The organism is Streptomyces klenkii (assembly GCF_003626645.1).
Taxonomy (GTDB): Bacteria; Actinomycetota; Actinomycetes; order Streptomycetales; family Streptomycetaceae; genus Streptomyces; species Streptomyces klenkii.
The window spans coordinates 1-55,749 of the sequence record NZ_RBAM01000010.1 but is presented as its reverse complement, the minus strand read 5'-3'; the positions used below and the strand labels follow the sequence as shown (position 1 = coordinate 55,749).

The following is a 55,749-nucleotide window of genomic DNA, read 5'->3' as shown; positions in this document are numbered from 1 at the left end:
CCACACGCAGTCGCCGCCGATCTCCTCCGCCACGGGACAGTGCGCGGCCAGTTCCTCGGTGCCGCCCGGCACCGGCCCGTGCCGGAAGCCTTCGGTGCGGTAGACGGGCGGGAAGCCGACGAAGGCGGGGACGCCCCGCTCCACCAGGCCGTCCACCAGCGCGAGCCGCCGCTGCGCGGTGATGCCGGGCAGCCGCACCATCGCCATGTAATGCGCGTGCAGGGTGCCGCGCTCGTCCCGGCCCTGGGGCACCACTCCGCCGATCGCCGCGAGCGCCTCGCGCAGGTGTGCCCAACGCTGCTCACGCACCTCCAACTGCCCCTCCAGACGGCCTAGTTGCGCGCGTAGGACACTTGCGGAGAACTCGTTCATGCGGTAGTTGGAGCCCTGGGTCAGGTGGGCGTAGAGCCGGTCGCCGGGCGGCCGGCCGCAGCAGTGCCGCAGATACGCCTCCCGGTGGGACTCCTCGTCGGGCAGCAGCAGGGCCCCGCCCTCGCCCGCGGTCATCAGCTTGCCGTTCTGGAAGCTGAAGGCGGCGATGCTGCCGAGCTCACCGACCCGCCTGCCCTGCCACTGGGCGCCGTGGGCGTGCGCGGCGTCCTGGAGGAGGGGCACACCCGTGTCCACGGACAGCTTCTCCAGCGCGTCCATGTCCGCGAACTGGCCCGCCATGTGCACCGGCATGATCGCCCTGGTCCGCGGCGTGACGAGCGCCGCCGCCGACTCGGTGTCCAGGCAGTAGGTGTCGGGCCGCACGTCGGCGGGGACCGGCACGGCGCCCAGGCGCTGCACCGCCAGGGAGGAGGAGATGAAGGTGAACGCGGGGACGACGACCTCGTCGCCGGCCCGTACGCCCATCACCTCCAGCGCGAGCTCCAGCGCGTGCGTGCCGTTCGTCGTCGCCAGCGCGTACGGCGCTCCGTGATGGCCGGCGAATTCCCGCTCGAAGTTCTCGACCTCCGATCCTCCGTTACGCCACCAGCCTTCCTGCGCGAGTGCCCGCAGCAGGCCGGTGCGCTCCTCCTCGCCGTGCTGCGGCCAGGAGGGAAAGAGCATTTCTTCACCGGAGTCCGGCATGATGAGCAGCCTTTCGGTCTCGCGCTTGTGATGTCGACGTAAGGCGCCGTTCGACGGGAGGGCGGAAGACGGTCCGGGGCCGCGAGAAGCGGCCGCCCGGCGATTTTCCGCAGCCGTGAGAAAGGGCCGGCCGAAGCGTCCGATGAGCGGCCGGTCACGGGACATGCGATCCGGCCCCCGGTCGTGGGCCGGATCACATGCCCGAACACGAGCCTCCATCGGGATAGTTGTCGGCGTCAACACCCCTGCACCGAACCTCTGCGCCGAACTCGCCGGCGATCCACGGGATTTCGCCTCCCGCTATGACCTGCGCGGACAGCCGCACAGGAGGGGCCGGGTCCGGTCGGGCGGGGTGCCGGAGGCATCTGCGGCCGGTCATTTCGCCGGTGAAGTGGCGCGAATCGCGTGCCTGGAGCCGGCGGCGCGCCTGGCGTATCGTGGGGCGGGTTCCGTCCGGATACGTGCCGTGTGAAATCTGCCGCTGACCCGCCGAATCCGATCAGCCCCGGGGAGAGGTCGCTCCCCGCACCCGCCGTCCGTACCGTGGACGCTCTGCTCAGGGGCTGTTAATGTCCTCGGGCCGTCGATGACCGGACGATTTCGCCTGCGGTCATGATGCGTTCCAGAGCTGGAGGCAATTTCGTGCCACCTTCTGCTCCTTCTCCCCGCGCCCTCGTCATCGGCATCGACGGAGGCACATTCGACGTCATCGATCCCCTCGTGGAGCGGGGCCTCCTGCCCCACATCGGCGCGCTCCTCGGGCAGAGCGCCCGGGCCGTCACCGACTGCACCTGGCCGGCCCACACGGCGCCCGGCTGGAGCACGTTCGTCAGCGCCAGCCGGCCCGGCGGCCACGGCATCTACCAGTTCTACGACACCCAGGACCCCGGCTACGGCGCCCGCGTCACCCGCTCCGCGGACCTGGGCCGCACCAGCGCCTGGGACTGGCTCGCCGCGCAGGGCCGCACCCTCGGCCTCGTCAACATCCCCATGTCCCACCCGCCCGCCGAGCTGCCGGGCTATCAGGTGACCTGGCCCCTGGAACGCACGCTGCGCCACTGCCGGCCGCCCTCCCTGCTGCGCGAACTCGCCGCTGCCAAGGCCCATTTCCAGTCGGATCTGGCGACCATGTTCCGCGGCGACCTGGCCTATCTGGAGGAGGCCGAGCGCAACGTAGCCGCGCGCGTCCGCTCGGTGCGGCACCTGATGACCACCCGGCCCACCGACGTGGTGATGGTCGTCCTCACCGAGGCGGACCGGGTCGGCCACCACTACTGGCACTTCGGCGAACCGGACCACCCCGGCCACCGGCCGGCCCCGGAGGGCAGCGGCTGGGACGCCGCCGTCCCCCGCATCTACCAGGCCGTCGACCGGGCCGTGGGGGAGCTCCTGGAGCTCGTCGACGAGGACACCAGCGTCGTGCTCGTCTCCGACCACGGCCTGGGCACCGGGCACCACGCGCTCGCGCTGCACACCCTCCTGGAGGAGGCCGGACTGCTGGCCACCGCCCCCGGGGAGCAGCCCGAGGACGGGGCGGCGAGCTGGTTCGCGGGCGCGGGGCGCCACGTGGACTTCCGGCGCACCCGCGTCTACATGCCCGTCCCCGGCAGCTACGGCCTCAACGTCAACGTACGGGGACGCCAGCTGCGCGGCAGCGTCGCACCCCGCGAACGCGAGCGGGTCATGGAGGAGACCGCCGGGCTGCTGGCGGGGCTCACCGGGCCGGACGGGCGCCGGGTGTTCCAGGCCGTCGTCCCCCGCGAGGAGGCCTACCCCGGCCCGCACTGCGGCCGCGCGCCCGACCTGCTCCTGCTGCCGGACGACGAGAGCGTGCTGCCCGTCTGCGACGTGGGCGGCGAGGTGTGGCGGCCCAGCCCCCAGACGGGCCTGCACCGTTACCGCGGCATGTGGGCGCACCGCTCCCCGCGGGTCCGCCCCGGCCGCCTGCCCGGGACCGTCGCACTGACGGACACCATGCCCACCCTGCTGGCCGACCTCGGCGCCTCCTGGCCGCCGGACGTGCACGGCACCCCCGTACAGGCCGCCCTCGCCGGCGACGTGGACATCCCGCCGGCCGACCCCCGCCTCTCGGCGGTCCGCGCGGACACCGGCCCCGGCGGTGCGGCCACGGCCGCCGCGGAGAGCCCCGCCGGCACCGAGGACGTGTACACCAGCGAGCGGCTGCGCGAAATGGGCTACCTGTGACCTCCACCGCCACCGGCCCGCGGCCGTCCCCCGGGCCCCCTGGCACCCCACCGCTCCCACGGAGCTGAGGAGAAAGGTTTCCGCGCATGGAGAAGACCGCAACGGACGAGATCAAGGACCGCCTCCGCAAGGTGCTGGTCGACTCCCTGGAGCTCCCCATGGAGCCCTCGGACGTACCCGACCAGGGACTCGTGGACAAGCTGGGCCTCGACTCGATCAACACCATCGAGTTCCTCATCTGGGTCGAGAGCGAGTTCGGCATCGAGATCGCCGACGAAGACCTGTCGATCAAGCTCATCGACAGCCTCGACCTCCTGGCCGGCTACGTCCGCGAGCGCATGGCGTGAGCACGCCCGCCGCACGCGCCCTGGTCATCGGGCTCGACGGCATGCCCCGGTCCCTGCTGACCCGGCTCGCCGCCGACGGCACCATGCCCCGCGTCGCCGGACTGCTCGCCGAGGGCCACTGCGCCGAACTCCTCGCCCCCGTACCGGAGATCAGCTCCACCTCCTGGGCCACCTTCCTCACCGGCACCAACCCCGGCCGGCACGGCATCTACGGCTTCACCGACCTCACGCCCGGCGGCGGCCGGCACATCCGCTTCCCCGGCCTGCCCGACCTCGCGGAACCCCCGCTGTGGGAGCTCGCCGCCCGGGCCGGCCGGCGCACCCTGTGCCTGAACGTCCCCGGCACCTACCCCGCCCCAGAAACCGGCGGCGCGGTCGTCTCCGGCTTCGTCGCCCCCGACCTCGAACGCGCCGTCAGCCCGCCCCGGCTGCTGCCCCTGCTGCGCGGCCTCGGATACGAACTCGACGTCGAAGTCGGTGACGCCGCCGCCGGCCCCGCCGCCTTCCTGGACCGCGCCGAGCGCGCCCTGCGCGCCCGGACCCGCGCCATGGACCACCTCCTGCGCCACGAACCGTGGGACCTCGCGGTCACCGTGCTCACCGAGACCGACCGCGTCTACCACTTCCTCTGGCGCGCCGTCACCGACCCCGCCCACCCCCTGCACGAGCGGCTCCGCGCCTTCCACCGCCTCGTCGACGACAGCGTCGGCACGCTCGTCGCCGCCCTCCCCGCGGGCACGGAGCTCTTCCTGATGAGCGACCACGGCTTCGGCCCCGCCGCACACCAGGTCTACGTCAACGCCTGGCTCAGGGAGTCCGGCTGGCTCGCCCCGCTCGACGCCTGCCCGCGCCCGGACGCCCTCGACGCCCGCAGCACCGCCTTCGCCCTCGACCCCGCCCGCATCTACCTCAACCGCAAGAGCCGCTTCCCCGGCGGCGCCCTCACCGACGCCGAGGCGGACGACGCGGCCGCCGAGATCGCCCGCGAACTGACCGCACTGCGCTGCGACGGCACCCGCGTCGGCCCCGACGCCGACGGGCCCCCGCTGCTGCGCGCCCTGCACCGCGCGGCCGACGTCTACCACGGCCCGCTCCTGCACCACGCCCCCGACCTCGTGGCCGTGCCCGCGCCCGGCATCCAGCTCCGCGGCGGCTGGGGCGGCACCGCCACCGTACGCACCGACCACCTCAGCGGCACCCATACCCGCCACGACGCGGTCCTCTACCGCCGCGGCGCGGTCCCGCCGCCCCCCGGGCGGGCCGCCGCGCCGTACGACATGACGGACGTGGCCCCCACCGTCCTCGCGTCGATCGGCATCCTCCCGGACGGCCTCGACGGCACGCCCGTGCTCGGCACGGCGGACCCGCCGCCCGGCGGCCCACCGGCCCCCCTCGACACCAGGGAGCAGTAATGAAGCAGGATCTCGGTCTGGTACCTTCGGCGCCCAAACCGGGAACGCTCGACCTGACGCTCGACCCGCGCATCACGGACCCCGCGTCGTTCCGGGTCAGCTTCCTCATCCTCCTCGACGGCGACCTCGTGATGTCGCCCGAGCACCTGGGCGTGGCCTACATGGCCGGCGTCCTGCGCCACACGGGCTTCACCGCCGAGATCCGGGAGGTGGAGCACGGCGACGGCGAGGCCGCCGCCGCGGTCGAAGCGCTCAAGGACTTCCGGCCCGACCTCGTCTGCTTCACCCTCATGAGCCTCAACCTGGGCAGCTGCCTGACGCTGTGCCGGCTCCTGCGGGAGGAGCTCCCCGGCACGGTGATCGCCTGCGGCGGTCCCGCCGGCACCTTCGCCGGCCCGGACGTGCTCCGCAACAACCCCTGGGCCGACGTCGTCGCCGTGGGCGAGGGCGAACCCACCGTCCTGGACCTCGTCCAGCGGCTCTACCTCAAGGAGCCGCTCTCCGAGGTGCGCGGCATCTGCTACCGCGACGCCGGCGGCACGCCCCGCCAGAACCCCGCCCGGCCCCTCATCCACAACCTCGAAGACCTCCCCTTCCCCGCCCGGGACCAGCTCAGCCAGCACGGGAACAAGCTGGAGTACGTCCGGGTGAGCACCAGCCGGGGCTGCGTCGCCAACTGCGCCTTCTGCTCCGCGCCGCACCTGAAGAACCGGGTGCAGGCCGGCAAGGCCTGGCGCGGACGCGGGCCGGAGCAGATCGTGGAGGAGGTCGCCGAGATCGTCGAGCGCCACCAGTTCCGCACCTTCGACTTCGTGGACTCCACGTTCGAGGACCCCGACGGCGGCCGCGTGGGCAAGAAGCGCGTGACGGCCATCGCCAACGGCATCCTCGACCGCGGCCTGGAGATCTACTACAACGTCTGCATGCGCGCCGAGAACTGGCGCGACACCGCCGACGACCACGCCGTGCTCGACCTGCTCGTCGCCTCCGGCCTGGAGAAGGTCAACGTCGGCATCGAAGCCGGCACCGCTGAGGAACTCCAGCTGTGGGAGAAGCGCGCGACGGTCGAGGACAACGTCACCATCATCAGGATGCTGCGCGAACACGGCATCTACCTGGCCATGGGCTTCATCCCCTTCCACCCGTACGCCACCGTGGACACCCTCGTCGCCAACGCCGCCTTCCTGCGCGACAACTCCGGCCACAACCTGCGGCGGATGACCGAACGCCTGGAGATCTACCCCGGCACCGCCATCGTGCGCCGCATGGAGGGCGACGGCCTGCTGAACGACACCTACCTGGACGGACTCGACCCCTACGGCTACGAGTTCAAGGACCCGAAGGTCGGACGCCTGGCCAAGCACTTCGCCCGGCTCTACAACAACGACGACTACCACCGCCACGGCGTCATCACCGAATACTCCTCCGTCTTCGCCTTCGAGACCTACAACGTCGTCCTCCAGACCTTCATCTCGCGCCTGCACCGCAGGTTCGGCCGGCTGCCCGGCGTCAACGACGTGATGGAGGCCTTCAAGGCCCGTGTGCACGAGGTCCGCCAGGAAATGGGCCGGTACAACTACGCCTTCTTCATGTCCAACCTCGAAGCCGTCATGAACGACACCCTCGATCCCGCCAAGCAGACCCGGCAGGTGGTGGACGTCGAGCAGTACTTCCACGACCGGATGCAGCTCCTGCGCGACGAGCAGCTGCGCGTCGGCAAGGCGCTCACCCGCCTCGGCGCCCGGGTCATCGAGGTCAGCTCGACGATCCCCAAAGAACGGCCCGGCGGACTGCCCCGCCAGTACACCGGGGAGGGCAGCGGAGCCACATGGTGAGAACGGGGGAGGGCACGGCGGAGCCCGCCCCGGCGCGGGTGGCCGTCTGCACCCTCAGCAGCAGGGAACTCGTCGGACCGCTGGCCCGCCTGCCCGGCGTGGCCCTGGCGGGCACCCTGATGACCGCCAACCTGGGCATCGAGGAGATCGTCCGGGCCCTGGCGCGCGACCACACCGTCCGCGGCCTGCTGGTCTGCGGCCGCGACTCGCCCCGCTTCCAGGCCGGGCAGAGCCTCGTCGCCCTCTTCCGCCGCGGCCTGCGCCCCGGCAGCGCGCGCATCCCCGGCGCCACCGGCCACCTGCCCGTCCTGCGGTCGGTGACCCGCCGGGAGGTCGAAGAAGTGCGCGCCCGCGTGGAACTCGTGGACCTGCGCGGCGAGCGCGACCCGCTGGAACTGAGCACCGCCGTCGCCGCACTGCTCTCCGCCGTACGCGACACCACCGCGGGCGATCGGCTTCCCGCGGGCGGACCCGACAGCGGTGCGGCTCCGTACGCACCACCGCTCCCGGCCTTCGGGCTCCTGCACCCGGTAGGACGGCGCAAGCCCCTGGAGAACGGCATCGACGGCTTCGTCGTGATCACCGTGGACCGGGCCCGCGGCCGCATACGGCTGCGCCACTACGGCTCCGACGTGACGCCCCGCCACGAAATGCAGGGCACCCGGGGGGAGACGATGCTCCTCGGCCTCCTGGAGGCCGGCGTGATCGAGGACCCCGCCCACGCCGGCTACCTGGGCGGCGAACTGGCCAAGGCCGAGACGGCGTTGCGGCTCGGCCTGCACTACGAACAGGACCTGCCGCTGCGCCCGCCGGGACGGCCCCCGCGCCGCGGCCGGCCGCGCACGACCGGGAAGGAGCGGACGACCGTGGCCGACGTGCCCGCGCTGGAGGAATTCCTGACCCTGGTGGCCCGGACGCTGGGCGCCCGAGGCACCGCGCTGGACCCCCACACGCCCCTCGGCGAGCAGCTGGCGGTGGACTCCGTACGGATCATCGAGCTCACCGTCGTCCTGGAGGAGGAGCTCGGTGCGGAACTCCCCGACGACGCCGACGTGGCCCGGGCCACCCCCGCGGACCTGTACAAGGCACTGATGGGCTGACGAGAGCCCCGGACGGCCGACGAGAGACCCGGACGAGCGGAGGAGGAGCATGGACAGGGTGTTGTTGCTCAACGGCCCCAACCTGGGGACCCTGGGCAAGCGGCAGCCGGAGATCTACGGGACGCGGACCCTGGCCGAGATCGAGGCCGAGGTCGCTGAGGAGATCCGCGGCCGCGGCTGGAGCCTGGTCGCCGAGCAGCGCAACGGCGAGGGAGAACTCGTCGACCTCCTGGAGCGGCACCGCGACGTCGCGGGGGCGATCGTGAACCCGGGCGCGCTGATGGTCGCGGGCTGGTCGCTGCGCGACGCGCTGGCCGACTTCGGGCCGCCGTGGCTGGAGGTCCACCTGAGCAACGTGTGGGGCCGCGAGGCCTTCCGGCACGTCTCGGTGACCGCGCCGCTGTCCTCCGGCGTCGTGATGGGCATGGGCGCGCTGGGCTACCGGATGGCCGCCCGGGCCCTGACCCTCATGGTCCCGGAAAGCTGACGGGCGGCCGTGCCGGTCCGAGCCGGGTCAGGCCGGCCACACCTGCAACTCCTCCTTGATCAGCCGTGCGCTCACCGCGTCGCACGCGGCGGGCAGCGGGCAGCCGGGCGGAAGGAACCGTACGGTGAAGGGCCCGTCCGTCAGGCCGCGCCAGCGGTGGGCGGCGGCCCGGGCCGCGTCCGCGTCCATGGGGACCAGCACCGTCACCGGGCAGGACAGCCGCCCGGCGGCGGCCGCCTCCCAGCCCTCCTCCGGCTCGCGGTCACCGGCCCACAGCAGCACGTGCGTGGGCGGCGGATCCGCGCGCACGGCGTCGGCCAGTACGGAGCCCACCCGGTCGCCGGTGGTGAACAGGGCCCGGGGCAGGGACTCGCCGGGCGAGCCCGCGAGGCCCTCCGGTCCCTGATCCACCGTCACTTCCGGTGCCAGTGCCTGCGACCAGCGCCCCGAGTCGTGCGTGGCGGCCCGGCCGGCCACGACGACCAGCCGGGCCACCGGAGCCATGAGCCTTCCCGGCATGAATCCCTCCCCTTCCGTGCACGGTTACGGCAGGCCGTCGGTCATCCCGAGCGAGAAGTAGTTCTCGTAGCCCAGCAGGCGGCGCAGCTCCGGCTCGGCGCGGGCGGCGACCTCCTCCTTGAGGCCGGTGAAGAAGTTCTGCTGCTGCCGGACGTACCCGCGGCAGTAGTAGTTGAGGATGCCGTGGCGCGGCAGGCCCGTGGTGTTGGCGCCCGTCTGGTGCCAGAGCCGGCCGTCGAAGACCATCACGCTGCCGGCCGGCGCGCACGCCGGGACGGTCGCGGCATTGCCCTCGCCCCGCTCGTAGTCCGGCTGCCGCCCCAGCAGGTGGGAGCCCGGCACCAGGCGCGTCGCGCCGTTCTCCGGGGTGAAGTCGTCCAGCATCCACATGCTGTTGGCCACCAGGGCGTACGGCGGCCAGGGCGGGCGGGCGAAGGTCTGGTCGGCGTGCAGGTGCATCGGGGCGCCGCCGGGCCCCGCGATGTTGGCATGGGTGCTGGAGAGCAGGAAACCGACGCCCAGCAGCTCCTCCATCACACGCATGACGGTGGGGTCCTGGACGTTCTCCTCGAATTCCTCGCCCTTGTTGAGCAGGCTGAAGACGCGTTGGTTGCCGCCGTCGTAGAGAAAAGCGGAACCGTCCTTGCGCTCCTGCTCGGCGACATCCAGCAGACGGCCCCTGAGTCTTTCGAACGCGCCCGGAGAAATCGGGCACTCCAAGAGGCAGTAACCGTGATCGGCGAGGTCTCGTGCGGCTGTTTCGACGTCATTCGTCAGAGTCGCGCGCATATGGCGAGGCTAGCAGCCGCCAATACCCCCGAACAACACCCCGGAACAACACCCCGGAACAACAGCACGGTAATCCCCGCGACATGATTCCCGCAGGCGCCGGAAGGGCGGTTCCCACGATGACGTACGCACCCACGCGGCCGGACGGGCGCATCAGGATCGGGGTCTGGCTGACCCCCCAGCACACCTCCGTACGGGAACTGCGCGCCGCCTGGCGCGCGGCCGACTCCCTGGGCGTGGACTCGCTGTGGCTGTGGGACCACTTCTTCCCGCTCACCGGCGACCCCGACGGCAGCCACTACGAAGCGTGGACCCTGCTGGCAGCCCTGGCCGCCGACACCCGCGCCGCCCGGGTCGGCACCCTCGTCACCAACTACGCCTACCGCAACCCTGACCTGCTCGCCGACATGGCCCGCACCGTCGACCACCTCAGCGACGGCCGCCTCATCCTGGGCATGGGCGCGGGCTGGGTCGAACGCGACCTGAAGGAGTACGGGTACCCCGCGCCCGGCGCGGGAGAGCGCGTCGCCGGTCTCGTCGACGCGGTGGCCCGGGTCGACCACAGGCTCGCCCGCCTCAACCCCGGCCCGCTGGGCGCCCTGCCCCTGCTGATCGGCGGCGACGGCCGCAAGCGCCTGCTGCGCTTCGCCGCCGAACGCGCCACCATCTGGAACACCATGGCCTGGCGCTTCGCCGAGGGCAACCGCGTCCTCGACCAGTGGTGCGCCGAAGTGGGCCGCGACCCGGCGGAGATCGAACGCAGCGCCTTCGTCACCCGGGACCAGACCGACGACGAGCTCCAGCGGCTCGTGGCCGCGGGCGCCCGCCACCTGATCTTCCAGGTCGGGCACCCCTTCCGGCTCGACGGCGTGGAGCGGGCCCTGCACTTCGCCCGCACGGAGGGACGGGCGGCTGGCATGCCCTGAAAGCACCAGGGCTCCTGGCATGTACTGAAGGCTCCAGAGCCGTCGGCGCGCCCTCAAGCTCCAGGACGTCCGCAGGCTCCAGGGCAGCAGGATGCCGGCAGGCTCTCAGGCGCTACGGCAGCAGGACGTCCGCCAGCCGGTCCACCTGCGACAGCGCGGCCGCGGTGGGGTGCATGACCACCTCGTCCACCCCTCCGTCGGCCAGCGCCGCGACGACCCGGCGGATCCGCTCCGGCGTACGGGGCGTCTTCGCCACGAACTCCTCGGCCTCCGCGCCCAGCACGGAGAAGTAGTCCCGCACGAACGCCGCCGACTCCCGCTCCACGTCCTCGCCCAGCGCGAAGCGCGCCAGCCCCACGATGCGCGGCGCGCCGGAGCGCCCGCCCTCGGACCAGGCACGGCGCACGCGCGCGGCGAACGGCAGGACCGCCTCCGGCTCCAGGCCCGGCGCGGTCCAGCCGTCGCCCCAGCGCACCACGCGCCGCACGGCCGCGGCGCTCAGCCCGGCCACCAGCACCGGCACCCCCGGACCGGCCCCGGGCCCGGCCGCTTCGCCCGCCGCGCCCCGCCCCAGCAGCTCCAACTGCTCCTCGAACGCCTCGCGGCGCCCCGCGAACGAGCGCCCGGCGGCCTCGAAGTCGTCCTCCCGTACGCCCGGCCCCAGCCCCAGGACGAGCCGCCCGGCGGACAGCGTCGCCAGCGTCGCCACCGACTTGGCCAGCACCGGCGCCGTGCGCAGCGGGCCGATCAGGACGTTGGTCAGCAGCCCGATCCGGGAGGTCGCCGCGGCCGCGGCCGCGAGCGTGAGCAGCGGGTCGTGGCCCGGGTACACCAGACGCTCCGTGACGGCCAGCGAAGCGAATCCGCGAGCCTCGGCCCTTTTCGCCCATTCCGTCAAAAGGCCGCCGTCCGCGCCCGGCACGGTATTCGGCAGCGCAATGCTGATCCTCATCGTCCTCCTGCCCCCTGTCGTATTCCTCCGGCGGCGCGTATGTTTTTCGCGGCGCTCATTTTTCTCCTCGCCCGGTCGCGAGCTGAGCACAGTGAGAGGAATCCCCGATGCCCGCTGCCCGTAAAGTGGCCGTGATAGGCCTCGACTCCGCTACTCCGCAGTACATGTTCGACCGGTTCGCCGACGACATGCCGGTGTTCACCGCGCTGCGCCGCAATTCCCTGTGGGGGCCGATGCGCAGCGTCGACCCGCCCATCACCATGCCCGCGTGGTCCTGCATGATGTCGGGCCGAACCCCCGGCGAACTCGGCGTCTACGGATTCCGGGACCGGGCCGCCCACGACTACGGCCCGCTGAAGTTCGCCACGTCCCACAGCATCAAGGCCCCGCGGATCTGGGACGAGATGACGGGGGCCGGGCGCCCCAGCGTCGTCCTCGGCGTGCCCGGCACCTACCCGCCCGCTCCCATCCGGGGCGCCATGGTCTCCTGTTTCCTCGCTCCCTCCACCCAGGCGCAGTACACGGCGCCGCCCGGCCTCGCCGACGAACTGCACAAGCTCACCGGCGGCTACGCCCTGGACGTCGAGGACTTCCGTTCCCCCGAACTCGGCCGCGTCTCGCAGCAGATCTTCGACATGAGCGAGCAGCGCTTCGAGGTCGCCCGCCACCTCGCGACCACCCAGGAGTGGGACTTCCTCTCCTTCGTGGACATGGGACCGGACCGCCTGCACCACGGCTTCTGGAAGTACTGCGACCCCGGCCACCCCCGGCACGAGCCCGGCAACCCCTACGCCGGACTCTTCCGCGACTACTACCGCGCCCTCGACCGGCACCTCGGCCGCTTCCTGGAGTGCCTGCCCGAGGACACCGCCGTGCTGGTCGTCTCCGACCACGGGGCACAGCCCATGGTGGGCGGCTTCTTCATCAACGAATGGCTGCGCAAGGAAGGCCTCCTCGTCCTGGCCGAGGAGGCCGCGGGCCCCACGCCCGTCAGCGCGGCCCGGATCGACTGGAAGCGCACCACCGCCTGGGCCGAGGGCGGCTACTACGGGCGGATCTTCCTCAACGTCGAGGGCCGGGAGCCGCACGGCACGATCCCCGCCGCGGAGTACGAGAGCACGCGCGACCTCGTCGCCGCGGCGCTGGAGGCCGTGCCGGACGACCAGGGGCGGCCGATGGGCACCCGCGCCCTGCGCCCCGGCGAGCTGTACCCGGAGGTCAACGGCATCGCCCCGGACCTCCTGGTCTACGTCGGGAACCTGCGCTGGCGGGCCCTGGCCACCCTCGGCATGGGCAAGGGCCTCTACACGACGGAGAACGACACCGGGCCGGACCACGCCAACCACGGCGACACCGGCATCTTCGCCCTCAGCGCGCCCGGCGTCGCCCCGGGCCAGGCCGTCGGCCTCTCGCTCTACGACGTGGCGCCGACCCTGAGGTCGCTCCTCGGCCTCCCGCCGCAGGGCACCCGCAGGGCCGTCGCCTGACCTCATCCTCCGTATCCGCTCTATCTGCTCAATCCGCTCTGTCCGCCTCATCCGCCGAGCAGGGCATAGGGAGTGGGCGGCCCCGCCGGCCGTCCCTCCTCCTCCCCGCCGCCCCCGTGCACGGTGTGCCGCCGCCGGTAGGAGTCCAGTTCGTTCGTCAGCCGGTCCCAGACGGCGGACGCGCCCCGCCCGGCCCGGCCCGGGAGCTCCAGGTCGACCAGGCGGTAGTCGTTGACCCACACCCGGTCCGCGCGCAGCCGCTCGGCGACGGCGCGCGCCCGCGCGGGGTCGGCGGACCAGACGCCCGCGCTGAGCCGGTAGCGGGTGCCGTTGGCGATGCGGACCGCCTCTTCGTCGTCGGCGGCCCGGATGACCGACAGCACGGGGCCGAAGATCTCCTCCTGCGCGACGGCGTCCCGCTCGCCCACCGAGGTCAGCACCGTAGGCCTGAAGTACGCGGCGGGGTCCAGCCCTTCGGGCAGCTCGCCCGCGGCCGGCGAGCCGCCGCCGCACGCCAGCTGCGCCCCCTGGGACAGGCCCAGCTCGGTGAAGCGCCGGGCCGTGCGCGCCTGGCTGCGCGAGACCAGGGGACCGAGGTCGGTGGCCTCGTCCAGCGGGTCGCCCAGCCGCAGCCGCCCCACCCGCTCGACCAGCAGCCGTACGAACTCGTCGTGGACGGCGGCGTGCACCACGGCCCGGGTGCCCGCCATGCACACCTGCCCGTTGTGCAGGAACGCCCCCCACGTCACACCCGTCACGGCCTGCGCGAGATCGGCGTCCGCCAGCACGAGGTTGGGCGACTTGCCCCCCAGGTCCAGGCGGGTGCTCGTGCCCGCCGACGCGGCCCCCTGCCGCACGGCCTCCCCGGTCTCGTCGGACCCGGTGAAGGCCACCAGATCCACCCCCGGCGCACGCACCAGGCTCTCCCCGGCCACCGCGCCCGGCCCCGTGACCACATTGACCACACCGGGCGGCAGCCCGCACTCGTGCAGCAGCCGCACCAGGCGCAGCACGGACAGCGAAGCGAACGAAGCCGGCTTGATCACACACGTGTTGCCCGCGGCGATCGCGGGCGCGATCCGCCAGGCGGCGAGCAGCAGCGGCAGGTTCCAGGGCACGATCGCGGCGACGACCCCGGCCGGCCGCCACAGCACGTACGAGCCGCCGCCCCCGGCCTCCCGCTCGGGCACGTGCTCCGCCCACCAGGCGCTCCACTCGAACGCCGCCGCCGCACCGGGCACGTCCGCGCCCCGCGCCTTGCGCAGCGTCGCGCCGTTGTCCCGCACCTCCAGCCGCGCGAACTCCGCCGCCTCGCCCGCCAGCCGCTCCGCCGCGGCGCGCAGCAGGCGCGCCCGCTCCCGCGCCGGCATCCGCGGCCAGGGCCCCTCGTCGAACGCCTCCCGGGCGGCCGCCACCGCACGGCGCACGTCCTCGGGACCGCCGCTCGGGACGTCGGCCAGATGACGCCGCGTCGCCGGCTCGAAGGTGCGCAGGACGGCACCGTCGTGAGCCGGCACGGCCAGACCGCCGATGTACATGGGAACCTGCTCGGCCACGCTCTCCATGGGCCTCACCGTCTTCTCGTGTCGTCCGTGAGGTGCACCCCGGCCGGAACACGCGCGGGCGGCGGCCGCGCCGGAGCACGGGGCCCCGGGCGGCCGCCGCGCGCCGGCTAGGCGGGAAGGGGCGGGATGTTGGGGTTGAACCGGAAGACGTTGCCCGGGTCGTGCCGCGTCTTCAGCTCCCGCAGCCGGGCGTAGTTCTCCGCCGTGAACGCGCCGCGCGCGACCTCCACCGACGTGTTGTGGCCCGCGAGGAAGTTCAGGCACACCCCGGGCGTCGTCCAGGGCCGCAGCGCGTCGACGAAGCCCTGCTGCGCCCGGTCGACGGACTCGATCGTCTCCGGCTCGATCAGCGAGGCGATGTAGGCGTTGAAGACCGCGTCCGGGAAGTGGCCCACCGCGCTGGGGACCTGCGGGGGCCGGGACATGGCGCCGCCCAGGTGGCGCAGCTCCACCCCGTGCACCGCGTTCGACCCGGGCCCGGCCAGCTTCAGGATCAGGTTGACGGCCTTCTCGTCGAGCTCCCGCAGCATGAAGGTCTTGCTGTAGCTCGCCACGGGCGACGGCGGGTCGTTGTGGATCTCCCCGGCGCGCGTGTACGGCAACGACGCCACCGTGTCCATGACGACCGTGCCGGCTGCCCGGAGTTCGGCGAAGTGCCGCTCGGCCTCCTCCGGTTCTCCGAGGTGGGCCAGCCGGATGTGGGTGACGAACTTGCCGCGCAGCGGCTCGGGCAGGCCTTCGGCGTCGGGGTACTCGGTGAAGAACACCGAGGACGCCAGGTCCTCCGGCATCCGGGGCGCCCACGCCAGATAGGTCTTCAGCACCGCCGGCGTCGACTCGGCGTCGAAGAACAGCCCGCCCCCGTACACCCGGCTCACAGGGAACAGACGCACCTCCAGGGAGGTGACGATGCCGAGGTTGCCCTTGCTGCCGCGCACGCCCCAGAACAGGTCGGGGTGCCGCTCGGGGGTGACCTCCAGCAGCCTGCCGTCAGCCGTGACGAGGTCGAAGGAGGTGATGTGGTCGGTCGCGAAGCCGTACTTGCGCGACAGCAGCCCGAGCCCCCCGCCGAGGGCGTACGAGACCGCCCCGACGAACGGCGCCGAGCCGTTCAGCGGCGCCAGCCCGTGCACGGCCGCCTCGTGAATGACCCGCTCCCAGCGGACGCCCGCCTCGAAGCGCGCGGTGCGGGCCTGCGGGTCCACCCGTACACCGGTCATCCGGCGCGTACCGATGAGGACACCGGTGGCGGGCCGGGAGATGCCGTGGCCGGTCGCCTGGACCGCCACTCCCAGGCCGCGCTCCGCGGCGAAGCGCACGGCCGCGATGACGTCGGCCGCCCCGGTGGCGCCGACGATCAGCGCCGGGCGGTGCGCGACGGACAGCTCGAAGCCGGCGAGCTCCGCGTCGAAGCCCTCCTCCCCGGGCAGCAGGACGGGACCGGCGACGTGAGCCCTGAGCTCCTCGGCATCCGGTGCGCCGAGCGCGACGGGCGCGCCCGGTGACTGGTGGCTTGCTGAATTCACCGATGAACCTTTCTGGAACGAACGGGACGAGCGTCCGTGCCGGGCGGGCCGCGGGTTGCCGGCCACTGGCCGCAGGGCCCGCCCGGCGCGGAGGTGCGGGGCGGGCCGGTCAGTGCCGCGGTCCGAGGACCACCGGCAGCGACCGGACGGCGAGGGGCAGCAGTTCGCTGCTGTGCTCGATCTCCTCGGGCGGCACGGCCGGCGCGATGCCGGGGAACGCCGCGAGCAGCCGCGCGACGCCCACGCTCAGCTCGGCCACGGCGAGATCGGCGGCGGGGCAGGCGTGCCGGCCGGCGCCGAAGGCGATGGCGCGGTCGGCGATCCGGGCGACGTCGAGGACGTCGGGGTCGGGGAAGGCCTCCGGGTCGCGGGAGGCGGCCGCCACCAGCGGCAGCACCGCCTCCCCGGCGGCGATGCGGCCGCCGGAGAGGACCACGTCCTCGGTGGCGACCCGCAGCAGCCCGTCGTGGGTGGAGGGGTAGAAGCGCAGCAGTTCCCACACGGCCACCGGGACGAGGGCCGGGTCGCCGGCCAGCCGGGTGGCGAGGCCGGGGGAGGAGAGCACGCCGAAGAGGTGGCGGGCCAGGAGGTCCCGGATGGTGACGAAGCCGGAGATGATCAGGCCGTGGAGGAGCAGCGTGCGGTCCTCGTCGGTCAGGCCCCCGGCGCCGTCCCGCGGGTCCGAGGCGAGGAGCGCGTCGGCGACGCTGTCGCCGGGCCCGGCCCTCCGGTCGGCGAGCAGATCGGCCAGGGCCTTCCCCAGCCGGTCCCGGGCGGCGGCCAGGTCCTCCTCCGCGGCCCCACGGGGCAGCAGCAGGAGCTCCACGTCGGAGGTGACGGACCGCCAGCGGTCACCGGGCAGCCCGAGCAGCTCACAGGTGACGCGGCCGGCGAAGGGCGCGGTGTACGCCGTGACCAGGTCCACGGTGCCGGACCCGGCGGGCAGCCCGCCGACGACGTCCTCGGCTATCTCCTCGATGCGCGGTACGAAGCGCGCGGCCCGCTCCGCGCCGAACGCGGCGGCCACCGGCCCGCGCAGGCGGGCGTGCTCGGGCGGGTCGAGGTCCACGATGCCGGAGCCCTGCGAGCGGCCGAACCCCCGACCGGGCAGCAGGGCGGCCCGGTGCCGGCTGAAGCGGTCGTCGGCCAGCACGGTCCGCACGTCCTCGTGGCGCAGGGCCAGGCGGATCCGCGCCCCGTCGGCGAGCCGGACCTCGGGAACGGGATCCTCGGCCAGGAGCCGGCCGAACGCGGGCGGGACCGTGCCCAGGGGGCCGGGCGGGAAGGGGAAGAGGGGCGGCACGTGGGCGGTCATGCGGTCCGGCCCCCGTCGCCCCGCGCGGCGGTGCGGTCCGGCCCGGGCCGGGCGAAGTCCCGTCCCAGGACGATGTTGTCGAGCTGGTGCTCCACGACGATGTTGCCGCAGCCGTAGTCGTCGGCGATCAGCTCCACGTCCTCGGCGGACACCAGGTGCGCCGGGTCCGACAGCAGCGCGGCGATGCCCCGGGCCGGGGCGAGGACTTCGAGGGCGAAGCCCCGGGCCACGTGCTGGCGGTGGGTGTGGGCGGCGGCGATGAGGAAGGTGTCGTCGGTGTCGCAGATCAGGTGCCACAGGGCCCGGGCCTGGAGGAAGCGGCGGGGGCGGTCGGTGAAGCGGCGGGCGGACACGAGAGCGGCGCCCTCCGCGCCCCGGCGCGTGCCGAGGGCGACCAGCCCGCGGTCCAGGTAGGGGACCTGCTCGGTGCGGTAGCTCATCAGGGGGGCGGGGTCGAAGGGCCGGGTGTCCTCCAGACCGGCCCACGCGCGGACCAGGTGCGCCACCTCGTAGCCGAGGTGCCAGGGGTTGTCGAGGCGGCCCGCGGCGAAGAACCGGGCGCTGACGTCGGCGCAGGCCTCCCGCAGCTCCGTCAGGGCTGCGGCCTCCCCGGCGCCCTCGGGGGCCGTGCCCATCAGCGTGCGCGCCCGCGCCACCCACTGGAGCTGCTCGGCGATCCGCTCCGGCCGCACGCCGTTGAAGAAGTCCGAGGCCAGCGGCTCCGGCAGCTGCTCGGCGGCCTTGACGATGTCGGCCTCGTACGGTTCGGCCTCGCTGTACGGGTCGAGGCCCAGGCGCGCGGCGATGCGGCAGAACGCGGCCTCCTCCTCGTCGGCGGAGCGGACCGCCGCCCACTCCTCCTGGAGCGGGGTGCCCGTGATCCCCTGCCCGGCCAGGCGGTCCGCGACCGCGTCCACGAAAGCGGCCAGGGAGGCGGTGAACGCCGCGCTCTCCACACAGCTGTTGCCGCGGCTCGCGAAGTGCTCGCCCGGGCGGGCGTCGGGCCCCATGTCGGGCATCCACACGATCCGGGTCTCGCGGCCCTCGGGCACGAAGAGCATGTCCGGCCAGCGGAAGCCGTCGCACGCGGCGCGCAGGATGTGGCGGCGCGAGCGGACCCACCAGGCCGCGCGGTCGTCGCCGACGCCGTATTTGTAGGCGAAGCGGAGCTGGGATATCTGGGTGCCGGGCCGGGCGTCGGCCACCAGCGACCACCAGTTGAAGGCGATCCATTCGGCCAGGGGGTAGAGGGAGCCGGTGACGTGCTCGCGGAACCTCCCGGCGGCGGGCTCCCGGATCAGGGTGACGGTCTCGGCGCCCACCGCGATCCGCAGGTCCGCCCAGGTCGCCCGGAGCTCGTCCGGGTCGCCGGCGGGGGCCTCGCGCCAATTCCACTGCAATTGGAACTCAGGAAGCATGGTCCGCCAGCCCTTCCGGCCATTCACTCGGGTGGAGTTCGTATCCGGAGTATTCGCCGGGGCGCCGGCCGGTCAGCCGGAATTCCACGACGATGTCACCGGACCGGTGCCAGACATAGCGCGGGAAGCCGTCCAGCCACGGCCCGCCGAGGTGCCCGGTGAGAATGCCGGAACGGAGCGTGCCGAGCGGGGCGGAGGCGAGGGAGCCGGGTAAGGCGGGGAGCCCGGCCGGGTCCCGGCCGAAATCCCGGGGCGCGAATGCGGCCCCTGCGGAGAGTTCTTCGCGGGTGACACGTGCGGGGAGCGGGGACAGGGCGCGGCGTGGTTCCCGCCGCCGCCCGGGCGCTCGTAAGACCATGGTGCCCACCTTCCGGAGAACGGGGGATGTCCCGGAGAACGGAGTGCTGCGCGGAACGGGGGAGGCGGCGGAGCCCGGAACGCGTCGCCGCACGCCGGGCCCCGCGGACGGGTTACGCGCCGGGCAGGGGCGCGAAGAGGTCGATCACGGTGCCGTCGGGGTCCTTGACGATGGCGTAGCGCTGGCCCCACACGGCGTCCCACGGCTTGAGGTGGCCCTCGTAGCCGGCGTCGACGAGCTCGGCGTACTTGGCGTCCACGGCCGCGGTGCCGGGGAACTCGAAGGCGATGGCGACGCGGTGGCCGCCGGTCGGGGCCTGCCACTGCGGGTCGTACGAGCGGATCGTGGCCGCCGTGTCCCAGGCGAGCCGGACGCCGCCGTCGAGCACCACCTCGACGTGCGGCGCCGCGTCGGCCTCGGCGGGAATCTCCACGCCCAGCAGGCGGTAGAACTCCAGCGACCTGGCCATGTCCTCCACGACCACCGCGAAGAGGGAAATCCTTGCTGACATGCGTTTCCTTTCCTGCACCTTCTTGCGCTTTCTTGCACTTTAAAATGGTCCTCCGGGGGACGGCCGTCTTCCGTCCGGGCCGGCCGGGCCGCGAAGTCCGAATGTGCTGGACCCGTGCAGGTTAGTGACCCATCGGCGGCCTTGGCCAATCGCTCTGTCGTCCCCGCGTGTCAACGCTTCCTATTGAGGGGCGATTTCAGGACAGCGGAACGCCGTCCCAATCCGACGGGACGTCACGCCCGAGCAGTTCGCACACGGTTGCGGGTATGTCGACGGGGGCCGCGATACGAGTGCGCTCGGCGCCGCCGGAGAAATCCGGGCCCAGCGCGGCCCAGTAGGAGTCGCGGCGGTGCCAGCCGCTCTGCCAGTCGCGGTGCACGTGGGAGGCCCACGCGGGATCCCCCAGCGGGAGGTAGCGCCAGTCCGCCGGCTCCAGGACGAGGTCCGGGGCCAGATGGACGGCCTCGCCCTCGTAGACCTCCTCCCGCCGGTGCACGGCCGCCAGGAAGGGCCTGCCCGTACGGGGGTTGAGCCGCTCCAGCAGCGCCGCCGCCACCTCCGAGCGCACCGCCTCGTAGTCCCGCTCGGCGACCAGGCCGTGCTTGTACCGTCCCCGCAGGTTGACGTTCACCCCGTGCGTGCCCTGCACCGCCTCGAAGGCCCGGCTGCGCGCCCACTCCGCGCGGCCGTCCGCGGCGTGGGAGAGGAAGCCGCAGGACTCCAGCTCGGCGTTGACCGAGTGGTAGTTGCGCAGCGGCCCGAACCCGATCTCCGAGAAGGCCAGGACGGTGGTGCGGTCGTCCGCCCGCTCCAGGACGTCCTGGATCACGCGGTCGCAGGTGCGGTACGCGGCCAGGACCGCGCTCGACTCCTCGTGCTCCGGCCCCCGTTCCAGCTCCTGCCAGTAGATGTGCGACGTCCGGTCGATGGAGGTGAGGTTGACGAGCACGACGTCGTGCTCCTCCAGCAGCGCGAGCGCCGCGCGGCCGCGCTGGACGTCCGCCTCCAGCAGGGAGGGCAGCAGCTCGTCACGGTCCTGGCCGGTCCAGAAGACCGATACGTCGTGGACCGGCCGCACGCCCTGCGCCGCCAGCGTGCGCTGAAGGCTCCGCGGGTGGCAGGCGTGGAGGGTGGCGTACATCGGATAGGTGATCAGCGAGCCGTCGAACGGCTCGGGCGGATGGGTGCCGAACAGGCCGATCGAGGCGAACCTGACGCCGGCGAACACCTCCTGCTGCCACAGCACCGGGTAACGGCGGTCCTTCGAGGTCAGCACCTGCGGGGCGTACTCGGGATCGTGACAGGTCCAGTACGAGTAGAAGCCGTGCCGCCCGGCCCGCCGCCCGGTCAGGACGCTCAGCAGGCCCGGCGGCTCGTACGGGGTGCCCTCCGCGCGCAGCGGACCGTGGACACCCTGCGCGCGCAGCCGGGCGAAGCCGGGCAGCAGACCCTTCGCGCACCATCGCCCGAGCAGCTCGGGCGCGGCTCCCTCGGTGATGACGACGACGACACGCTGGCGAAACGTCACGTGCGACTCCCTCGGTCTGCTGGGCAGTTGGCATACCGGTCATCGGAGAACGTGGGGGAGCGAGCGGGAGGAGGAGACAGGGGAGGGGATAAGGGGTGGAGACGAGGAAACGAAGGGTTACGCCGCGCGCAGCAGGCGCAGGCGATCGCGGGTCGCCTTCGGCAGACCCGACACCACACGGTCGTAAGAGTGTTCCACCATCTCCCGCACCTCCTCCACGGGAACGGTCCCGTTCAGGACAACCGTGTTCCAGTGGCGCTTGTTGACGTGATAGCCGGGCTCCACGGCCGCGTACTGCTCCCGCAGGTGCAGGGCCAGATCCGGCTCGCACTTCAGCGTGACCTGCGCGGGGCGCTCCTCGGAGGGGTCCTGGAGGATCGCGAACACCTTGCCCTCCACCTTGAACACTGCGGCCCCGGGGCCGAACGCCTCGTCGTCGAACGCCTCCGGCAGCTCCAGCGCGAAATCCGACAGTTCCTGCGGGGTCATGGGCAGTCCTTCTTCCGGTGGCGGGCGGCTGTTCCGCCCGCACGGGGCGGGTGGGGCCTGCCGCCAGCGTAAGTCCGCTCCCGGCCCGCGGTGCGCCCGGGCACGGCCGCTGATCCACGATGGCCGAAACCCGGCGGAGGGTTCCGGCCCGTACCGCACCACCGGCGGAGGCATTCTTGACGCGCCGCTCCGGCCGTTGCGAGAGTTTCCCCGGTCCCGCACTGCTGTCCGGGACCCGTTCGTCCTCCCGGAGCTGCCCGGTCGCAGCCCCGGTGTCCGCGCGCCTGAAGCGTGTCACTCCCTCACCCGAGCGGGCCGCGCCCGGCCCCGGCCGCCCCACCGCCGGTCACCCGGATCCCCCGGGGCCCGCCGGTTCACCCCGCGCCCCGGCCCCGCCGGCCCCACGGCCGCCCGGCCCCCGTTCGCCGCCCCCGGCCCCGCCGGGACCCATGCCGCCTGCCCCGAACGCCCTGTGGAGGAACCCCCGTATGACTGCGGAGCGGACGCACGACGACCAGGACCGCGCCGGCGCCGAGGCGACCGTCAACGACATCCTGCAAGGAGCCTGGAAGGCCCGCGCCATCCACGTGGCCGTAGAGCTCGGCCTGCCCGCCCTCCTGCAAGACGGCCCCCGGACCGTCGCCGACCTGGCCGCCGCGGCCGGCGCGCACGAGCCCACGCTGCGCAGGCTGCTGCGCCTGCTCGCCGCCTCAGGCATCTTCGAGGAACTCGGCCACGACGACCTCTACGGGCACAACGCCCTCTCCGAGGTGCTGCTCCCCGACCCCACCAGCCCGGTCGCCACCGACGCCCGCTTCCAGGCCGCCCCCTGGCACTGGCGGGCCTGGGAACGGCTCGCGCACAGCGTCCGCACCGGCGAGGCCTCCTTCGACGTCGCCAACGGCGTCTCCTTCTGGCAGCTCACCCAGCAGGACCCGCAGGCCCGGGAGCTGTTCAACCACGCCATGGGGTCCGTGTCCCTCGCCGAGAGCCGGCAGGTCGCCGAGGCCTACGACTTCTCCGGCGCGGACACCGTCGTGGACATCGGCGGCGGCCGCGGCAGCCTCATGGCCGCCCTCCTCGAGAGCGCCCCCGGCGCGCGCGGTGTCCTCCTCGAACGCCCCGAGGTCGCCGGCGAGGCCCGCGCCCTGCTGGAGAGCCGGGGCGTCGGCGAGCGCTGCGAGGTCCTCCCCGGCGACTTCTTCGAGACCATCCCCGCCGGCGCCGACCTCTACCTCATCAAGCACGTGCTGCACGACTGGGACGACGAGGACGTCCTGCGCATCCTCCGCCGCATCGCCGCCGCCATGGCGCCCGGCTCCCGGCTCCTGGTGATCGACAACCTGATCGACGAACGCCCCGCGGCCTCGACCCTCTTCGTCGACCTGCTCCTCCTCGTCCTCGTGGGCGGGGCCGAGCGGTCGGAGAGCGACTTCGCCACGCTGCTGGAGAAGGCCGGCCTGACCGTGGAGCGCTCGCTGCCCTGCGGCTCCGGCCCCCTGCGCATCGTGGAGATCCGCCGCGCCTGACCCGCACAGCGCGCCCGCCCGCATCCGACCACAGCTGTAAGGAGTGTCGACACTATGACGGTGCTGGGTCTGGGGGGCTCCGGACACGACTGGTCCTCCTGCGCCACCGACGGCCGGGAACTGGTCGCCGTCGACGAGGAGCGCCTGGTCGGCAGCAAGTACGGGCTCGGCGCGGACCTCCTGGCGGGCCTCAGCCGCCGCGCCTGCCTCGACGCCCTGGCCACCACGGCCGAGGACGTCGGCCACGTGGTCTGCTGCGAGCTCGTGCCCCGCCCCTTCTACCACTCGTTCCGCAAGCGCGCGACGGTCATCAACCACCACCTCGCCCACGCCTACAGCGCGTTCGGCGCCTCCGGCATGACCCGGGCCGCCGTCCTGGTCTGCGACAACTCCGGCAGCCTGGTCACCGGCCGGAAGGACGGGCCGGGCCCGCGCGAGGCCGAGACGATCAGCGGCTACACCGCCGACGAGTCCGGGATCCGCCTCGTGCACCGGGTCAGCGGGGCGCACCTCGTCGACGCGGCCTCCGAGAGCGCCTACTACCAGCCGGGCGAGACCGACAACTCCCTGGGCCACTTCTACCGCTCGGCCAGCCTCGCCCTCGGCCTGTCCTACACGGGACCGAAGACCCGCTACCCGGTCAGCGAGGACGGCAAGACCATGGGGCTCGCCCCGTACGGCGACGACCGCTTCACCGATCAGGTCGCGGAGCTCGTCACCCTGCTGCCCGGCGGCGGCGTGAGCATCTCGGCCGGCAAGGTCAACCACGTCTTCGAACGCCTCGTGGCATCGGGCGAGTTCGAAGACCGCGCGGCACTGGCCTACGCCGCCCAGGAAGTCCTCGAACGCGCCCTCGTGCACTGCGCGAACGACCTGCACCGCCGCACCGGCCTGACCGACCTGTGCATCGCCGGCGGCGTTGGCCTCAACAGCGTCGCCAACGGCCGCATCCTGCGCGAAACCCCCTTCGAACGCGTCTTCGTCGTACCTGCGGCGGGCGACAACGGCATCAGCCTGGGCTGCGCCTACTACGGCCTGCACCAGCTGGAAGGCAGGCCCCTGACCGGCCTCCCGGCGCTCCGGACGGCCTACCTCGGACCTGAATATCCCACCGCCAGGGCCGACGCCGCCCTCGCCGCCTCGGGCTTCACCGTGGAGACACCCGACGACCTGCCGGGCCGCGTGGCCGCCCTGCTCGCCGAAGGAAAGATCATCGGCTGGTTCGACGGCCGCTCCGAGTTCGGCCCCCGCGCTCTGGGACACCGCAGCATCCTCGCCGCCCCTTACCCCGCCTCGGTCCGCGACCACCTCAACGACCACGTCAAACACCGCGAATGGTTCCGCCCGTACGCCCCCGTCGTCCGCGAGGAGCGCGCCCGGGACTACTTCGACCTGGACCAGCCCTCGCCCTTCATGCTGATCGTCGCCCGCGTCACCCGGCCGGACGCCGTACCGGCGGCCGCACACGTCGACGGCACCGCCCGGCTCCAGACCCTGGGCGCCGGGCAGAACCCCAAGGTGCACGCCCTGCTGGGCAGGTTCGAGGAGCTCACCGGCTGCGGCGTGCTGCTCAACACCTCCTTCAACGTCGCCGGCCGCCCCATCGTCGAGACCCCCGAGGACGCCGTCGAAGCCTTCGCCGGCATGCGGCTCGACCACCTGGTGGTCGGCGACCGGCTGGCGACCAAGGCCTGACGGGCCGTATGCCGGAGACAGGCACTTCGGGGACAGGCATCCCCGAGACAGGGAGGAGACCCCAGCGGTGGACGTCCCGGTGCTCGTCGTCGGAGGAGGGCCGACGGGCCTGGCGACGGCGCTCTTCCTCGCCCGCCACGGCGTACGCTGCCTGCTCGTCGAACGGCACACCACCACCTCCGCGGTACCGCGCGCCACCCACGTCAGCCGGCGCTCCATGGAACTGTTCCGCGAGGCCGGCCTGGAGGAGGAGATCCGCCGGGCCGGGTTCGAAGTGGTGCGGGAAGGCGACCCCCGGGCCCGGGACCGGCCCGCCCGCTTCCTGCCCAGGGTCGTCCTCGGCGCCGCCTCCCTCGCCGGCCTGCCCCACGCCGAAGTGCTGGAGACCGGCGAGGAGGAGCTGGCCGTCCCCGGCCCCTGCGCCCCCTTCTGGTGCGGCCAGGACCGCATGGAACCCCTCCTCGCCGCGGCCGCCGCCCGCAACGGCGCCGACGTGCGCTTCGGGCACGAGCTCACCGGCCTGCGCACGGGCCCCGACGGCGCGCGGGCCGTCATCCGCGCCGGCGCCACCGGACGCTCCTACACCGTCGACGCCCGGTACGTCGTCGCCGCCGACGGCGCCCGGGGCGGCATTCCCGAACGCGTCGGCATCTCCCGCGAAGGGCACGGCACGCTCGCCCACCGCGTGAGCATCCTCTTCCGCGCCGCCCCCGGCGCCTGGGACAGGACACGCCGGTTCTTCATGTGCATGATCCGCAACCCTGGGTTCGACGGCGCCGTGATGGAACTCAACACCCCGGACCACTGGTGCGCCGCCGTGGACCACGACCCGGCGCTCGCCGAGCCGGACGGCACCTACGCGGAACGGACCTGCCGCGCACTCGTCCTGGCCGCGATCGGAGACGAACACGCCGACGCGGAGATACGCACCGTCTTCCACTGGCGAGCCCGGCACCGCATTGCGGCCCGCTACCGCGCCGGACCGGTCTTCCTCATCGGGGACGCGGCACACCTCCACCCCCCGTCGGGCGGCTACGGATCCAACGTCGGCTTCCAGGACGCGCACAACCTCGCCTGGAAGCTCGCCGCCGTCATCGGAGCGTGGGCGGGTCCCGGACTCCTCGCCACCTACGACCAGGAGCGCAGGCCCGTGGGAACCGCGACGGCACAGCAGTCCATGCTCCTCGACGGCGTCCCCCCGCAGACCCTCGGCGGCGCCACCCTCTGCGACCCCCGGACGCTGATCATGGGGTACCGCTACCGCTCCACCGCCGTCCTCGGCGCCCCGCCCGGCCCGGCGTTCCCCGGGACCTTCGCCCTGCGGGCGGACCCCGGCACCCGGCTGCCGCACCTGTGGCTGCGCACCGCCGCAGGCACCGAAGTCTCCACACTGGACCTCTGCCACGGCCGCCTCACCCTCCTCGCGGCCCACCCGGCCTGGGCACGGGCGGCCGACCGCCTCGCCGACGCGACCGGCCTTCCCGTACGCGGCCTGCACGTGGCCCCCGCCGGCGGCGACCTCGACGACCCCTCCGCGACCTTCACCGCGGTCTGCGGGACCGGGCCCGCGGGAGCCGTACTCGTACGGCCGGACGGCATGGTGGCCTGGCGCACGACGGGCGCCGTCCCGCCCGGACCGGAGCGGGCCCACGCGCTCCTCGTCTCCGTTGCGGAACGAATGCTGTCCCTGCCGGTACGGGACCGGGCACACATCGCGTACACCACGACTCGGCGAACCGGGAGCGACGGATGACCACCTCTCATTCCTCCTCGCACTCCTTCCACCCCTTCTGCACGTGCTGGCCGGGCGCCACCGTGTGGCTGACGGGCCTGCCGAGCGCGGGCAAGACCACCATCGCCCGGGCGCTGGCCGTACGGCTGCGCGGCGCGGGACGGCGGGTGGAGGTGCTGGACGGCGACGAGAACCGCGCGGTGCTCAACGCGGACCTGGGCTTCTCGCGCGAGGACCGGTACACCAACGTCCAGCGGGTCGGTCTGATCGCCGAGGTCCTGGCCCGCAACGGCATCGTCGCCCTGGTGCCGGTCATCGCCCCCTACGCCGACAGCAGGGAGGCCGTGCGCAAACGCCACGAGGCCTCCGGCACCGCCTACCTGGAGGTGCACGTCGCCACCCCGCTGGAGGTGTGCTCGGCCCGCGACGTGAAGGGCCTGTACGCCCGGCAGGCGGCGGGCGAGCTGTCCGGGCTGACGGGCGTGGACGATCCGTACGAGGTGCCGGCCGACCCGGACCTGCGGATCGCCGCGCATGAACAGAGCGTCGAGGAGTCCGCGCACGTTGTGCTCCGGCTCCTGCACGCGAAGGAACTCGCATGAACGCGCATGTCTCTGCCGATCCGTATGTCTTGTCGCATCTGGACGTGCTGGAGTCGGAGGCGGTGCACGTCTTCCGGGAGGTGGCGGGGGAGTTCGAGCGGCCGGTGCTGCTGTTCTCCGGCGGCAAGGACTCCATCGTGATGCTGCACCTGGCGCTGAAGGCGTTCGCGCCCGCGATGCCTCCGTTCGGTCTGTTGCATGTGGATACCGGCCATAACTTTCCTGAGGTGATGGCGTACCGGGACCGGGTGGTGGCCGGGCGGGGTCTGCGCTTGCATGTGGCGTCGGTGCAGGAGGCGATCGATGCGGGGCGGGTGCGGGAGCGGCCGGACGGGACGCGTAATCCTTTGCAGACCGTGCCGTTGCTGGAGGCGATCGGGGCGCATCGCTTTGATGCGGTGTTCGGTGGTGGGCGGCGGGATGAGGAGAAGGCCCGCGCCAAGGAGCGGGTGTTCTCCCTGCGGGATGAGTTCGGTGGTTGGGATCCGCGCCGGCAGCGCCCGGAGCTGTGGCAGCTGTACAACGGCCGCCACGCCCCCGGGGAGCATGTACGGGTCTTTCCGCTGTCGAATTTCACTGAGCTGGATGTGTGGCAGTACATCGCGCGGGAGAAGATCGAGCTGCCCTCGATCTACTTCGCGCATGAGCGGGAGGTCTTCGCCCGGGACGGGATGTGGCTGGCTCCCGGCGACTGGGGCGGCCCGCGTGAGGGGGAGAGCGTGGTGCGGCGGAAGGTGCGTTACCGGACGGTCGGTGACATGTCCTGCACCGGCGCCGTCGACTCCACCGCGGCCACGGTCGCCGAGGTCATTGCCGAGATCACTGCGTCCCGTCTGACCGAGCGCGGCGCGAGCAGAGCTGACGACAGGCTCTCCGAGGCCGCGATGGAAGACCGTAAGCGCGAGGGGTATTTCTAACCATGACCACGTCTGTGACTGATGATGCGGCGACGTCGCTGCTGCGGTTCGCCACCGCCGGCTCCGTCGACGACGGCAAATCCACCCTCGTCGGCCGCCTCCTGCACGACTCCAAATCCGTCCTGACCGACCAGCTCGAAGCCCTCGCACACGCTTCCCGCGACCGCGGCACCGGCGCCCCCGACCTGGCCCTGCTGACCGACGGCCTGCGCGCTGAGCGCGAGCAGGGCATCACCATCGACGTCGCCTACCGCTACTTCGCCACTCCCCGCCGCCGTTTCATCCTCGCCGACACTCCGGGCCACGTGCAGTACACCCGCAACATGGTCACCGGCGCCTCCACCGCCCAAACCGCCGTCGTCCTCGTCGACGCCCGCAACGGCGTGGTGGAGCAGACCCGCCGGCATCTCGCCGTAGCAGCGCTCCTGCGTGTCCCGTACGTCCTGCTGGCGGTCAACAAGATGGACCTCGTGGGCTACGCGGAGGCCGTCTTCGCCGCCATCGCCGCCGAGTTCACCGCCTACGCGCGCGGGCTCGGTGTCTGCGAGGTGACGGCCGTCCCAGTCTCCGCCCTCGCGGGAGACAATGTCGTCACCCCCTCCGCGCACATGGACTGGTACGGCGGCCCCACCGTCCTGGAGTACCTGGAGACGGTGCCGGTGGTCACCGACCCGGCCGCCGAACCCGCACGCTTCCCCGTCCAGTACACGATCAGGCCCCAGACCACCACCCACCCGGACTACCGCGGCTACGCCGGCCGGATCACCTCCGGCGTCCTGCGCGTCGGCGACGTCGTCACCGTCCTGCCATCAGGGCACACCAGTACCATTACCGCCATCGACACCCTCGGCCACAGCGCCGACATCGCCTGGGCGCCCCAGTCCATCACCCTCCACCTCGCCGACGACCTCGACGTCTCCCGCGGCGACCTCATCACCCCCGCCGCCAGCGCCCCGCAGATCACCCAGGACGTCGAAGCCACCGTCTGCCACCTTGCCGACCAGCCGCTCCTCCCCGGCGCCCGCGTCCTGCTCAAACACATCACCCGCACTGTCCGCGCCCTCGTCAAGGACATCCCCTCCCGCCTCACCCTCGAAGACCTCTCCCAGCACCCCAATCCCGGCCGCCTCAACGCCAACGACATCGGCCGCGTCACCCTCCGCACCGCCGAGCCCCTCGCCCTCGACCCCTACGCCACCTCCCGCCACACCGGCTCCTTCCTCCTCATCGACCCCGCCGACGGCACCACCCTGGCGGGCGGAGTGATGGACACTCGTTGAATCCCGTAGCGAAACCCGTAGCGAGTCCCGTGGAGCTGCTCCGAACGCCCTTTCCGGAAGGCCTAGTTCTGAAGGATGAGCTCATCGGTCCGGTGGTCCGATTGAGTAGCCGGCGCACACTGAGGAGGATGGCGTCCCATGTCACACTTAACTTCCGGGCTGGACTCCCCCCGGACCGGGCGACGCAGTGCAGGGCCGGCATGGGTGGCTGTACTGGCCGCGTGCGTAGGGCAGTTCGTCGTCATCCTCGACGTCTCGGTGATCAACGTCGCCCTGCCGTCCATCCGTTCGGGCCTCGGCATCGGTGAAGCGAGCTTGCAGTGGGTGGTCAACGCCTACGTCATCACCTTCGCCGGGTTCCTGCTGCTGGGCGGCCGGTTCTCCGATCTCTTCGGCCGCAAGAAGGTGTTCCTCCTCGGGCTGGGGGTGTTCACGGCGGCGAGCCTGCTGGGCGGCCTCGCCCAGTCACCGTGGATGCTCATCGTGGCCCGCGCCCTCCAGGGCATCGGGGCCGCCGTGCTGTCGCCCGCCACCCTGACCATCCTCACGACGACGTTCCCCGAGGGGAGCGGCCGGGTCCGGGCCGTCGCCGCGTGGACGGCGGTGGGCACGGGAGGCGGCGCGGCCGGCGGCCTCATCGGCGGCCTGCTCACCGACTACCTGTCCTGGCGCTGGGTCCTGCTCATCAACGTCCCGCTGGGCCTCGTCGTGATCGTGGCGTCGGCGGTGTGGCTCGCGGAGAACAGGAGCGGTGACGCCGCGGCGCGCCGGCTGGACCTGCCCGGAGCGGTGCTGGCGACGCTGGGCGTGGGAAGCCTGGCCTTCGGCATCTCGCAGAGCGAGACGCACGGCTGGAGTTCGGCCCGGTCGTTCGTGCCCCTGCTCGCCGGTGTCATCGCGCTCCTGGCCTTCATCGCCGTGGAGCGCCGGGCGCGCGAGCCGCTGACGCCCCTCGGCATCTTCCGCGTACGGACGGTGTCCGTGGCCAACGTCATCACCGTGATCAGCGGCATGGCCTTCTACGCGATGTGGTACTTCCTCTCGCTCTACATGCAGAACGTCCTGGGCTACTCGGCCGTCGAGACCGGCCTCGCCCTGCTGCCGCACACCGCCTCCATCATCCTCTCCGCACAGTTCGCGCCCCGGATCATGCGCCTGGTCGAGGGGCGCGTCCTGCTCGCGCTCGCAGGCCTGCTGACGGCAGCGGGATTCTTCTGGCAGTCCGTCATGGGGGCCGACGGCACGTTCCTGGGCACCCTGCTGGGGCCCGGCATCGCCTTCTCCTTCGGCGCGGGCCTGATGATGACGCTGCTGGCGGTCTTCGCCACCTCCGGCGTCGGCCCGTCCGAGTCGGGGCTCGTGGCGGGGCTCGCCAACACCTCGCGCACCATGGGCGGCGCGCTGGGGCTGTCCGTCCTCGCCTCGGTCGCGGCGAGCCGCACGGCCGGTGCCGGGGGCGGACCCGAGGCGCTGGCCGAAGGGTACGGGCGCGCGTTCCTCGTGTCCGGTGTGATCATCGTGGTGAGCATGCTCGCCATCGTGTTCCTGCCCAAGTCCCGGCAGACCTCCCAGGAGGTCTCGTGAGCCCTGACGCGCCGCCCGTGCCGGGCCGGCTCACCGGCGAGCAGGAGCACACCTGGCGGAACTTCGTGCACGCCACCCGGCTGGTGGAGGACTACCTGGACCGCTGCCTGCAACGGCAGGAGGGCGTGCCCCACCTCTACTACGGGCTGCTCTTCCTGCTCTCCGAGGCCCCGCGCCGGCGGATGCGCATGACCGAGCTGGCACGCCGCGCCAAGATCACCCGGCCGCGGCTGTCGCACGCCGTCGCCCGCCTGGAGAAGCTCGGCTGGGCGCGCCGCGAGGCGTGCCCGGGCGACCGGCGGGGCCAGGAGGCCGTCCTGACGGACAGCGGCCGGGAGATGGTCGCGCGGGCGACTCCCGGCCATGCCGCCGCCGTGCGCACGGCGGTCTTCGACAGCCTGACCCCGGAGCAGGCAGGCCAGCTGAACAGCATCTGCCGGACCATCGAGGCGGGGCTGGACCGCGAGGGGGCCGACCTGCCCTGGCTGCGCTGAGGGATACGGGACCGGCCGGCGTCCTGCCGGCCGGGGGAGGAGGGCGAACAGTATGAGTGACTCCGTACCGGGGCCGGCCCCGGGCGCAGACGGCCCGGAGATCTCGGGGACGACACGGCTGTTCGCGGTCATCGGGGACCCCGTGGCACAAGTGCGGGCCCCGGGACTCCTCAACCCCCTCTTCCGGCGCCTCGGCACCGACGCCGTCCTCGTCCCGGTCCACGTCCGCCCGGAGGGCCTCGCCGAGGTCCTCCAGGGGCTCCGGAGGACCGTGAACCTGGACGGACTGCTGATCACCGTCCCGCACAAGGCGGCCTGCCTGCGGTTCGCCGACGACGTCAGCCCTACCGCCGCGCTGAGCGCCTCCACCAACGCGATGCGCAAGGACGCCGACGGGCGCTGGCTCGCGGAGAACTTCGACGGGGAAGGCTTCGTCCGGGGCCTGCGCGCGGCGGGGTACGACCCGCGCGGGGCGCGCGTCGCCCAGGCGGGAGCGGGCGGCGCGGGCAGCGCCATCGCCGTGGCGCTGCTCGCCGCCGGGGCCGACGTCGCCGTCTGGGACCGGGACCCGGCCCGCGCGGACGGCCTCGCCGCCCGGCTCGCCGCACGGTGGCCCGGCCGGATCACCGCCACGAAGGGCCTCGTGGCCGCCGACATCACGGTCAACGCCACCCCGATGGGGCTGCGCCCGGACGACTCGCTGCCGTTCGACCCGGCAGGCCTCGCGCGCGGCACCGTCGTCGCCGACATCATCATGAAGCCGCGCCGCACGGCTCTCCTCCGCGCCGCCGAGGAGTCGGGCCTTCCTGTGCATTACGGCGAGCCGATGCTGACCGAACAGCTCCCTCTCTACCGCGAGTTCTTCCGGATCGGCGCCCCCGGCGACCCCACGGGCGCGTCATGAGCGTCCTGGGCATCGATCTGGGGGGCACCAAGGTGGCGATCCGGCTGGAGCCCGGTGCCGGAGCGGAGGCCGCCCAGAGCGTGTTCCGGTGGCCCGCGGGCGGCGGCCCTGTCGCCGATCTGACCGCCCTCGCCGCCGCCGTGGAGGCGCTGTGCCAGGCACGGGCGGATGATCCGGTGACCGGCGTGGGCGTCGCCGTACCCGCGACCCTGGACGCCTCCGGCCGCGTACGGGGCTGGCCGAACCGGCCCTCGTGGCAGGGCCTCGACCTCGTACGGGAGCTGACGGGCCTGTGGCCGGAGGCCGAGGTGCGCCTGGCGGACGACGGCGACCTCGCCGCGCTGGCCGAGGCCGGGGCGGCCGGATGCCCGGACCTCGTCCACCTCGGCGTCGGAACGGGCATCGGCGGCGGCATCGTGCTCGGCGGCGTCATCCGCCCCGGCACGGAGCGGGGCTCCTGCGAGGTCGGACATGTGATCGTCGACCGGGCGGGGGAGCGCTGCGACTGCGGCCGGCACGGCTGTGTGCAGTCCGTCGCCTCGGGGCGGGCGGTCCTCCGGCGCGCCGCCCGGCGTCGCGGCCACGACGTCGGGTTCGACGCACTGCGGGATGCCTGGCAGGGGGCGGAGCCGTGGGCCCTGGAGACGGTGGGGGAGAGCGCCGCCGCCCTCGCCGCCGCCGTCGTGAGCCTGTGTGAACTCGTGCGTCCCCGGCTCGTCACGATCGGCGGCGGCTTCGCCGCGGGCCTGCCGGGCTACGTGGAGGAGGTCGCCCACCGGGTCCGGCAGCTCGAACGACCGGAAGGCCCGGAGATCCACCTCCGTCCCGCCGCGCTCGGCGCACTGTCGTCCCTGGACGGCGCGGTGCTGCTGGCCCGCGGACCAGCACCGTCCGCGCGCTGCGGGTGACTTTGAACGACTACGAATACGACTACGCCTAGCCGTCGGCGGCCTCGCGGCGCCAGGTCTCTCCCAGCTCGTCGCTCAGCTTGCGCGCGTGCGGCGGGGCCTCGGGCGCGGGCCAGACCTGGATCAGATGCTCCTCGACCGGGACCGGCCCGCTCCCGCCGTCGTCCGCGCCCAGGTCCCGGCCGCGCACGCTCACCCGCATCCGGTACGTGCCGGGCCCGGACCAGGCGAGGTCGGGCAGCCCGGCCGGCCGGCCCTCCACGTTGTGCACGTGCGCGGTGCCGGTCGCGGTGTAGCTGTCCTCGACGACGTCCTCCCACGCGGTGTCGTCGGCGGCGGGAGCACCGCTCCACAGCTCCACGCGGATGCCGATGTCCCCGTGGTCCGTACCCGTGATGACCAGCGCACCGTCGGTGCCCGCGGCGAACAGGCCGGTGGCGGCCACCTCGCCGGTGCCGGGAACGCTGTCCTGCGCGTCCTCGGCCTCGGGGCTCAGGATCGCGTACTGGCCCTCGGGAACGGACAAGCGGGCCGTGGCGGCCCCGATCAGGTCCGGCACGACCCGCTCCATCCTCTGAACTGCGGCTACTCAGGGCTACTCGGTGGGGCTACTTGGTGATCTCCACCCAGAACTCATCGTAATCCAGCACCCGGTTCTGCATGATGAACTTGCCGCGGTACTTGAACCCGCCCTCGGTGCGGTTCTCGCTCAGCGGCACCGGAGCGGTGGAGTAGTCCGGGTTGACCGCCGCGCCCTCGTAGCTGCCCGCGAACGGGTACTCGTCGCAGCTCTTGGGCTTGTAGCGGTTCTTCACGGCCGTCGTGCACGCCGTGTCCCGGTTCGCCCTGGACAGGTCGCCGTTGGGCAGCCTGTGCAGCGGATATCCCTTGTTCACGGCGCCCCAGGGCTTCTTCAGTTTGTGCTGGGCGTCCTCGATGTGCTCGGCGACGCCCTTGACCGCCTTGTCGCCCTTGCTCAGCCGGTAGACGGGCTTCACCAGCGGGTGCACGCAGCCGCGGCCGATGTTGCCGATGTTCTTCGCGCTGTCGCAGCGGACCGGAGCGATGTTGCCGAGCGTGAAGTGGGCCTTCTCGGGGCTGGACGGGTGGCTGACCGTCACCTTCGTCTGCGGCGCGTGCCCCACGAGGGCGTCGCCCGGGGAGGTCACCTTGAACGTGTACGTGTTGGTGGTGGCGCCCCAGATGCCCCAGAACACCTTGGGCCCGATGACGCCGGGCGCCGAGGTGCAGCCGTTCCCCTGGGAGGCCTTGCAGTCCACTTCGGCGCTGGCCATCGTGCCGAACTTGGCGACGCCGAAGGACCTGACCATCTTCAGCACCGCCTCCTGCTCCCAGGTGGCGGACTTGTAGTTGAGCCTCGTCTTGTTCTTCGCGTCGAACAGGGCCGTGCCGATGACCTTCCCGCTCGGGATCTCCACGATCGAGACGATCAGGTACTTCTCGGCGCAGGAGGAGAAGCGGTCGGAGACCTGCTCTCCGACCCGGCACCCCGCCGCCTGGGCGCTCAGCGCGGCGTCCTGGGGTATCTCCGAGGGCAGCGCCTCCCGGATCTCGATCCTCGTCTTCTGCTGCTTCTGCTGCTCGTCCTGCCCCTGGGCTGCGGCGGCCGGCGAGGCGGCGCCGAGCGCCAGCGCCCCTGCGGCCGCGGCCGCCAGCAGTGTTCCGCGTGCTGCCAAGAGTTCCCCCTTGAGTCGGCGCACGGCCGAAAACCGGCCGCGCGATCGTGTGCACGACAACAGGCGGTGCATGCTACCCGGGGGGAACCCGGCTCACGACGGGGTTGGTGGGGATACCGCGAAAACAGGAAAGTCCACTGGCCGGAGCGTCCGTACGGGCTCAAGTGGAGGAAAGTCAGCCGGATTTGAGGTTTGCGTGGCGGGAATTGTTTCCGCAGGCCGTCGGCGCGGCCGACGTGATCGGCGTGGGCGAGGTGGGCGGTGATGTGCCCGCCGCGCACCTTGAGTATTACGCAACATCTCTACGTATTGGCTGAATATCGATGTGGGCGAGCCCTGCCGCAGAGCCGCTTCCGGCGTTGCGTTGCCCGCCGGCTACACCTCGGCGACGAGGAACTGTTCGGCCCGGGGTGGGCGCAGACCGTCGGGGCGGCCGGCGAAGTAGCGAGCGGCCAGGTCATCGGGGGATACGTGCACGGCCTTCGTGAACCCCGCCTCCAGAGCCGCTTGCCGCATCTCGTCAGGTGAGTACAGGCTGATGAACGGGGTGCCCGATGCGGCGGCGTTGCGCATCGAGAACTCCTGGACCTGCCGCTGGTCCGGGTCGAGCATGTCGAGCGGCAGCAGGAACGTCGTGGCGAACACGGAGCCGGGCGCGAGCGCGGCGACCTGGCGCAGCGTCGCGGCATTGGTTTCGCGCGTGAGGTACATGCTGACGCCGGTCGACGCGACGGCCGCCGGCTTCTGCGGATCGAACCCGGCGGCGGTCAGCCGTTCCCACCACGAGTCGCCGGCCTCGAAGTCGACGGGCACGAAGGTCAGCCAGGACGGGACGTCGTAACCGAGTGCGGCCAGGCGCTGCCGCTTCCACGCCTGCGTGGCCGGCTGGTCGACCTCGAACACACGGAGGCGGGAGCCGAGTCCGGGGCGCCGCTGGGCGAAGGAGTCCAGGCCCGCGCCGAGGATGACGTACTGTGCCGCGCCGGCGTCGGCGCGTTCGGCGACGAGGTCCTCGACGAAGCGGGCGCGGGCGACGATGGACGCGCGGACGCCGTCTACGCCCGGCATGGTCATGTCGCCGCGCTCGCGCCAGTCCTGCCCGGGGTCGGCGAGCCGCAGCCCGATCTCGTCGTCGAGTACGTGGGGCGGGGCGTCGGCTTGGACGTGCAGGGCGCGCCACAGGGCGACGCGTACGGCGGTGTGGTCGGGTTCGTACTCGCGGGAGAGGTGCTGCCCGTCATCCATGGTGCTGTCCCTCCGCGACGTCGTTTCTGTCCTTGTCGTCGAGGAGCGGGGATTCGAGAGCGACGATCCGCCCGTCGGGGTCCCGGACCAGTGCCTGCCGGACGCCCCAGTGCGTCGGCGTGAACCGCTGGGCGAAATCCGGTGCGCGGCCGGGCGCGAAGGTCTCGGCGTCGGCCACCTTGAGTACGGGGTGGGTGACGAGCTCGCGTTCGTGCTGCTCAACGATGAACACGTAGGGCCCGCCGCCCGGATGGGACCAGTGCCCGGAGCCGTGGCCGGTCTCCAGCACGTTCTCGAACCCGAGCGACTTCCAGAAAGCAGCGGTCGCACCGTAGTTGCGGGTCTCGACGAGGAACCCCTCGATGCCGTCAGTCGTCATGCACGCTCTCCTTCCTTCCCAGCGCCGGCGACGCGCTGGAGGTACTCGGTCAGCGCCGTCTCGACGATCGCGGAGAGCGACCGCTCGGTGTCGACGGCGTGGTGCTTGACCTCGCGGACGAGGTCGACGGGCAGGTAGACGTTGAACTGCTTCACCTGTCTCTCGGCAGCCATGGTTAGGATGCTAGCAATCTAGAGACGTGCCGGGGTAGTTGTTAACGGCATCTGCGGGAGACGGGCCGGGACCGGCGGCGGCGCCCCGGTTCCGGCCCCGTAGTCGCGGCCGGCCGTGCTCAGCAGGCCAGACCGGCGACGACCTCGGCGTTCGGCAACCGCGCCAGGAGCGCGCCGGGGAGGATCAGCTTGCTCCGGCGCTTGCCGCTGCCGATGAGGACGAACGGAGTGGCGGCGACGGCCTCGTCGACGAGCAGGGGCCATCCCCCCGGCAGGCCGACGGGGGTGATCCCGCCGTACTCCATGCCCGTCTCCGCCACGGCCGTGTCCATCGGAGCGAACGACGCCTTACGGGCGCCGAAGTGCTTGCGCACCGCCGAGTTGACGTCGACGCGTGTGGTCGCGAGGGCGACGCACGCCGCGTGCGTCACCACCCCGCCGCGTTTGGCGGCGATGACGACGCAGTTCGCCGAGACATCCGGCGGGACCTCGTACGCCGCGCAGAAGGCCGCGGTGTCGGCCACTTCCGGATCGGTGTCGACGACCAGCACGGACTCGGCGAGCCCGGTGCCGCCCCACTGCCCGAGCGCCGTGGCCACGGGCTCCGCGAGGAGGTCGGGCCGGCTCGCGGCGGGCCATGACGCGTCGAAACGGCCGAAGGGGACGGCCGGCGAAGAACGGATCATGAGGCCATGGTAGGCCGCGCCCCGCGGCCGCCTGCGCTACGCGGAGGCCGCCTGCTCCCGGCGCTTGCCTCGCCACCACGTGACGGCGGGCGCCGCGAGGCCGGGAAGCAGGGACAAGCCCGTGGCCCACACCGGCACGCGGAGCAGCACCGGTTCCCTGCCGATCAGGAAGAGCACCAGGAGCACGGCCGACAGGGCGCAGGAAAGCAGCATCCAGCGCCACACCGGCCAGTGGAGGACAACACGCCAGTAGGGCGTGAACGTCATCAGTGCGCCGAAGAGGCAGACCGCCGCGACCGAGCCGGGGACCAGCCCGGCCTCGGCGGTCCAGCCGATGAGGTGGCTGCCCAGCAGCAGTGCCACGGTCCCCGCGTAGGCGTGCCGCGCGAGGAGCCCGGGAGTGTTCCGCGGCGGGCGGGACGGGTGCTCCGCGGCGAGATACTGATGCCCGGCGTCGCCGGCCGGTCAGTGCTTCCCCTGCCCGAGGAGCAGGTGCCGGGGGCCGCGCAAGACGGGACTGTTGCGGTACTCCGGCGGGTCCTTCAGCAGCCTGGGGCCGTCCAGGAGGTTGATGAGGGTCGTGAGGGCGATCTGCGTCTCCAGGCGGGCGAGGGGCGCGCCGAAGCAGTTGTGGATGCCGCTGCCGAAGCCGAAGTGCTGGTTGTCGCGGCGGGCGGGGTCGAAGCGGTCGGGGTCGGGGAAGCGCAGGGGGTCGCGGCTGCCGGCGGCGAGGACGAGGATCAGCGGCACGCCCTTGGGAATGGTGACTCCGGCGACCTCGATGTCGGCCAGCGGCGTGCGCTGCGGCAGGAACTGCACGGGGGGCTCGTAGCGCAGCAGCTCCTCCACGGCACTGGGGATCAGCTCCGGCTCGGCGCGCAGCCGTTCCAGCGCTTCGGGGTTGCGCAGGAGGGTGAGCATGCCGTTGGTGATGAGGTTGACCGTGGTCTCGTGCCCGGCGATCAGCAGCAGGACGGTGGTGACCATCAGCTCCTGCTGCGTGAGCGCGCCCTCCGGGCCGTCCTCGTTGGCCAGGGCGGAGAGCATGTCGTCGGTGGGGCTGTGACGCCGCTTCTCGGCGAGCTCGCCGAGGTACTGGCCCATCGCCGACCGCGCTTCGTAGGCGGCGTGCCGGCGCGCTCCCGGGTCCTCGTCGGGAGGGAAGTCGAGCCCGGAGACGACCGTGTCCGCCCAGGTGTGGACCTGAGGGATGTCCTCGGACGGCACGCCGAGCAGGTCGCAGATGACGGTGACGGGCAGCGGGAAGGCGAAGTCGTCGACGAGGTCGAAGCTGCTTTTGCCCCGCAGCCCGTCCGCGAGCTGCCCGGAGATGCGGGCGATGTCGCCGCGCAGCGCGTCGATGCGGCCGGGGGAGTGGGGCGGGCCGAAGGGCCGCATGGCCAGACGCCTGAGGCGGTCGTGCTCGGGGTCGTCGCGCCCGATGAAGGAGGGCGGCGGCCCTTCCGGCGGCATGATGGAGGGATCGGGCTCGGCGCGGTTGCGGAGGTCCGAGCTGACGCGCGGGTCGTGCAGCAGCGCGGCGATCTCGTCGTACGTGCCCACCAGGTACTTCCCGTCCTCCTGCCGGGCGACCTTGTGCTCGCGGAGTTCGGCGTAGAGCGGGTACGGGTCGGCGCGGTTCGCGTAGTCGGTGATGCGCCTGAAGAGGGTGTCGGCGGAGGAGGCGTCGGCGGGCATGCACGGATCCCTTCGAGGAGCGGGCGGCGTCAGCCGTCGTGCCGGACCAGGGTCAGGCGGCGGTCCGGAAGGTGGCCGGTGAGGGCGACGGTCGGGCCGTGGGTGAGGACCCGCGGGTCGGGCACGTCGGAGGGGACGGGTTCGAGGTCCGCGAGGTGGTCGGCGGCGCCGGGGCCGGGCGGGAAGGGGGCGGCGCTCTCGATCAGGCGCCGGTAGTGCTCCAGCCACTTGGCCCGGTTGACGGTCACCGCCGCGGTGATCCGCCCGCGGTAGCCGTAGACCGCGACCAGGCGGCGCTCCTCCGGCGAGCCCTGGGCGATCACCACCTGGTCGGAGAAGGTGGGCACGCCCACGGACTTGATGTTGAGACCGAACTGGCCGGACCAGAACGACGGCACGGCCAGGTGGGGCCGGCGGAGCGGGCCGGGGGCGATCATGTTGTGGGCGGCGATCTCCGCTTGGGCGACGGCGTTGCCCCAGTGCTCCAGGGCGATCAGCTGGTACTCGAACAGCGGGTGCGGGAAGCGGGCCACGTCACCGGCGACGAACACGTCGTCCGTGACGATCCCGTACATGGTGAACACCCGGCACCCCGCGTCGCAGGCCACGCCCCGCGGGCCCGCCGCGAGACCGGAGTCGGCGAGCCACTCGGTGTTGCGGACCGCGCCCAGGCACACCACGGCGACGTCGGCCTCGATCCGGCTCCCGTCGGAGAACTCGGCCCCCGTGAGCCGGCCGCCCGCGCTCGTCAGCGCAGTGACGGTGACCCCGCAGCGCAAGTCGACCCCGTGCGCGCGCTGCAGCCGGGTGGCCCAGTCCCCGACCGTTCCGCCCAGCGCGCCGATCAGGGGGGCCCGGCCACGCTCCGCGACGGTCACTTCGAGGCCGCGTTCCCGGCAGGCCGAGGCCACCTCGGAGCCGGTGAAACCGGCACCGATGACCAGCACCCGGCGCGGCCCCGCGTCCAGAGCCGCGACGAGGCGGCCCGCGTCGGCGCTGGTACGGAGCGTGAAGACCCCTTCCAGCGCGGCCTCGCCCGGCACGGGCCAGGGACGGGCCCGCGTGCCGGTGGCGATCAGCAGCCGGTCGAAGGGCAGGCGCTCGCCGTCGGCGAGCACCACGCTCTTCCCGGCGGCGTCGACCCCGGAGGCGGGCACGCCCAGCCTCCACCGCGCGTCGATCGGACGCCGGGCCGGGAGCCCGCAGTCCTCGGCCCCCGCCTTCCCGAGCAGCACGAGCTTGGACAGCGGCGGCCGGTCGTAAGGCAGCTGCGGCTCGTCCCCGACCAGGGTCAGCTCGCCCTCGAACCCCTCGTCCCGGAGCGTCTCGGCGGCGCGCAGCCCGGCCAGCGACGCCCCGACGATGACGATCCGCCCGTCGCGCCGGGCGCCGCGCGCCTCACCGGGCACCGGAGTCGCCGCCCGCCTGCTCCCCGGCCGTGATGGCCTGCACCGGACAGGCAGCCACGGCCTGCCGCACGTGCTCTTCCCGGCCGTCGGGGACGGTCGGGACGTACAGCAGCGCCTCCTCGCCGTGCAGTTCGAACACCTGCGGGGCGAGGAACACGCACTGCGCGTAGCCCTGGCATCGGTTGAGATCGACCACGATCTGCATTCCGCTCCTCCCGGCACCCGTACGTCACCTCAGTCCTACGTCCTCGCGGGCGGCGGCGCGGGGTGGTGCTGCTCCATCGGGGGTACGGATCCCCGGCCGTCCCCTGCCGGGGAGGCCGCGGGGGCTCGCAAACCTCGGGAGGGTGTGAAGGCGTGGTTTTCCGCCTATCGGACGAACCTTGGGGAAGCGCGGGCGGCCGTACGGAGGGGGCGTGCAGGCTGTTCCGCGTGATGGGGTGGGAGCGGAGAACAGGGTACGCAGCGCTATTGGCCACGGCCGTCGTCCTCACGGTGACGGGCGGGGCCGCGGCGGACGACGGCGGCGCGCATGCCGTGGTGGGCAACACCTCGGTGAACGCCCTCCTGCACAACCTCCCGAGCCTGCTGCCGCCGCATCCGCCGTCGCACGCCAAGGTGAACGCACTGGGCGGCGCCGCACAGGCGGAAGTGACCGACAACGGCAGGGGATGCCTGGACGTCACTGCGCAGGTGCTCAGGGTGGAGGCGGAGGTGTGGCTGAAGTGCCGCAACACGCCGCCGGCCGCACCCGCGCCCCCGGGCCCCGGAGCCCCTGCTCCCGCCCCGCCCGCTCCCGCACCCCCGGCTGCACCACCTGCCCCCGCTCCGCCCGCGCCTGCACCACCGGCCCCCGCGCCTGCCCCGCCGGCCCCGGCGCCCCCCGCCCCGCCCGCTCCCGCGCCACCGCCGGCTCCCGCCCCGCCTGCGCCCGGCGCGCCGGCGCCCGTACCGCCCGGACCCGGGCCCGCCGCCCCTGCGCCCGGTGCTCCCGCTCCCGCCCCGCCCGCGCCGGGAGCCCCGGCTCCTGCCCCACCAGCCCCTGCCCCACCGGCTCCTGCTCCCGTGCCACCCGCTCCCGCCCCGCCTGCCCCACCCGCTCCTGCGCCGCCCGCCCCCGCGCCACCACCCCCGCCCGCGCCCGCACCCCCGGCGCCTGCACCACCCGCCCCGCCGCCGGCAGTTCCTCCGGCTCCGGCGCCGCCCCCGGCACCTCCAGCACCGGCACCTCCTCCGCCCGCGCCGCCGGCTCCCGCCCCCGCGCCCCCGGCTCAACTCCCGCCGCCCCCGGCGCCTGTCGTCAACGCGCCTCCGGCTCCCGCCCAGCCACCCGCCCCCGCCCCTGCTCCGCCGCCTTCGACGACGGCCCCGAAGCCGCCCGCCCGCCCGCAGGCGCCGGCAAACCGCCGCCCCGTCTACAGAAACGCCATCAAAGCCATCGCCCAGAAGAAGGTCGGCAGCGTGTCGCTGGTCGAGCTCACCCTGCTGCTCACCGTTCCGGCCGTGCTGGCAGCGGCCCTGCTGCGACCACGCTCGGCCTCCCGGCGAAACCGATAGTCCACCGCGTACAGTCGGATCCCATGGGCCCCATGGGACGCTACAGCTGTGACCACCTCGTCAGCTGGTACCACCGGCTGCCCGAGCGCCGTCTCGACGCCATCACCACGGTGGTGCTGCACGCCACCGAACTCCCCGGCTTCGACGAGGCGTTGCTGGAAGCCGAGAAGACGGCGCGGGAGAGCGAGAGCGGGCGCGGCGTGTGCGGGCACCTGTACATCGACCGCGACGGTACGGTGCATCAGCTCGTCCCGTTCGAGCGCGTCGCCCAGCACGTCCAGGAGCACAACACCCCGTCGATCGGCATCGAGCTGATCAACCGCGGGCGGTACCCCCGGTGGTTCGACGCCGGCCACCAGACCCCGACGGAGCCGTTCCCGCCCGCACAGGTACAGGCCCTCATCGACGTCCTGACGACCCTCCGCACCGGCTGCCCCCGCCTCACCGACCTGTACCGGCACAGCGATCTCGACACGGCCCTGGTCCCCGCCGCCGACCGCCCCGAGGTGCAGGTGCACCGCCGCATCGACCCCGGACCGCTCTTCCCCTGGGCCGAAGTCGCCGAATTCTGGGCCGGTCTCAGCCGTCGGCCCGGCCCTGACCGCGGGACCCTTCGGTAGCGCCTTCGGTAGCGCCTCCGGTGGTGTCTTCGATGGTGTCGTCGGTGTGTCAGGGCCGCGGCCCGGGGTAACCGCACGACCGTGCCGACGCAAACGACCGACATCCCCGAGGAGGACACCCATGGGGTACACGGACACGGACACCGCCGGCCGGCGGCCGGAGAGCAATGACGTCGTGGCGCTGCTGATGAATCAGCACGAGCAGATCCGGACCCTGCTCGACGACGTGCTGGAGCGCACCGGAGAGGAACGGCGGCATGCCTTCCGGCATCTCGTCCACCTGCTCGCGGTGCACGAGACGGCCGAGGAAGAGGTCGTCCACCCCTACGCCCGGCAGGCCGCCGAAGGCGGCGAGCACGTGGTGGCCGACCGGCTCAAGGAAGAGAACGCGGCCAAGCGGACCCTGAAGCGCCTGGAGCACATGGACCCCGACGGCCCCGCCTTCGTCGAAGAGTTCACCTCCCTGCGCGACGCCGTGCGCGCCCACGCGCGGGCCGAGGAGACGTACGAGTTCACCCGCCTGCTGGACGCCGGCGACCCCGCCCGGCTCCAGGCACTCGCCAAGGCCGTGCGCGCGGCGGAAGCCGTCGCGCCGACACACCCGCACCCGGGTACGGAGACCCTCACCGGAAACGCCCTGCTCGGCCCTCCGGCCGCCGTGGCGGACCGCGCCCGTGACGCGATGCGCAAGGCGATGGGCCGGACCTGAGCCGCGGGCGGCCTGGGCGGCCGGGCCGGGCGCACGCTGCGGAAGCTCGCCGAGCACGCCGCACCGCCGGCTCGCCCGGATCACCCTGCCCCGCCCGGACCGTCCCGCCCGGCTGGTCGTCGGCCTCGACCCGCCGGTCGCCTCCCGCGGTGACATCACCGCCGTACGCGAAGCCGCCCGCGCCGCTCAGTCCCCCTTCCCGGCACGGGCGGCTTCCTTCACCTCACCGGCGATCTCCTTGTCCAGCGCGGCCCTCACCAGCGCGGCCGCGAACGCCGGAGCGTCCGCCCGCCCGACCAGCCGTGCCAGCGCCCCGGGAGCGCTCGGCAAGCCGAGGAGTGCGGCTCCCTCAGCGGCTTTGCCGTCGAAACACGGATGCACCTCCGGCCACACGCCCTGCACTTCCCGCAGGAAGATGGCCACCCCCGCCGGCCCGAGCCCCGGGAGTTCCCGCAACAGCTTCCGCAACTGCCCCGGATCGCCGTCCGCCTCCTCGCGCATCCGCCGGATGTCGCCCCCGTAGCGGTCGAGGAGCAGTTGCGCGCCGTCGCCGAGCTGGGTGGCGGTGCGCTCGTCGTAGCGGCGGTAGCCGCCCTCGCCCAGCGCGTCCACACGCTGCTGCCAGGTCGCCCCGGCCATCCGCCGCGGATCCTTCATCCCGGCCGCCGCCAGACAGCGTGCGGCTTCGACCGCGACGGACGCCCGGATCCGCGCGCTGAGCAGACAGGCCAGCACGAGGAGCCGGTAGAGCGGCTGCGGGGTGTCCCGCAGCCGGATGCCCGCCTCCTCGGCGTACGTCCGCCCGTACCTCCGCAGCAGCGCGGCCACGGTCCGCTCGTTGCCGGTGCCCATGGAACGAGTGTGTCCTGACGGACCCGGCCCCGCGCGGCGCCGGCAGCCGGCTCCGCCCCTGATCACCATATTCGGCCGTTCTCGGCTGTTCTCCGCGCACGGCCGCATGGCAGGGGACAAGGGGGTAGACGTATACGCGTGTGGCGGTCTGATTGTCATAGCGCGCACCGCCGTCAACAGCGCCCGACCGGCACCGTGGCCGGTCCGTGGCCGCCTCTCCGCCCGTCCCTCTTCCCTCCGGAGGCTTCCATGGCCCGCTCCGGCACGTCCTTCGTCCGCACCTGGAGCCACTGGCGCCGCGGACGCGACCTCTCCGTCCCGGCCCGCCCCACCACCGTCGAGGACGCCGACCGGCGCTTCCTGCTCTACGGGGTGCTCCCGCTGTGGGTGGTTCCCGCGGTCGCCGACTGGTGGATGCACAAGAAGACCCGCATCGAGCACACGAGCGGCGTGAAGGAATCCGCCGTCCACGCGCTGATGATGACCGAGGCCGGCGTCCCCGTCGCGATGGGGCTCCTGGCCAGGATCAACCCGCTCGTCCTCTCCGTGATGGGAGGGGCGGCCGTCGCCCACGGCGCCACGGCCCTCTACGACGTCAGCCTGGCCACGGCGGAACGCGAAGTGCGCCCCGTGGAGCAGCACATCCACAGCTTCCTGGAAGTGCTGCCGCTGTCGGCGATGGCGTTCACCGCCTGCCTGCACGCCGACGAGGTCCGCGCGGCGCTGCGCGGCGGGCAGGGTGCCCGCGACTGGGCCCTCCTGCCCAAGGACCGGCCGCTGCCCGCGAAGTACCTCGCCGGACTCGGCGCGGTGATCTGCGCCGGGGTGATCCTCCCGTACGCCGAGGAGTTCTCCCGGTGCCTGCGCGCCCGGCGTCAGGTTGCGGCCTCATGAGGCGCCCTGCCACTGCCGCCCGCGCCACGCAGCCCCGGCCGCTGCCGCCCCTGCGCATGCTCCGCATCGGAGGACCAGGACCGGAGGACGTCGTCGTCGACGCCGCCGGGCGGGTGCTCACCGGCACCGGCGACGGCCGGATCCGGCGGATCAGCCTGCCCGGACCGCGCGGCGGCGCGCGGGTCGAGGAGATCGCCCGGACGGGCGGCAGGCCGCTCGGCCTGGAGACACTGCCCGACGGGCGGCTGCTCGTCTGTGACGCGGAACGGGGGCTGCTCCGCATCACCCCTGAGGACGGAGGCGTGAGCCGAGGCCGGACCGAGGTGCTCGTGGGCTCGGTGGCAGGCACCCCGCTGAAGTTCTGCAGCAACGTGACCGCCGCCGCGGACGGCACCCTCTACTTCACCGCCTCCAGCCTGCGCTACGGGCTGCGCGACTGGCAGGCCGACATCGTCGAGCACTCCGGCACCGGACGACTGCTGCGCCTCCGGCCGGGCGACGGCGAACCCGAGGTGCTCCTCGACGACCTCCAGTTCGCGAACGGCGTGGCCCTGTCGGCCGACGAGTCCTACGTCGCGGTGGCCGAAACCGGCGCGTACCGCCTCGTCCGCCTCTGGCTCACCGGCCCCCGGTCCGGCGCACGCGACACCCTGACCGACGACCTGCCGGGCTTCCCCGACAACCTCTCCCGCAGCGCCGACGGGACCTTCTGGACCGCCCTGGCCGCGCCCCGCACGGCACCTCTCGAATGGCTCCACCGCGCGCCCGCGGCGGTACGGCGCGGTGCGGCGGCCGCGGCGACCCGCCTGCACGTGCCCCCACGCCGTGTCGCGCGCCTCGTCGGCGTCGACGCCGGCGGCCGCATCACCCACAACCTGGGACGGCACGGCACCGGCTACCGGATGATCACCAGCGTGTACGAGCACGAAGGCACCCTCGTACTCGGCAGCCTCCTGGAGCCGGGCATCGCCCTGTGCGAACTCCCGCCCTCCCCGGCCTGAGCGGGGGAGAGGTCGTGCGGGTGGGTCCGTACGGGGTTAACCGTACGGACCCACCCGCACGATCCTGCTCAGGCGGCGTGCCTGCCCCTGCCCCTGGCGAACGGTCCGGCGGACGGCGCCCGGCCCGCCGGCGGCACCGGCTCCTGACGCGAGCCGGGCTCCTCACCAGTGAGATCGGGGACGGCTCGCAGGCGGCGGGTCTGTTCAGGGCGTTCGGCCGCGGGGCCGCTCAGCATCCGTTCCTCGTAGCGGCCCAGGGCGAGCACCACGCACAACATCAAAGGGGGCAGGAGCAGAGCGACGGCGACCACGGGGGCCCCTTTCGCAGCGGCGGTGGTTTCCCCTCTCGCGTTGCCGTACCCGCCTGCCGCAAACACCGCGGTCCGCCGAATGGGAATTCACGTGGCCATTTCCGCCCGCACCTCCTCGGCCGACGTGTCCTGAAGTTCGCCGTCCAGGCGAAGCCAGCGCGTAATAGCGATGGATTCCAGAAAGCGGATGTCGTGGCTGGCCACGATCAGTGCGCCCTCGTACGAATCCAGAGCCGTGGCCAGCTGGCGGATGCTCGCCATGTCCAGGTTGTTCGTCGGTTCGTCCAGCATCAGCAGCTGCGGGGCGGGCTCGGCGAGCATCAGGGCCGCCAGAGCGGCCCGGAAGCGCTCTCCGCCCGACAGGGTCCCGGCGCTCTGGTCGGCCCGTGCCCCCTTGAACAGGAAGCGGGCCAGCTGGGCCCTGATCCGGTTGCCGGTGGCGCCGGGCGCGAACCGCGCCACATTCTCGGCGACCGTCAGCTCCTCGTCGAGCACGTCGAGGCGCTGCGGCAGGAACCGCAGCGGCACGTGCACCACGGCCTCCCCGGACAGCGCTTCCAGCTCACCGGCGATCGTCCGCAGGAGCGTCGTCTTGCCCGCGCCGTTGCGGCCGACGAGGGCGATCCTCTCGGGGCCGCGCAGCTCGAACTCGCCTTCGACCCGCGCCCCGTACTTCAGGTGCAGCTCGCGCAGCGCGAGGACGGAGCGGCCCTGCGGCACCGCCGTGTGGGGGAGGTCGACGCGGATCTCGTCGTCGTCGCGCACGGCCTCCTCCGCTCTGTCGAGCCGCTCCTTCGCCTCGGCCAGCTTCTCCTCGTGCATGATGCGGTGCTTGCCCGCGGAGGCCTGGGCCTGGCGCTTGCGCTCGCCCATGACGATCTTGGGCTCGCGCTTGCTGTCCCACATCTTCTGGCCGTACCGCTTGCGGCGGGCGAGCTTGACCTGGGCGTCGGCCAGTTCGCGCTTCTGCTTGCGCAGGTCGGACTCGGCGGTCCGCACCAGCCGTTCGGCCGCGTCCTGTTCGGCGGCCAGAGCCTCCTCGTAGGCGGAGAAGTTGCCTCCGTACCAGGAGACCTCGCCCGCCCGCAGGTCGGCGATCTGGTCGACCCGGTCGAGGAGCTCACGGTCGTGGCTGACCACGACCATGACGCCGGACCAGGCTTCGACGGCCGCGTACAGGCGCCGGCGCGCGGACAGGTCGAGGTTGTTGGTGGGCTCGTCCAGCAGGAGCACGTCGGGGCGGCGCAGCAGCAGCGCGGCCAGGCGCAGCAGGACCGACTCCCCGCCCGACAGCTCGCCTACGGTGCGGTCCAGGCCGATGCCGCCCAGCCCCAGCCCGGCGAGCGTCGCCGTGGCGCGCTCCTCGACGTCCCAGTCGTCGCCGACCGCCGCGAAGTGCTCCTCGCGGACGTCGCCCGCCTCGATGGCGTGCAGGGCGGCGCGGGTGCCGGCGATGCCGAGGACGTCCTCGACGCGGAGCGACGTGTCGAGCGTGGTGTTCTGCGGCAGGTACCCGATCTCGCCGGCGACGCGCACTGTGCCCTCGGCGGGAGTGAGCTCCCCGGCGATCAGCTTCACCAGGGTCGACTTCCCCGAGCCGTTGAGCCCGATGAGGCCGGTTTTCCCGGGCCCGAAGGCGACCTGGAGGCCGTCGAAGACGGTCGTGCCGTCCGGCCAGGTGTAGGAGAGCGATGAGCAAGTGATGAAAGCAGGAGAAGATGACAAGAGGGCCTCGTAATCGTCGAAATCGTCGCTGGAAAAGATGTCCGGGGACAACGCCGGGGCGGGGGCGAGCACCGCAGGGCGACCAGAACCGACGAGAAGACAGGAAAGAGAATCCCTGCATCGGCGGGAGCGGGACGGCTCAATGCGTCGAGGTCGCACACGGAACGCGGGCAGCGGCGGCGTCAAGGCGCTGCTGCGTAGCGCGGTGTCTCAAGACCTCAGACGAGCAACGTCCTACTCCGATCGACGACAACAGAGGCGTTATGCAACGTAGAGGGAGGGTGGTGGCGGCGTCAACGCAATTAAGTTCCACCGCGATCCACCGCGGCCGAACGGGCCGTCGATCCGCCCGGAGCCCCGCACTGATCAGTGCCGGGCTCCGTGGGGACCGCGCGGCTGTCGCTTACGCTGCGGCAGGGGCCGGAACGCGGCGGGGACGCGCCACGAGTTCGCCGCCGCAGTTGGGACACACGTCGTGCATGGCGTCGCTGCACGGCACGCAGAACGTGCACTCGTGCGAGCAGATACGCGCGGGAGAGTCCGGCGGCAGCACGGCGCTCTCACATCGTTCGCAGCGGTCACGCATTTCCAGAGCCATGGCTTCTCTCCTCGACGGGTACGGGCATCCGCTGCCTGATCGCCGGCACCGGATGAGGTCGGAGCCATTCTTGGCAGAGGGATCTTGGCCGAAAAGCGTCGGCAGGGCCAGCTTTGCGCAGGATCGGGCCAGCAGGGACGGGACCAGGACCAGGGGCAGGCCGGGGGAGGAGGCGGCGCACCGGGGACAGGAACAAGACACGCTCGCGCTAGTGTGCGTAGGTGAGTCTTTCTGTCGTTGTGGGATTCGGGGCCGCCGGCGCGGCCACCGCTCGGCTGCTGGCCGAGAAGGGTCATGAGGTACGGGTCGTCACCAAGTCGGGCCGGAGCCCGGAACCCGGCATCGAGCACGTCGCGCTGGACGCGACGGACAGCAAACAGCTGATCGAGGCGGCGCGGGGCGCCGGCGCGATCTACAGCTGCGCCGCACCGCCCTACCACCGCTGGGCCGCCGACTGGCCGCCCCTGGCCGGCTCGCTGTTCGCGGCGGCCGAGGCGACCGGCGCCGTCCTGGTGATGCTGGGCAACCTCTACGGCTACGGCCCGGTGGACGGCCCCATGACCGAAAACCTTCCCCTCACGGCGAAGGGCACCAAGGGACGGGTGCGCGCCGCGGTCTGGGAACAGGCGCGGGCGCTGCACGAGCAGGGCCGCATCAAGGCCGTCGAGGTGCGGGCCTCGGACTTCTTCGGCCCCGGCGTGACCGACGCCGGTCACTTGGCCGCCCGGGTCATGCCACGCCTGCTGCGCGGCAAGCCCGTCTCCGCGCTCGGCGACCCGGACGCCCCGCACAGCTGGACCTACCTCCCCGACGTGGCCAGGACCCTGGCCGAGGCCGCGGGCGAGGAGCGCGCCTGGGGGAGGGCCTGGCACGTCCCGACGGCGCCCGCACTGTCCACCCGGGAGATGGTGGACCGCCTCGCCGCCCGGTCCGGAACGGGACCGGTCGCGGTGCGCAGGCTCTCCCCGGCCGTGCTGGGCATCGCGTCGGTGTTCTCCCCGCTGATCCGCGAACTGAAGGAGATCCGCTACCAGTTCGACCGCCCCTTCATAGTCGACTCGAGCGCGTACGAAGCCGAGTTCGCCGTACGAGCCACCGCCGTGGACGAGCAGGTCAAGGCGACGGTGGAGTGGTGGCGTCAGCGGTCGTAGCAGCCTTGGCCAGCTCCCGCCGGTCAAGGCCGAGCCTTCGTAGTTGATCTTCATTCGCAATCGGATGTTCATCCTCGTGACGAAGACTCCGGCCTCGAACCTGACGAAGTCCGCCTCGTGCTCTCGCGCCGGCTGCTGCGCAGGCACGCCGAACTGGCCGAGCACGTGAGGTGGAAGGGGTAGTCGGGCTTGGCGGCGTCGAAGAGATCGCGGGTCACGCGAGCACGTAGTGATCGACTACGTGCTCGCGTAGGCGCCGCGGCCGAGCCGAGGGGGCGGCCCTTCCGGGCCTCGTACGCTGAGGAGCTCGCCGACCCGCCCCGCCCGGCCCCCGCTCAGGACACAGCCGGCCCCCGCTCAGGACACCAGGGTCTGCTCTTCCAGTTCGGTCAGCTTCACCGTGGACAGGCCACTGCGCTCGGTCGTCACGTCCGTCACCTTGAACTGCGTGCCCGGCGGGAGGATGAATTCCTCCTCGTCGGTGAACGCGGAGAAGTTGCGGATGCCCACCGCGCGGGCGGGGGTCACCTCGAAGAGCATCCGCTTGCCGCGGCTGCCGAGGAACCCCCGTGCCACGCTGAGCTTGGACGTGCACGAGGACACACCCCACCAGGTCACGGTCCGGCCGAGCGGGTACTGCGCCCGCAGGTCCAGTGACACACCGCGCCACAGCGGCTCCGTACGGGCGGGAAGCCGCGACACCGCCGAGAACAGCAGCCGCAGATACGGCAGGTACGGCACGACCCTGGCCCGGTCCGGGGAGCGCAGGACGGCGTTGATCTCCCGGTAGAACGCGGATTCGCAGGTATAGAGGTGGAGGGCGGCGATCGCGTCGGCGTCCAGTTTGCCGTTGCCGGTCGCCTCGTCCGCCCGCCTCTTGCCGAATTCGTGCGACAGCTGGACATGCCGGTCGAGACCGGACAGCAGCCCGGCGACCGGTGCGGCGGCATCGCGGAAGCCCATGAGCGGGGTGTCGAACACGCCGGTGATCGCGGGGAGGGCGAGACCCTCGTCCTTTACGCCGGCGAGCCGGTCGAGGTACAGCTGGTGCAGCTCCATGGTGGAGGCGATGAAGGCGCCCATGCGTTCGGCGACGCCGCCGTCCGCCCCGCCGTCCTCCGCCGCCAGCTCGTTCCACCCCTTGCTCGGCAGCCAGTCGATCTCATCGGCGCCCAGCGACGCGAGGGCCGCGTTCACCACGCCGAAATGGTCGCCTTCGCAGAAGATGTCGCCCTGCGCAGCGGGGTTGGGGTGGTCGATGTGCCGGACCTCGACCTCGGGGTACTTCTCCTGGAGCCGGAGGACGACCTTCTTCAGGCTGCGCGCATGCGCTCCCCACCACGCGAAGACGACACCACGGTCCTCTTCGCCGGCGTTCTGCTTGGCCCTGAGGATCTCTTCGACGATCCGCTCGGCGACCGGGCGCCAGAACGCGGTGTGCAGATCGGCATCGGCCCCCCGGCCTCCGCTGCTGCTGGCGGTGAGTGCGGAGTTCAGCAGTAGTACGCCCTGCGTGAGCATCGCCTGGAACCACTCCGGCGGCTGGACGGTGTCCTGCTCCTTCAGCAACGCCCGAACGTCGGCGATCGGGGTCTTCTTGGGTATGCCGTACTTCCACATCGCCGCCGCCTTGATGATGCAGCGGATGCTGACGACCCTGCCGAACTGGCTGTCCTTCCAGCCATGGAAGGTGTTGTCGAACATGGCGATGCCGGTCGCGCTCTCCGGCCGTGGGTACGGGTTCTGACCGAAGACGACGACCTTCCACTTGTGCGGTGGGTTGGGCTTGAGTGCCTGGAAGGTCAGTTCGCGGACGGGGACGACCTCCGGGGCGCGGCCCGGGCCGATGAACCCGGCTGCGTCCGGCTGCGCCTCGATGACCGGCTTCAGCAGCGGAAGCCACGGCTCACCGCCGCCCTTGAACAGCTCGGCGAGGGACAGCGGGTCACTCGGGCCGCTCGGGCCGGGCGTGGCGGGCGTGGCGGGCGTCGCGGGGAGGTGGGCATCGCTCATGGTGGTGGGGCTCCGGGATTCCTGGGAGCCCGTCAGATGCCTGACGGACCCCACAGCTGTGCTGGACCCCACCGTTATACCGAGCGGGTCTGACAGCGGGCCCGGGCCGTAACGGCCTTGTCAGTGGGGCGCGGTAGCGTCATCGAAGATTGATGGGCCGTATCCCCGATCGGAGTGGAGCATGACCATGGACCGTGCGCAGTCGTCGCTGAAGGTGGTGCTGACCGACCTCAACGCGTCGGTGGTGGAGGCGTGGCGGGCGGCATTCGCCGACACCCCCGGGATCGAGATCCGCAAGGGCTCGATCCTCGACGAAAATGTCGACGCCTGGGTCACCCCGACCAACTCCCGGGGCCGGATGGACGGTGGTGTCGACGCGGCCATCAAGCGGTATCTCGGAGCGGGCATCCAATTGCGCGTGCAGCGGGCGATCCGCGACCAGTTCAGTGGAAGCCTTCCGGTGGGAAGCGCGGTGTGCGTTCCGTCCGGGGCGGTCAATCCGAAGTTCCTGATATCGACGCCCACGATGGAACACTCCGCGGAGAACGTGAGTGAGACCCTGAACGTGGCCCTGGCCTGTGCGGCGGCGTTCCAGGCGATCCACCGGCGCAACGAGGAGGCGCCGGGCAGCATCGAGTCGGTTGCCCTGGTCGGCATGGGCGCCCAGACCGGCCGGGTGCCGGCACGGGTGTGTGCCAACCTGATGTGGACGGGATACACGCTCTTCAACGACTACCGCTTCGACGACTACGACGACCTGCGGCACACGATCGTCGCCCAGCTCGACGACATCGAGAACGCGCCCGAAGAAAAGCGCGTACGCATCGAGCCGCCCAAGCGCACGCGTACCCGCCGCTGACGAACCGTTTGTGGACAGGAAGGGTCCGCAAACCCGAGAATCACCATCATGACGTCTCCTGAGTTCCGTACGCGCGTGACCCGGCCTTCCGAGGCCGATCGCGAGAGGGCCTTGGCCGTCCTGCGCGACGGCACGGGCGACGGCAGGCTCTCCCACGACACGTTCATGCGCCGCATGGACCTTGTCCTGAGCGCCCGCACCAGTGCCGAGATCGAGCTGGCCATGGCCGACCTCCCGGCCCGCGGGCGGTTCTCGGATTTCATCCTGCGCGTGGTGGGCGGCCTGTCATCCTTCGGGGCCGGCGTGCGCGGCGCCTGGCGGGCCGCCCGCCTCCCCGGCCTCCGCCTCCCCGAACCCGGCACGAAGCCCCTGACCGTAGGCCGGGCCCCGGTCTCCGACCTGCGCCTCGAAAACGACACGGTCTCCCGCCGCCACGCGGAACTACGCTGGCTGGACCACGGCTGGCGCCTGACGGACCTGGGCTCCCGCAACGGCACCTACGTCAACGGCCTGCGCATAGCCGGCTCAGTCCGCGTAGCCCCCGGCGACCACGTAGCCTTCGGCGACCTGGGCTTCCGCCTCTCGGTCTGACGACGGGGCCCGGCACCCCGTGGGCGTCGGGCGCGTCTTTCACCTGAACGAGCGATTCCGTTCACTCGGATGACGAATGCACACTTCCGAGTGGAGGGTGACGCCTCCGACGTCCGTGAACACCGGAGGAGGGCCCGTCATGCTACTGTCCCGCGCCCGCAGACTGATCGCCGTCGCAGCCGCCATCGCCGGGGCGCTCCCCCTGGCAGCACTCGGCACCGTCCCGGCCGCCGCCGCAAACGGTGCCATGGCCGCCACTCTGAACTGCGCCGGCTCGATCAGAGTGAACATCACTAACACCGGAGCCGTAGACGGCAAGGGCACCCTCCGCTGCGCGACGCCCACCACCTCCTACGACGGTCAGTTGACGCTCTCGGGGTCCGTGACGAGCATCAGCGGGCTGGTCTTCCAGACCAAGACGTCCGACCAGCTCAGCATCTTCAGCGGCAGCACCGGCGAGATCATCGACCTCACGGTGAACCGCAGGCTGGAGAAGCTCTCCGACACGGCATCCGGCAACGCCACCGAGCAGGGAAGCGGCTCGGTCGTCGGAGGCGGCCCCTTCGGCGGGGCACGGGAGTCCGAGTCCGGCACGGGCACGTTCGGTACGGGAATGGTGACGACCTTCCTCATCACCAACAACTACATCCTCGACCTGAACGGCTGACCCCGAAGACGCGGGCATCAGAGGGGCAACCGCCTGGGCGGGTTGGTGGCGTGGCCGTGCGGCGGCGGTTGTCCCTGTGCGCCGAGCGCGGCTCAGCCGTCCACGTTGTCAGTGCCCTCTGCAGAGGTGAGCGTGCAGGGCGGCGGTAGATGTCGCTCTATCAGCGCTCTGGGAAACCCTCTGGGACGATCAGCCCGACATCGCGCGCGACCTTGCCGCCGCCGGAGCAGACCCCTGGAAGCCTCTGGTCGCCGGCTGGTCACCGGGCCGGCTCAACCTGGCCGGACCCACACCGGACTTGTTCGTGGTGCCGGAGGGGCAGCCGGGACTCAGCGATTCGGAACGCGCGGCGGCGCAGGAGGCCAAACGGCTTCTCGCTGCCCTGGGAGACCGCTCTTGCCTAGGCCTGGGGTTGGCATGCGTGGCCGGCGTCGATGCCACGGAGGCGATACGCCGCCTGGAGGCCGAGCCGGTGGAAGGCAGCAGACTCGACGCGCTGCAAGAGGCCGTCACCGCTGGGTACTACGGGGACGAGGACATGCAGATCGTCGGCGTGACCACCGTACCGGGCGGTTGTATCGTCACCCAGCCATGGGGATACGCGCCGGATACGCCCGGTGTGCAAAAGAGGCTATCGGTGGGCACCGTCTGCTACGGCCTGTACGCGAACGCCAAGAGCGGAAACCAGGGCAGCATCGCCCGCAATGGCGTCATCGAAGACTCGGACCTCCACCCCGGCGGCGGCCTGGACCCGGAAGACACGCCCACGCCGGAGGAAGTACTGCGTTCCTACCTCTACCAGCACAACGCCGTGGCCTACGCATGCGCTTGGGCAGGGCTCCGCCCGGCCGACGCGCGCGCCGTCTTCGGCCCCCCGGACATCTGGGTCGACCTGCCGCAGCGCGACTACTGGAAGGACTGAGGCAGCGCCGTGCGTCCGGCGGCGGGCATCGCCGTCAGCATCGACGACCGGCACGGTGTGGGCCCCTGACACGCGTACGGAACCCGGCATCCTCCGCGAGATCGGCATGCACCTGCATCCGTCCCCCCCCCCGCTAAATACGTGAGGGTCTTAGGACGGACGGGGTGCGGTTTCTATGGTGCTCGGCTCGGCTAGGCAGTGTCTGATGGCTCTTGCTCGGGTGGTGGATCTGTTGCCGCTCCGGGCAGGAGCCAGGCATGGTGCGGCGGCATGAACTGACCAACGCTCAGTGGGAGCTGATCGCTTCGCTGCTGCCCGAAGCGGGTGGGCCGGGTGGGAGGTGGGCCGATCACCGCATCGTGGTCAACGGGGTTCTGTACCGGACCCGGACCGGTATCCCGTGGCGTGACCTGCCCGAACGCTACGGCCCCTGGCAGACCGTCTACGAACGCCACCGCCGCTGGCCGGCCGACGGCACCTGGGCGAAAATCCTGCACGCCC

General features: G+C 72.6%; 55 protein-coding genes (1 of these 55 only partly in view). 28 read left to right on the top strand and 27 right to left on the bottom strand.

Annotated features, from left to right (window positions below; genetic code table 11):
- A protein-coding gene (locus tag D7231_RS23755) for an aminotransferase class I/II-fold pyridoxal phosphate-dependent enzyme (RefSeq protein ID WP_120757568.1) crosses the window boundary here: on the bottom strand, positions 1-1,077 show its 5' portion. Its footprint begins 84 nt before the window's first position; only the first 1,077 of its 1,161 coding nucleotides appear in the window; it begins with the start codon at positions 1,075-1,077; the stop codon falls past the left edge of the window.
- Between the two features lie 642 nt (positions 1,078-1,719).
- Between D7231_RS23755 and D7231_RS23750 the strand changes: the two genes are divergently transcribed.
- From D7231_RS23750 to D7231_RS23725, 6 genes are all read left to right on the top strand, one after another.
- On the top strand, positions 1,720-3,282 hold the full coding sequence (locus D7231_RS23750) for an alkaline phosphatase family protein (protein WP_158673806.1): 1,563 nt from the start codon (positions 1,720-1,722) through the stop codon (positions 3,280-3,282).
- Positions 3,283-3,368: 86 nt separating this feature from the next.
- Complete coding sequence (locus D7231_RS23745; protein ID WP_058042900.1) at positions 3,369-3,629, top strand: acyl carrier protein; 261 nt, start codon at positions 3,369-3,371, stop codon at positions 3,627-3,629.
- Positions 3,626-5,041 carry an alkaline phosphatase family protein gene (locus D7231_RS23740; protein WP_120757566.1) on the top strand — a complete coding sequence of 472 codons (1,416 nt, stop codon included), beginning with the start codon at positions 3,626-3,628 and terminating at the stop codon, positions 5,039-5,041. The genes D7231_RS23745 and D7231_RS23740 overlap by 4 nt, the downstream gene beginning before the upstream one ends.
- On the top strand, positions 5,041-6,876 hold the full coding sequence (locus tag D7231_RS23735) for a B12-binding domain-containing radical SAM protein (RefSeq protein WP_120757565.1): 1,836 nt from the start codon (positions 5,041-5,043) through the stop codon (positions 6,874-6,876). The genes D7231_RS23740 and D7231_RS23735 overlap by 1 nt, the downstream gene beginning before the upstream one ends.
- Complete coding sequence (locus D7231_RS23730; RefSeq protein WP_120757564.1) at positions 6,870-7,976, top strand: DUF4346 domain-containing protein; 1,107 nt, start codon at positions 6,870-6,872, stop codon at positions 7,974-7,976. Before D7231_RS23735 ends, D7231_RS23730 begins: the two co-directional genes overlap by 7 nt.
- 49 nt (positions 7,977-8,025) lie before the next feature.
- On the top strand, positions 8,026-8,463 hold the full coding sequence (locus tag D7231_RS23725) for a type II 3-dehydroquinate dehydratase (protein WP_058042904.1): 438 nt from the start codon (positions 8,026-8,028) through the stop codon (positions 8,461-8,463).
- 27 nt (positions 8,464-8,490) lie between these two features.
- On the opposite strand, the gene D7231_RS23720 is transcribed toward D7231_RS23725, so the two are convergent.
- Positions 8,491-8,982 (bottom strand): hypothetical protein, encoded by a 492-nt coding sequence (locus D7231_RS23720; protein ID WP_147449791.1) that lies wholly within the window; start codon positions 8,980-8,982, stop codon positions 8,491-8,493.
- A gap of 24 nt (positions 8,983-9,006) precedes the next feature.
- Complete coding sequence (locus D7231_RS23715; RefSeq protein WP_120757562.1) at positions 9,007-9,771, bottom strand: phytanoyl-CoA dioxygenase family protein; 765 nt, start codon at positions 9,769-9,771, stop codon at positions 9,007-9,009.
- Between the two features lie 119 nt (positions 9,772-9,890).
- Between D7231_RS23715 and D7231_RS23710 the strand changes: the two genes are divergently transcribed.
- A complete protein-coding gene (locus D7231_RS23710) occupies positions 9,891-10,697 on the top strand; it encodes an LLM class F420-dependent oxidoreductase (protein WP_120757561.1) in 807 nt (268 codons plus the stop codon).
- Positions 10,698-10,809: 112 nt separating this feature from the next.
- Here the strand turns inward: D7231_RS23710 and D7231_RS23705 are convergent, their stop codons facing one another.
- Positions 10,810-11,649, bottom strand: coding sequence for an LLM class flavin-dependent oxidoreductase (locus D7231_RS23705; RefSeq protein ID WP_120757560.1), 840 nt, complete (start codon positions 11,647-11,649; stop codon positions 10,810-10,812).
- Positions 11,650-11,756: 107 nt separating this feature from the next.
- Here D7231_RS23705 and D7231_RS23700 point away from each other — a divergent pair, with 107 nt between their 5' ends.
- Positions 11,757-13,136 carry an alkaline phosphatase family protein gene (locus D7231_RS23700; RefSeq protein WP_120757559.1) on the top strand — a complete coding sequence of 460 codons (1,380 nt, stop codon included), beginning with the start codon at positions 11,757-11,759 and terminating at the stop codon, positions 13,134-13,136.
- Between the two features lie 47 nt (positions 13,137-13,183).
- Here the strand turns inward: D7231_RS23700 and D7231_RS23695 are convergent, their stop codons facing one another.
- From D7231_RS23695 to D7231_RS23660, 8 genes are all read right to left on the bottom strand, one after another.
- Positions 13,184-14,701: an aldehyde dehydrogenase family protein gene (locus tag D7231_RS23695; protein WP_120757558.1), complete on the bottom strand. Its 1,518-nt coding sequence runs from the start codon at positions 14,699-14,701 to the stop codon at positions 13,184-13,186.
- Positions 14,702-14,808: 107 nt separating this feature from the next.
- A complete protein-coding gene (locus D7231_RS23690) occupies positions 14,809-16,227 on the bottom strand; it encodes an FAD-binding oxidoreductase (RefSeq protein WP_120757557.1) in 1,419 nt (472 codons plus the stop codon).
- A gap of 109 nt (positions 16,228-16,336) precedes the next feature.
- On the bottom strand, positions 16,337-17,542 hold the full coding sequence (locus D7231_RS23685) for a cytochrome P450 (protein ID WP_120757556.1): 1,206 nt from the start codon (positions 17,540-17,542) through the stop codon (positions 16,337-16,339).
- Entirely contained in the window at positions 17,539-18,960 is a 1,422-nt protein-coding gene (locus D7231_RS23680) for a hypothetical protein (RefSeq protein WP_147449790.1), read from the bottom strand. The genes D7231_RS23685 and D7231_RS23680 overlap by 4 nt, the downstream gene beginning before the upstream one ends.
- Positions 18,950-19,318 carry a hypothetical protein gene (locus tag D7231_RS23675; protein WP_120757554.1) on the bottom strand — a complete coding sequence of 123 codons (369 nt, stop codon included), beginning with the start codon at positions 19,316-19,318 and terminating at the stop codon, positions 18,950-18,952. The genes D7231_RS23680 and D7231_RS23675 overlap by 11 nt, the downstream gene beginning before the upstream one ends.
- 112 nt (positions 19,319-19,430) lie before the next feature.
- The gene (locus tag D7231_RS23670; RefSeq protein ID WP_120757553.1) at positions 19,431-19,829 is read right to left on the bottom strand and encodes a VOC family protein; all 399 of its coding nucleotides are present in this window, start codon (positions 19,827-19,829) and stop codon (positions 19,431-19,433) included.
- Between the two features lie 196 nt (positions 19,830-20,025).
- A complete protein-coding gene (locus tag D7231_RS23665; protein ID WP_158673805.1) occupies positions 20,026-21,357 on the bottom strand; it encodes an alkaline phosphatase family protein in 1,332 nt (443 codons plus the stop codon).
- A 117-nt stretch (positions 21,358-21,474) separates the two neighbouring features.
- Positions 21,475-21,846, bottom strand: coding sequence for an MmcQ/YjbR family DNA-binding protein (locus tag D7231_RS23660; protein WP_120757551.1), 372 nt, complete (start codon positions 21,844-21,846; stop codon positions 21,475-21,477).
- A 488-nt stretch (positions 21,847-22,334) separates the two neighbouring features.
- On the opposite strand from D7231_RS23660, the gene D7231_RS23655 reads away from it, so the two are divergent.
- From D7231_RS23655 to D7231_RS23610, 10 genes are all read left to right on the top strand, one after another.
- Positions 22,335-23,375: a methyltransferase gene (locus tag D7231_RS23655; RefSeq protein ID WP_158673804.1), complete on the top strand. Its 1,041-nt coding sequence runs from the start codon at positions 22,335-22,337 to the stop codon at positions 23,373-23,375.
- Between the two features lie 54 nt (positions 23,376-23,429).
- Positions 23,430-25,070, top strand: a complete 1,641-nt coding sequence (locus tag D7231_RS23650; RefSeq protein ID WP_120757549.1) for a carbamoyltransferase family protein — start codon at positions 23,430-23,432, stop codon at positions 25,068-25,070.
- A 67-nt stretch (positions 25,071-25,137) separates the two neighbouring features.
- Complete coding sequence (locus D7231_RS23645; protein ID WP_120757548.1) at positions 25,138-26,823, top strand: FAD-dependent oxidoreductase; 1,686 nt, start codon at positions 25,138-25,140, stop codon at positions 26,821-26,823.
- Positions 26,820-27,404, top strand: coding sequence for an adenylyl-sulfate kinase (gene cysC / locus D7231_RS23640; protein ID WP_120757547.1), 585 nt, complete (start codon positions 26,820-26,822; stop codon positions 27,402-27,404). Before D7231_RS23645 ends, cysC begins: the two co-directional genes overlap by 4 nt.
- Positions 27,401-28,321, top strand: coding sequence for a sulfate adenylyltransferase subunit CysD (gene cysD / locus D7231_RS23635; protein ID WP_120757546.1), 921 nt, complete (start codon positions 27,401-27,403; stop codon positions 28,319-28,321). Before cysC ends, cysD begins: the two co-directional genes overlap by 4 nt.
- 2 nt (positions 28,322-28,323) lie before the next feature.
- Positions 28,324-29,601: a sulfate adenylyltransferase subunit 1 gene (locus D7231_RS23630; protein WP_120757545.1), complete on the top strand. Its 1,278-nt coding sequence runs from the start codon at positions 28,324-28,326 to the stop codon at positions 29,599-29,601.
- Positions 29,602-29,739: 138 nt separating this feature from the next.
- Positions 29,740-31,185, top strand: coding sequence for an MFS transporter (locus D7231_RS23625; protein ID WP_120757544.1), 1,446 nt, complete (start codon positions 29,740-29,742; stop codon positions 31,183-31,185).
- On the top strand, positions 31,182-31,679 hold the full coding sequence (locus D7231_RS23620) for a MarR family winged helix-turn-helix transcriptional regulator (RefSeq protein WP_120757543.1): 498 nt from the start codon (positions 31,182-31,184) through the stop codon (positions 31,677-31,679). Before D7231_RS23625 ends, D7231_RS23620 begins: the two co-directional genes overlap by 4 nt.
- Before the next feature lie 52 nt (positions 31,680-31,731).
- Complete coding sequence (locus D7231_RS23615; protein ID WP_120757542.1) at positions 31,732-32,583, top strand: shikimate dehydrogenase family protein; 852 nt, start codon at positions 31,732-31,734, stop codon at positions 32,581-32,583.
- Positions 32,580-33,491, top strand: a complete 912-nt coding sequence (locus D7231_RS23610) for an ROK family protein (protein ID WP_120757541.1) — start codon at positions 32,580-32,582, stop codon at positions 33,489-33,491. Before D7231_RS23615 ends, D7231_RS23610 begins: the two co-directional genes overlap by 4 nt.
- A 28-nt stretch (positions 33,492-33,519) precedes the next feature.
- Here the strand turns inward: D7231_RS23610 and D7231_RS23605 are convergent, their stop codons facing one another.
- The 10 genes from D7231_RS23605 to D7231_RS23560 all read right to left on the bottom strand — a co-directional run bounded on the left by D7231_RS23605 (position 33,520) and on the right by D7231_RS23560 (position 40,983).
- The gene (locus D7231_RS23605) at positions 33,520-34,050 is read right to left on the bottom strand and encodes a hypothetical protein (protein ID WP_147449788.1); all 531 of its coding nucleotides are present in this window, start codon (positions 34,048-34,050) and stop codon (positions 33,520-33,522) included.
- A gap of 49 nt (positions 34,051-34,099) precedes the next feature.
- A complete protein-coding gene (locus D7231_RS37730; protein ID WP_120757539.1) occupies positions 34,100-35,188 on the bottom strand; it encodes a NucA/NucB deoxyribonuclease domain-containing protein in 1,089 nt (362 codons plus the stop codon).
- 375 nt (positions 35,189-35,563) lie between these two features.
- Positions 35,564-36,433, bottom strand: a complete 870-nt coding sequence (locus D7231_RS23595) for a class I SAM-dependent methyltransferase (protein ID WP_120757538.1) — start codon at positions 36,431-36,433, stop codon at positions 35,564-35,566.
- On the bottom strand, positions 36,426-36,812 hold the full coding sequence (locus D7231_RS23590) for a VOC family protein (RefSeq protein ID WP_120757537.1): 387 nt from the start codon (positions 36,810-36,812) through the stop codon (positions 36,426-36,428). The genes D7231_RS23595 and D7231_RS23590 overlap by 8 nt, the downstream gene beginning before the upstream one ends.
- Complete coding sequence (locus D7231_RS23585) at positions 36,809-36,985, bottom strand: ribbon-helix-helix domain-containing protein (protein WP_106681186.1); 177 nt, start codon at positions 36,983-36,985, stop codon at positions 36,809-36,811. Before D7231_RS23585 ends, D7231_RS23590 begins: the two co-directional genes overlap by 4 nt.
- Positions 36,986-37,104: 119 nt before the next feature.
- On the bottom strand, positions 37,105-37,671 hold the full coding sequence (locus D7231_RS23580) for a YbaK/EbsC family protein (RefSeq protein ID WP_120757536.1): 567 nt from the start codon (positions 37,669-37,671) through the stop codon (positions 37,105-37,107).
- A 36-nt stretch (positions 37,672-37,707) separates the two neighbouring features.
- Positions 37,708-38,034: a hypothetical protein gene (locus D7231_RS23575; protein WP_120757535.1), complete on the bottom strand. Its 327-nt coding sequence runs from the start codon at positions 38,032-38,034 to the stop codon at positions 37,708-37,710.
- Between the two features lie 102 nt (positions 38,035-38,136).
- Positions 38,137-39,369 (bottom strand): cytochrome P450, encoded by a 1,233-nt coding sequence (locus D7231_RS23570; protein ID WP_120757534.1) that lies wholly within the window; start codon positions 39,367-39,369, stop codon positions 38,137-38,139.
- A 29-nt stretch (positions 39,370-39,398) separates the two neighbouring features.
- On the bottom strand, positions 39,399-40,778 hold the full coding sequence (locus tag D7231_RS23565; RefSeq protein WP_120757533.1) for an NAD(P)/FAD-dependent oxidoreductase: 1,380 nt from the start codon (positions 40,776-40,778) through the stop codon (positions 39,399-39,401).
- Entirely contained in the window at positions 40,768-40,983 is a 216-nt protein-coding gene (locus tag D7231_RS23560; protein ID WP_120757532.1) for a ferredoxin, read from the bottom strand. The genes D7231_RS23565 and D7231_RS23560 overlap by 11 nt, the downstream gene beginning before the upstream one ends.
- 1,375 nt (positions 40,984-42,358) lie before the next feature.
- Between D7231_RS23560 and D7231_RS23545 the strand changes: the two genes are divergently transcribed.
- Entirely contained in the window at positions 42,359-42,955 is a 597-nt protein-coding gene (locus tag D7231_RS23545) for an N-acetylmuramoyl-L-alanine amidase (RefSeq protein ID WP_199739438.1), read from the top strand.
- 121 nt (positions 42,956-43,076) lie between these two features.
- Positions 43,077-43,664: a hemerythrin domain-containing protein gene (locus D7231_RS23540; RefSeq protein WP_120757529.1), complete on the top strand. Its 588-nt coding sequence runs from the start codon at positions 43,077-43,079 to the stop codon at positions 43,662-43,664.
- A 186-nt stretch (positions 43,665-43,850) separates the two neighbouring features.
- On the opposite strand, the gene D7231_RS23535 is transcribed toward D7231_RS23540, so the two are convergent.
- The gene (locus D7231_RS23535; protein WP_120757528.1) at positions 43,851-44,516 is read right to left on the bottom strand and encodes an HhH-GDP family DNA glycosylase; all 666 of its coding nucleotides are present in this window, start codon (positions 44,514-44,516) and stop codon (positions 43,851-43,853) included.
- A gap of 249 nt (positions 44,517-44,765) precedes the next feature.
- Between D7231_RS23535 and D7231_RS23530 the strand changes: the two genes are divergently transcribed.
- Positions 44,766-45,410 (top strand): diguanylate cyclase, encoded by a 645-nt coding sequence (locus D7231_RS23530; protein ID WP_120757527.1) that lies wholly within the window; start codon positions 44,766-44,768, stop codon positions 45,408-45,410.
- The gene (locus D7231_RS23525; RefSeq protein ID WP_120757526.1) at positions 45,407-46,411 is read left to right on the top strand and encodes an SMP-30/gluconolactonase/LRE family protein; all 1,005 of its coding nucleotides are present in this window, start codon (positions 45,407-45,409) and stop codon (positions 46,409-46,411) included. The genes D7231_RS23530 and D7231_RS23525 overlap by 4 nt, the downstream gene beginning before the upstream one ends.
- 68 nt (positions 46,412-46,479) lie before the next feature.
- On the opposite strand, the gene D7231_RS23520 is transcribed toward D7231_RS23525, so the two are convergent.
- The 3 genes from D7231_RS23520 to D7231_RS23510 form a co-directional block, all read right to left on the bottom strand.
- Positions 46,480-46,722 (bottom strand): hypothetical protein, encoded by a 243-nt coding sequence (locus D7231_RS23520; RefSeq protein ID WP_120757525.1) that lies wholly within the window; start codon positions 46,720-46,722, stop codon positions 46,480-46,482.
- Positions 46,723-46,809: 87 nt separating this feature from the next.
- Complete coding sequence (locus D7231_RS23515; RefSeq protein WP_120757717.1) at positions 46,810-48,447, bottom strand: ABC-F family ATP-binding cassette domain-containing protein; 1,638 nt, start codon at positions 48,445-48,447, stop codon at positions 46,810-46,812.
- 403 nt (positions 48,448-48,850) lie between these two features.
- Entirely contained in the window at positions 48,851-49,045 is a 195-nt protein-coding gene (locus D7231_RS23510; protein WP_120757524.1) for a DUF1272 domain-containing protein, read from the bottom strand.
- A 221-nt stretch (positions 49,046-49,266) separates the two neighbouring features.
- Here D7231_RS23510 and D7231_RS23505 point away from each other — a divergent pair, with 221 nt between their 5' ends.
- Positions 49,267-50,196 carry an NAD-dependent epimerase/dehydratase family protein gene (locus D7231_RS23505; RefSeq protein ID WP_120757523.1) on the top strand — a complete coding sequence of 310 codons (930 nt, stop codon included), beginning with the start codon at positions 49,267-49,269 and terminating at the stop codon, positions 50,194-50,196.
- Between the two features lie 357 nt (positions 50,197-50,553).
- Here the strand turns inward: D7231_RS23505 and D7231_RS23500 are convergent, their stop codons facing one another.
- Positions 50,554-52,209: an ADP-ribosyltransferase domain-containing protein gene (locus D7231_RS23500; protein ID WP_120757522.1), complete on the bottom strand. Its 1,656-nt coding sequence runs from the start codon at positions 52,207-52,209 to the stop codon at positions 50,554-50,556.
- A 187-nt stretch (positions 52,210-52,396) separates the two neighbouring features.
- Between D7231_RS23500 and D7231_RS23495 the strand changes: the two genes are divergently transcribed.
- The 5 genes from D7231_RS23495 to D7231_RS23475 form a co-directional block, all read left to right on the top strand.
- On the top strand, positions 52,397-53,068 hold the full coding sequence (locus D7231_RS23495; RefSeq protein ID WP_241999880.1) for a macro domain-containing protein: 672 nt from the start codon (positions 52,397-52,399) through the stop codon (positions 53,066-53,068).
- A gap of 48 nt (positions 53,069-53,116) precedes the next feature.
- Positions 53,117-53,659, top strand: a complete 543-nt coding sequence (locus D7231_RS23490) for a DUF1707 and FHA domain-containing protein (protein ID WP_120757520.1) — start codon at positions 53,117-53,119, stop codon at positions 53,657-53,659.
- 139 nt (positions 53,660-53,798) lie between these two features.
- Positions 53,799-54,326, top strand: a complete 528-nt coding sequence (locus tag D7231_RS23485; protein WP_120757519.1) for a hypothetical protein — start codon at positions 53,799-53,801, stop codon at positions 54,324-54,326.
- A gap of 421 nt (positions 54,327-54,747) precedes the next feature.
- The gene (locus D7231_RS23480; protein ID WP_228774803.1) at positions 54,748-55,248 is read left to right on the top strand and encodes a hypothetical protein; all 501 of its coding nucleotides are present in this window, start codon (positions 54,748-54,750) and stop codon (positions 55,246-55,248) included.
- Positions 55,249-55,505: 257 nt separating this feature from the next.
- On the top strand, positions 55,506-55,749 hold a 244-nt coding region (locus D7231_RS23475; protein WP_147449787.1), incomplete at its 3' end, for a transposase.

Excerpts from the sequence above, each read along its gene's own strand:
- D7231_RS23490 (WP_120757520.1), top strand. The coding sequence starts at position 53,117 with ATGACGTCTCCTGAGTTCCGTACGCGCGTGACCCGGCCTTCCGAGGCC.
- D7231_RS23655 (WP_158673804.1), top strand. The coding sequence starts at position 22,335 with ATGACTGCGGAGCGGACGCACGACGACCAGGACCGCGCCGGCGCCGAG.
- D7231_RS23745 (WP_058042900.1), top strand. The coding sequence starts at position 3,369 with ATGGAGAAGACCGCAACGGACGAGATCAAGGACCGCCTCCGCAAGGTG.
- D7231_RS23685 (WP_120757556.1), bottom strand. The coding sequence starts at position 17,542 with ATGACCGCCCACGTGCCGCCCCTCTTCCCCTTCCCGCCCGGCCCCCTG.
- D7231_RS23595 (WP_120757538.1), bottom strand. The coding sequence starts at position 36,433 with ATGGATGACGGGCAGCACCTCTCCCGCGAGTACGAACCCGACCACACC.
- D7231_RS23570 (WP_120757534.1), bottom strand. The coding sequence starts at position 39,369 with ATGCCCGCCGACGCCTCCTCCGCCGACACCCTCTTCAGGCGCATCACC.
- D7231_RS23650 (WP_120757549.1), top strand. The coding sequence starts at position 23,430 with ATGACGGTGCTGGGTCTGGGGGGCTCCGGACACGACTGGTCCTCCTGC.
- D7231_RS23705 (WP_120757560.1), bottom strand. The coding sequence starts at position 11,649 with ATGAGGATCAGCATTGCGCTGCCGAATACCGTGCCGGGCGCGGACGGC.
- D7231_RS23630 (WP_120757545.1), top strand. The coding sequence starts at position 28,324 with ATGACCACGTCTGTGACTGATGATGCGGCGACGTCGCTGCTGCGGTTC.
- D7231_RS23735 (WP_120757565.1), top strand. The coding sequence starts at position 5,041 with ATGAAGCAGGATCTCGGTCTGGTACCTTCGGCGCCCAAACCGGGAACG.
- D7231_RS23580 (WP_120757536.1), bottom strand. The coding sequence starts at position 37,671 with ATGATCCGTTCTTCGCCGGCCGTCCCCTTCGGCCGTTTCGACGCGTCA.
- D7231_RS23495 (WP_241999880.1), top strand. The coding sequence starts at position 52,397 with ATGGACCGTGCGCAGTCGTCGCTGAAGGTGGTGCTGACCGACCTCAAC.
- D7231_RS23530 (WP_120757527.1), top strand. The coding sequence starts at position 44,766 with ATGGCCCGCTCCGGCACGTCCTTCGTCCGCACCTGGAGCCACTGGCGC.
- D7231_RS23710 (WP_120757561.1), top strand. The coding sequence starts at position 9,891 with ATGACGTACGCACCCACGCGGCCGGACGGGCGCATCAGGATCGGGGTC.
- cysC (WP_120757547.1), top strand. The coding sequence starts at position 26,820 with ATGACCACCTCTCATTCCTCCTCGCACTCCTTCCACCCCTTCTGCACG.
- D7231_RS23545 (WP_199739438.1), top strand. The coding sequence starts at position 42,359 with ATGGGCCCCATGGGACGCTACAGCTGTGACCACCTCGTCAGCTGGTAC.
- D7231_RS23510 (WP_120757524.1), bottom strand. The coding sequence starts at position 49,045 with ATGGCTCTGGAAATGCGTGACCGCTGCGAACGATGTGAGAGCGCCGTG.
- D7231_RS23610 (WP_120757541.1), top strand. The coding sequence starts at position 32,580 with ATGAGCGTCCTGGGCATCGATCTGGGGGGCACCAAGGTGGCGATCCGG.
- D7231_RS23485 (WP_120757519.1), top strand. The coding sequence starts at position 53,799 with ATGCTACTGTCCCGCGCCCGCAGACTGATCGCCGTCGCAGCCGCCATC.
- D7231_RS23500 (WP_120757522.1), bottom strand. The coding sequence starts at position 52,209 with ATGAGCGATGCCCACCTCCCCGCGACGCCCGCCACGCCCGCCACGCCC.
- D7231_RS23615 (WP_120757542.1), top strand. The coding sequence starts at position 31,732 with ATGAGTGACTCCGTACCGGGGCCGGCCCCGGGCGCAGACGGCCCGGAG.
- D7231_RS23720 (WP_147449791.1), bottom strand. The coding sequence starts at position 8,982 with ATGCCGGGAAGGCTCATGGCTCCGGTGGCCCGGCTGGTCGTCGTGGCC.
- D7231_RS23670 (WP_120757553.1), bottom strand. The coding sequence starts at position 19,829 with ATGTCAGCAAGGATTTCCCTCTTCGCGGTGGTCGTGGAGGACATGGCC.
- D7231_RS23590 (WP_120757537.1), bottom strand. The coding sequence starts at position 36,812 with ATGACGACTGACGGCATCGAGGGGTTCCTCGTCGAGACCCGCAACTAC.
- D7231_RS23695 (WP_120757558.1), bottom strand. The coding sequence starts at position 14,701 with ATGGAGAGCGTGGCCGAGCAGGTTCCCATGTACATCGGCGGTCTGGCC.
- D7231_RS23680 (WP_147449790.1), bottom strand. The coding sequence starts at position 18,960 with ATGCTTCCTGAGTTCCAATTGCAGTGGAATTGGCGCGAGGCCCCCGCC.
- D7231_RS23625 (WP_120757544.1), top strand. The coding sequence starts at position 29,740 with ATGTCACACTTAACTTCCGGGCTGGACTCCCCCCGGACCGGGCGACGC.
- D7231_RS23730 (WP_120757564.1), top strand. The coding sequence starts at position 6,870 with ATGGTGAGAACGGGGGAGGGCACGGCGGAGCCCGCCCCGGCGCGGGTG.
- D7231_RS23535 (WP_120757528.1), bottom strand. The coding sequence starts at position 44,516 with ATGGGCACCGGCAACGAGCGGACCGTGGCCGCGCTGCTGCGGAGGTAC.
- D7231_RS23700 (WP_120757559.1), top strand. The coding sequence starts at position 11,757 with ATGCCCGCTGCCCGTAAAGTGGCCGTGATAGGCCTCGACTCCGCTACT.
- D7231_RS23540 (WP_120757529.1), top strand. The coding sequence starts at position 43,077 with ATGGGGTACACGGACACGGACACCGCCGGCCGGCGGCCGGAGAGCAAT.
- D7231_RS23660 (WP_120757551.1), bottom strand. The coding sequence starts at position 21,846 with ATGACCCCGCAGGAACTGTCGGATTTCGCGCTGGAGCTGCCGGAGGCG.
- D7231_RS23525 (WP_120757526.1), top strand. The coding sequence starts at position 45,407 with ATGAGGCGCCCTGCCACTGCCGCCCGCGCCACGCAGCCCCGGCCGCTG.
- D7231_RS23715 (WP_120757562.1), bottom strand. The coding sequence starts at position 9,771 with ATGCGCGCGACTCTGACGAATGACGTCGAAACAGCCGCACGAGACCTC.
- cysD (WP_120757546.1), top strand. The coding sequence starts at position 27,401 with ATGAACGCGCATGTCTCTGCCGATCCGTATGTCTTGTCGCATCTGGAC.
- D7231_RS23560 (WP_120757532.1), bottom strand. The coding sequence starts at position 40,983 with ATGCAGATCGTGGTCGATCTCAACCGATGCCAGGGCTACGCGCAGTGC.
- D7231_RS23675 (WP_120757554.1), bottom strand. The coding sequence starts at position 19,318 with ATGGTCTTACGAGCGCCCGGGCGGCGGCGGGAACCACGCCGCGCCCTG.
- D7231_RS23585 (WP_106681186.1), bottom strand. The coding sequence starts at position 36,985 with ATGGCTGCCGAGAGACAGGTGAAGCAGTTCAACGTCTACCTGCCCGTC.
- D7231_RS23725 (WP_058042904.1), top strand. The coding sequence starts at position 8,026 with ATGGACAGGGTGTTGTTGCTCAACGGCCCCAACCTGGGGACCCTGGGC.